Raw genomic sequence first — 55,966 nt, 5'->3', positions numbered from 1 at the left:
CGGCAAGTCCTACCCGCTCGACCTGTTGGTGCATTACGCCTGATGGGTCGCTGGCTGCTCGTCGTGCTTGCGCTGTTGCCTGGGCTTGGCCTGGCCGACGAGCGGGTGAAGATCTGCTACGGTTACGGCTGCCTGGTGCAGGCCGATGTCCGCTATAGCGACGGGCAGCTTGGCGATGTGCGTCGCCTGCTGTTTGCTGCGGTCGACGCCGCCGAGGAGCGAAAAATGCTCGCCCTGGCCATCGGGCGCCTTTACGCCTGGGCCGGCGAGCAGTCCGACATCCGCAATGACCGGGGCGGCAATTACGCCGATGGTGGGATTCCCGGCAAAATGGATTGCATCGATCACTCGACCTCGACGACGCGCCTGCTCGGCCTGCTCGCCGAGCGCGGTTATTTGCGCTGGCACCGGGTGCGGGAGATCGAGGCGCGGAATTTTGCGTGGCTGATTCCGAGCCACTGGTCTGCGGTAATCGAAGAGAAGAAGGATGGCGAAGCGCCACGCTTCGTCGTCGATAGCTGGTTTGTTGATAATGGACAGCCGGCGGTGATCCTGCCGCTGGATGAATGGAAGAAGGGGGCTGGGCCCGATGTCTGAAAAAACTGTGGTGGTCGGCTTGTCCGGCGGTGTCGATTCCTCTGTTGCGGCCTTGCTGCTCAAGCAGCAGGGCTGGAAGGTGATCGGCCTGTTCATGAAGAACTGGGAAGACGACGATACCGAGGAATACTGTTCGTCGCGTCAGGACCTGATCGACGTGATGAGCGTTGCCGACAAGATCGGCATCGATGTCGAAGTGGTCAATTTTGCCGCCGAGTACCGCGAGCGCGTCTTTGCCGAATTCCTGCGCGAATACCAGGCCGGGCGGACGCCTAACCCCGACATCCTGTGCAACTCCGAAATCAAGTTCAAGGCTTTCCTCGACCACGCCATGCAACTCGGCGCCGACAAGATCGCCACCGGGCACTACGCCGGGGTGCGCGAGTTCAACGGCGAATACCAGTTGCTGAAGGCCGAGGACGGTACCAAGGACCAGAGTTATTTCCTCTACCGGCTGAACCAGGCGCAGTTGTCGAAGACGCTGTTTCCGCTGGCCGACCTCTACAAGCGCGACGTCCGCAAGATGGCCGAAGCGGCCGGCCTGCATGTCGCTGCTAAGAAGGACTCGACCGGTATCTGCTTTATCGGCGAGCGGCCCTTCAAGGATTTCCTGGCCCGTTACCTGCCACCGAAGAAAGGAGAAATCCGACGTCTCGACGATGGCAAGATACTCGGTGAGCATGATGGCCTGATGTTCCACACCATGGGCCAGCGCAAGGGCCTGCACATCGGCGGTCTGAAGGAAAAGGGCCAGGCCGGTGGCGGCGATCACGATGCCTGGTTCGTTGCCGGCAAGGATATGGAAAAGAACGTGCTCTACGTCGTTCAGGGGCACGACCATCCGGCGCTGCTCAAAGCCGATCTGCTGGCCGAGCAGTTGTCCTGGGTGGCCGGCCGGGCACCGCATGAACACTGGGTGTACACCGCCAAACCGCGTTATCGGACGGCCGACCAGCCTTGCGAGATCGAGCGGGTCGATGGCGAAACTTGCGCCATCAACTTTGCCGAAGCGCAGTGGGCACTGACGCCGGGCCAGTCGGTGGTGCTCTATGAAAGCCGCGTTTGCCTGGGCGGCGGGGTGATTCGCTGAAGTAAAAATGGCGGGCGCGGGGGCTTGCCCCGGCCCGCCATTGCCGACGCTTCAGGTGCGGAAGCGTTCGACGCCCTGACGCAGTTGCTGGGCCAAGGTTTGCAGTTCTTCCGCGGCGCCGGCCGTGGTTTTTGCCTCGCTGCTGTTTTTCTCGATTTTCCCAGCGATTTGCTCGATGCCGCTGGCGACGCTGTGACTGGCCGTGCTCTGTTCGCGGATGGCGTCGGTGATGCCGGCAATCGCCCGGCTGACCTCGGCGGCGCCGAGGTAAATGCGGCGGATCGACGCATTGGCGGTGCCGGCCAGTTCGACGCCACTGCCGACTTCGGCAACCCCGCGATCCATTTTGTCCACCGCATCGCGCGTCGCGTTCTGGATGGCGCTGATCAGCTGGCCAATCTGCTGGGTCGATTGCGCCGTCCGTTCGGCCAGCTTGCGCACCTCGTCGGCGACGACCGCGAAGCCGCGCCCGGCCTCGCCGGCCCGGGCCGCTTCAATGGCGGCGTTGAGGGCCAGCAGGTTGGTCTGGTCGGCAATGTCCTTGATCGTGCCGGCAATGCTGGAAATCGACTCCGAGTGTTCGCCGAGGGTTTCGACCGTGCTTGCGGTCTGGCGGACGGTATCGGCAATCTGTGTCATGGCGCCGACCGCGTTGTCGATAATGGCCGAACTTTCCTCGGCCTGGCGGACCGAGTCGCGGGCGATTTCTTCGGCGTGCCCGGCGTTTTCAGCGATCAGCGTGATGCTGCTGCTCATTTCTTCGACCGAGGCCGCCATGCAGGTGATGGCATCGCTTTGTTCCTGCGAACTATCGGCGACACCGGTCGATGCAGCCTGCAACTGACAGGTGTTGGCGGCCACCTGGTCGGCGGCGCCGCGGACGTCGCCGAGCAGGCGGGAAAGCTGCTCCTGCATGCGGGTGAAGGCACGCATCAGATGGCCGATTTCATCCGACTGGCGGGTGTCGATGCGGGCTGTGAAGTCGCCGTCGGCCACCCGGTCGGCAATCGCGATGGCCTGCTGCAAGGGGCGGGCGATCCAGCGTCGGCAGGTCCACCAGATGCTGACCACGATCAGGCTGATCAGCAGTACGGTGGCGGCGGCCAGCAGCAGGCTGGCCTGCCGGCTTTCGGCGTTGAACTCGTCGAGATAGCTGCCGGAGGCAAGTACCCAGTTCCATTCCGGGTAGTGGTTGAAGACGACGATTTTCTCGCGTGCTTCATTCTCACCGGGGTTTTGCCACCAATAGCGGATCACGCCGTTTTTGTTATCGAGCATTGTCTGAGCGAAGGCTTCGCCGCGGGCCCCACGGAGATCGAGTAGGGAGCTGCCTTCTATTTTCGGGTGCAGCGTCAGCAGGCCCTTGTCGCGGCCGGCGTCGAAGGCGTAGGGATAACCGGTTTCGCCGATTTTTACCGCCAGGACCTTCTTGCGCAGTTCGGTCAGGCCGGCGGAAAAGTCGATGCCGGTGAAAAAGGCGCCAATCACCGCGCCGTCACGATCGCGGATCGGCTGGTAATGGGTCATTACATCGCGGCCGAACATGCGGGCCTTGCCGGTGTAGGTTTCACCGCGCAACAGGTGGGCGACGGCGGGATGCTCGCGGCCGAGCGGAATGCCGCTGGCGCGCTTGCCCTGTTCATCCTGGATCGAGGTTGCCGTGCGCTCGAAATCATCCCCTTTGCGGGTCAGAACCGTGGCGTAGGCGCCGGTCAGCGTGCTGAAGCGGTCCGCCAGGGCGTGGCTGTCCCGTGAAATGACGCTGCTGCCGTGGTGCAGGATTTCCTGGGCGTCACGGCTGAAGCTCTCCGGGTAGCTGCTGGCGAATACCCGGTTCAGGCGCCGGATTTCTTCCTTCAAGGCCTGGTTGTAGGCGTCGATCATGTCGACGATCTGGCGGTTGGTGCCTTGTAGTGTTTCCAGGGCACGCGCTTCGAGCTTGTTGCCGAGGAAGCTCGATAAGCCGAAAGTGGCGATGGCGAGCAGCAATGAAATTCCGGTCGCTAGCATCAAAATCAGCTTGAATGCGATCGAGGTGTGTCGTTCCGACATGAATCCCCTCCCTTGTTATTCCCGCAACTGGCGTGCGGATTAACCGGGGATTCTCGATTGGATTACGCAATGTGCACTTGATTTAACTCAAGTGAATATCCGTTTGTCAGATATCGGGCTGGAAATCGACCCGCGCTGCTCGCCGAGTCGTTGCGACGGTCAGCCGCTCAATCCTGTGCGGCCCGCATTTCCGACTTTTCAATCACGGTGCAGAAGGCGTGGAGCAGGTCGGGGTCATGTTTGCCACCGGCTTCCCGGTTCAGGATGTCCATCACCGCCTGATGCTGGCGGGCCTTGTGGTAGGGGCGGGTGACCGCCATCGCGTCATAACTGTCGGTCAGTGAGATGATCCGCGCAAAGAGCGGAATGTCGGTACCACGGAGGCCATCCGGGTAACCCGAGCCGTCGAAATTTTCATGGTGGTGGCGGACGATGCGCGCCACTTCGGGGGATTTCTCGTCGCCGATGGCCAGGATGATGCGCTCGCCGATTACGGTGTGCTGCTTCATGCATTCCCATTCGTTTTCCTCAAACGAACTCGGTTTGCGCAATACCTGGTCCGGAATGCCGATTTTGCCAAGGTCGTGAAACTGGGCGCCTAGCGTCAGCAGTTCGAGTTCGCGCGCCGAGAGGTTGAGATGACAGCCGAGTTCGGCTGATAGCTGGACGACGCGCTCAGAGTGGGTCCGCGTGTGATGGTCGCGTTCGCCAAGGGCAACGGTAAGGGATCGGGCGATATTTTGCATCGGTACGGCGTCTGGGGTTGGGGTCAGCATCGCAGTCCTCGCTTACCGGTTTTGGGGTATTCGATATTGACCGGCCATATCGGGCTAGGTTCATTCAGCATTGCAGAGCCGGTGAAATTCTCCGGGTAAACAACAAGGGGTGCCCGCAGGCACCCCTGATTATCTGCGGCGGTCCCGACTCAGTCTTTGGGCATGGTATCGGCAAATGAAGCGCGCAGCTTCAGCTTGGCGTACAGCTTTTCCAGGTTCGGGTGGCTTTCCTGCCAGTTGATATCGGCAAAGCGGAAGCACAGATAACCGAGCGCGGTACCGACGGCGATGTCGGCCATCGAAATGTGGGTACCCATGCAGAAGGCCTTTTCACCCAGTTGTTCGGCCATGAACTCGAGGCTGCGTTGAATCTTGTCGTGCTGACGGGCGATCCAGTCGGCGCTCTGCTGCTCGGCCGGGCGCTTGGCTTCCAGGAAGGCGCTGGCAGCGGCGTCGCAGATCCCGTCGGCGAGTGCTTCCCAGCGCTTGACTTCGGTGCGCTCGCGGTTGGGGGCGGGGAACAACTTGTTGTTCGGGGTCACGTTGTCGATATATTCGACGATGACGCGCGAATCGAAGAGAGGCGTTTCGTCGTCGAGGACGAGGACGGGAATCTTGCCCAGCGGATTGAGGTTCGGCACCTTGCTGTCGGCCAGCCAGGGCGAGTCGATCACAAAGTCGTATTCAATTTTTTTTTCGGCCAGCACGATACGCACTTTGCGCGCAAACGGGCTGGTATGGGAGCCGATCAGCTTCATCGCATGCTCTCTGATTTGGGGAGTTCGATTATAGCGTATGGCGCAGGGGTTCGTCGGGCGGGTAAAATCACGGGCTTACCGAAAAGGATGTTCTTATGACTTTCAATCCCTTGACTGCCCTTTCCCCGCTCGATGGCCGTTACGCCGGCAAGGTCGATGCCCTGCGCGAGCATTTTTCCGAGTTTGGCCTGATCAAAAACCGTCTGAAGGTGGAGATCGAATGGCTGAAGGCGCTGGCCGCCGAGCCACACTTTTCGGAAATCCCGGCTTTTTCGCCGTCGACCGTCGCCGAACTGGATGCCCTGGTCGCCAACTTCGGGCCGGAACAGGCCGCCGAGGTCAAGGCCATCGAAGCCACCACCAACCACGACGTCAAGGCGCTGGAATACTGGATCAAGGACAAGACCAAGGCCAATGCCGAGGTGACCAAGGTCGGCGAATTCATCCACTTCGCCTGTACCTCCGAAGACATCAACAACCTGTCGCATGCGCTGATGTGCAAGGGGGCCCGCGAGCAGGGCATGCTGCCGATGCTCGACAAGCTGATTGAGCGCCTGCGCGAACTGGCCCACGTCAATGCCGAAGTGCCGATGATGAGCCGCACGCACGGTCAGCCGGCAACGCCGACCACGCTCGGCAAGGAAATGGCCAACGTCGCCTACCGCCTGCAGCGCGCCCGTGTCCGCATCGTCGCCGTCGAATTGCTCGGCAAGATCAATGGCGCGGTCGGCAACTACAATGCCCACCTGACCGCTTACCCGGGCTACGACTGGGAAGGCTTCGCCAAGCGTTTCGTCGAATCGCTCGGTCTGACCTTCAACCCGTACACCATCCAGATCGAGCCGCACGACGCGCTGGCCGAACTGTTCGATGCCTTCGCCCGCGCCAACAGCGTGCTGATCGACCTCGATCGCGACATCTGGGGCTACATCTCGCTCGGTTTCTTCAAGCAGAAGGTTAAGGCCGGCGAAATCGGTTCGTCGACGATGCCGCACAAGGTCAATCCGATCGACTTCGAGAATTCCGAAGGTAATCTCGGTCTGGCCAATGCCGTCCTCAAGCACCTTGCTGAAAAACTGCCGATTTCCCGTTGGCAGCGCGACCTGACCGACTCCACCGTGCTCCGCAACATGGGTGTCGGTCTCGGCTACACGCTGCTTGGCTACGACTCGCTGTTGAAGGGCCTCTCTAAGCTGGAGGTCAATGCCGACCTGATGAAGGCCGATCTTGACGCCAACTGGGAACTGCTGGCCGAGCCGATCCAGACCGTGATGCGCCGCTACGCCGTGCCGAACGCCTACGAAAAGCTCAAGGAACTGACCCGCGGCACCCGTGTTTCGCGCGAGGGCATGCAGGCTTTCGTGTCCACGCTGGAAATCCCGGAGGCCGCCAAGGCCGAGTTGCTCCAGCTGACGCCGTGGGATTACACCGGCAAGGCCGCCGAACTGGCGAAGCGCATCTAAATGCAGTGCGCCAAATGCGGGCTGGAAGTGCCGGCCGACGCCATCTATTGCCCGCATTGCACTGGCGAGCGCAAGACCACGGATCGCGATGTGATCCGTGGCGGCATTAAGGGCGGGCTGATCGGCCTACTGATTGGCCTCTTGCCGGCACTGGTGCTGCTCTATATCTACGGAGCCGAGCGCGGAATCAAGGCGATCGCCTTCATCACGCCTTTCATTACCTTTACCACCGGGCTGATCATCGGTCTGGTCAAAGCCAAACGAGATTGGAAATAATGTCTTTTGCCGAGAATCTGAAAAAACTGCCGGGCATTTCTCACCTGGCCGCCATCAACCTGCTGGATGCCGAAGGCAATGTCCTGGCCGTCATCGAAAACAAGGCCGGCAGCCAGGGTTCGCTGGCGGTGTACAACCATCTGGCGCAAACCTACGGTTCGATCAACGTAGAGGCGGCGAAGAAGGGTCTGGAAATCTTCGCCGAACATACCGAGGATGCCCGTTTGCATGCCGGCAAGCACCCGAACATCGACCGTTTGCTCGCCATCGAAGCCGGCCAGCCGACGCTGCGCGTCAAACACGTCTTCGCGGTTTGAGCCGGTCCGCTACCAATAAACGTCATATAAGCTGGTTATAATTTTTACGGAATAATTTCGACGTGTTGGTCGTTCACCACGTTGCAATGCCTTTCCTCTCAACAACAACGGAGAAAAACAGAATGAAATCGAAGCTCTTGCTCGCCCTGCTGACCGTGACCCTGGCCGGCACTGCCATCGCCCAGGTCAAGACCGAAGATGCCATCAAGTACCGCCAGTCCGGTTACGGCTTCATGGCTTGGAACATGGCGCGTATCAAGGCCAATGTCGAAGGCCAGTACAACAAGGAAGAGGTCATCAAGGCCGCCAACGCCATTCAGGCGATTGCCAACTCCGGCATGGGCGCCCTCTATCCGCAGGGTTCTGACAAGGGAACAGGCTGGGAAGCGACTCGCGTCAAGCCGGAATTTTTCACCAATAAGGAAGGCGTCACCAAGGTCGCCATGGCTTTCAACAAGGAAGCCAATGAAATGGCCAAGGTTGCCGCAACCGGCGATGCCGCCGCGGTCGGCGCCCAGTTGGGCAAGCTGGGCGGCACCTGCAAGGGCTGTCACGACGACTTCAAGGCCAAGAAGTAAGCAGAGCAAGTAACAGACAGCGACAGGCACCTGCGGGTGCCTGTTTTTTTAGCCATGAGAAAAGATTTGGACATGAACAGCAAGAAATTTCACCTGTGGGATCTGCCGACCCGCCTCTTTCACTGGCTGCTGGTCCTCTGCGTGCTGGCGGCGGTGGTCAGCGGGCAATTGGGCGGCAACCTGATCGACTGGCACGGCCGGGTCGGCCTAGTCATCGTCGGCCTGCTCGCTTTCCGGCTGGTCTGGGGCGTCGTCGGTTCGAGCTATGCCCGCTTTCGCCAGTTCCTGCCGACGCCGACCCGGGTGCGGGCTTACCTGCGCGGCGATTGGCAGGGCGAGGGCCACAACCCGCTCGGCGCACTGGCCGTTTTTGGTCTGCTCGGCCTGTTGACCGCCCAGGTCGTCAGCGGCTTGTTCAGCAACGACGACATTGCCTTTGTCGGGCCGCTGTTCGAGCTGGTTAGCAAGAACCTGAGCAATCGCCTGACCGGCATTCACCACCTGCTCTCCAACCTGCTGATCGGGCTGGTGGCGCTGCATATCGTAGCCATTGCCTTCTATGGTCACGTCAAGAAGCAGAAACTGGTCAAGCCGATGATTACCGGCTGGCAAGAGGGCGAGGGCGAGTCGGCGACCGGTGGTGGTGTCCTGCCCCTGATCGTGGCACTGGCCGTGGCGGCCGGTGCGGTCTATGGCGCCAGCGGCGCCTGGTTGCCGGAACCGCCACCACCGCCGCCGGCTGCGGAAACGCCGAGCTGGTAAGCAGCAAAGAAAAAGCCACCGGAAATCGGTGGCCTTTTTGTGTCGACCGCAGCGGTCGTCGCCCTGCGGCTTAAACGACGGCGCCGTCCTCGTTGGCACCTTCGATGACCTTCTTCGGCTTGATGAACTGTTCGCGCGAAACGCCCAGCCACATCACCAGCGGGCTGGCGACCAGCACCGAGGAGTAGATGCCGAAGCAGATGCCGATGGTCAGCGCCATGGCGAAGTAGTGCAGGGTTTCGCCACCGAAGACCAGCATCGACAGCACCATCATCTGCGTACAGCCGTGGGTGATGATCGTCCGGCTGATCGTGCTGGTGATGGCGTGGTCGAGGACTTCCGGCGTGCTCAGGCCGCGCTTGCTCTTGAAGGTTTCGCGAACGCGGTCGAAGACGACGACCGACTCGTTCACCGAGTAGCCGAGCACGGCCAGGATGGCGGCCAGGACCGACAGTGAGAATTCCCACTGGAAGAAGGCGAAGAAGCCGAGGATGATCACCACGTCGTGCAGGTTGGCGATGATGGCCGAGACCGAGAAGCGCCACTCGAAGCGGAAAGCCAGGTAGATGACGATGCCGATGATGACCAGCAGCAGCGCCATCGCCCCGTTTTCAGCCAGTTCCTTGCCGACCTGAGGTCCGACGAACTCGACACGCCGCAGTTCGGAGCCCGGCGCGTCGGCTTCGAGCGCCTTCATCACCGCTTCGCCGATCTGGTTGCTGTTCTGCTCGCTCTTCAGCGGCAGGCGAATCATGACGTCCTGCGACGAACCGAAGTTCTGCACCGCGTAGTCGCTGAAACCGGCCTTGCCCAGCGCGTTGCGCACCTTTTCAAGGTCGGCGGTCTGCTCGTAATGGGTTTCGATCAGCGTGCCGCCGGTGAACTCCACCGACAGGTGCAGGCCCTTGGTGAACAGGAAGACGACGGCGAGGACGAAGGTGACCAGCGAGATGACGTTGAACGTCAGCGCGTGGCGCATGAAGGGAATGTCTTTGTGGATGCGGAAAAATTCCATGTCCGTTCTCCTTATTTCTGACCGTTGGTCGTGGCAGCGCCGGGTTTCCAGAGCTGGCCGATGGCGACCTTGGCCAGTTTCTTCTGGCGACCGTAGATCAGGTTGATCAGGGCGCGGGAAACGACGACCGACGAGAAGATCGAGGTCAGGATGCCGAGGCAATGGACCACGGCAAAGCCGCGCACCGGGCCGGAGCCGAAGATGAGCAGCATCAGGCCGACGATCAGCGTGGTGACGTTGGAGTCGAGAATGGTCCCGAAGGCGCGTTCGTAGCCTTCCGAGATGGCGGCCTGCGGTGGCATGCCGTTACGCAGTTCTTCGCGGACCCGCTCGTTGATCAGCACGTTGGAGTCGATGGCCATGCCCAGTGCCAGCGCGATGGCGGCGATGCCGGGCAGGGTCAGCGTGGCCTGCAGCAGGGAGAGCAGGGCGATCAGGAAGAGCAGGTTGGCACCCAGGGCGAGCACCGAGACGACGCCGAAGATCTGGTAGTAGACGATCATGAACAGTGCGATCGCGGCAAAACCCCAGAGCGTCGAATGGAAGCCCTTCTGGATGTTGTCGGCGCCGAGCGACGGGCCGATGGTGCGTTCCTCGACGATATCCATCGGTGCGGCCAGCGAACCGGCACGCAGCAGCAGCGCGGTGTCATTGGCTTCGCTGGTCGTCATGCGGCCGGAAATCTGGACGCGGCCACCACCGATTTCGGTACGGATGACCGGTGCGGTGACGACTTCGCCCTTGCCCTTTTCGATGAGCAGGATGGCCATGCGCTTGTTGACGTTCTCGCGGGTCACATCCTTGAAGATGCGGGCGCCGGCCGAGTCGAGGGTCAGGTGCACGGCGGCTTCCTGGGTCTGGCTATCGAAGCCGGGCTGGGCATCGGTCAGGCGGTCGCCGGTCAGCACGACCTGCTTCTTGACCAGCAGCGGCTGGCCGCCGCGCTCGTTGTAGACCTCGGTGCCGAACGGTGCGTTGCCGGCCAGCGCCGCTTCCAGCGCGCCCGGCGAATCGTCGACCATGCGGATTTCCAGGGTCGCGGTGCGGCCGAGAATGTCCTTGGCCTTGGCCGTGTCCTGCACGCCCGGCAGCTGGACGACGATGCGGTCGGTGCCCTGCTGCTGGATCACCGGCTCGGCGACGCCAAGTTCGTTGATCCGGTTGTGCAAGGTGGTGATGTTCTGCTTGATGGCGAATTCGCCGATGCGCTTCTGCGCTTCCGGTTTCAGCGTCGCCGTCAGCTTGAATTCGCTGCCGTCGGCCTGTTCGGTCAGGAGCAGGTCGGGCTGGCTGTCGGCAATGGCGTTGCGGGCCTTGTCACGGGTTTCCTGGTCGCGGAACTTGACGACCAGGCGGTCGCCTTCCCGGTTCACCCCGGCGTGGCGCAGGTTCTTGTCGCGCAGGACGGTACGCAGGTCGGCCGAGGTCGAGTCGAGGCGCTTGGTCAGCGCACCCTTCATGTCGACCTGGAGCAGGAAGTGCACGCCGCCGCGCAGGTCGAGGCCGAGGTACATCGGCAGCGCGTGCAGCGAGGTCAGCCACTGCGGCGAAGCGGCCAGCAGGTTGAGGGCAACGACATACTGCGGGTCGGAGGCATCCGGATTGAAGGCTTTTTCCAGTACATCCTTGGCCTTCAACTGGGTGTCGGTATCCTTGAAGCGGGTCTTGACGCCATTGAAGTCGAGTTGCATGCCGTCGTGCGTGATGCCGGCGGTCTTCAGGGCTTCCTCGACGCGGCTCCGGGCTTTGTCATCGACCTTGATCGTGGCCTTGGCGCTGGAAACCTGCACGGCCGGCGATTCGCCGAAGAAATTGGGCAGGGTGTAGACGAAGCCCAGGACCAGCGCAATGGCGACGGTAATGTACTTCCAGAGAGGGTAGCGGTTCATAGCGGCTTTAAAGCTAAAAAGGCGGCCAGCGGCCGCCTTTTGGGGGTGATTACAGCGACTTCAGCGTGCCCTTGGGCAGTACCAGTCCGATGGCCGGTTTTTGCACGACGACTTCGGTGCCTTCGGCAATTTCCAGCGTCACATAGTTTTCGCCGACCTTGGCAATCTTGCCGACCAGGCCGCCGCCAGTGACGACTTCATCGCCCTTGGCCAGTGCTGCGACCAGGGCCTTGTGTTCCTTGGCCTTCTTCATTTGCGGACGAATCATCAGGAACCAGAGCACGACGAACATCAGGATCATCGGCAGGAGCTGCATCAAGCCGCCAGTCGGGTCGGCGGCGCCAGCGGTTTGGGCATGGGCAAGGCTAATCATTGGTGTAACTCCGGATAACTAAAAATCAGAACGCGAGATTCTATCACTGGCCTGAGGAACGATCGCGGGCAAAGGCGCTTGCCCACTCGTTCAGCGTGCCGGCCTCGATCGCGGAGCGCATTTCGGCCATGATGGTTTGATAGAAATGCAGGTTGTGAATGGTGTTCAGCATGCCGCCGAGAATTTCGCCGGCGCGGAAGAGGTGGTGCAGGTAGGCCCGGCTGAAATTGCGGCAGGTGTAGCAGCTGCAGGTCGGGTCGAGCGTGCCGGTGTCGGTCTTGTGCCGGGCGTTCTTGATCTTGACGTCGCCGAAGCGGGTGAAAAGGTGGCCGTTGCGGGCATTGCGGGTCGGCATCACGCAGTCGAACATGTCGATGCCGGCCTTGACCGAATAGACCAGATCTTCCGGTGTGCCGACGCCCATCAGGTAGCGCGGTTTGTGGGTCGGCAGCTTGGGGGCGGTATGGGCGAGGATGCGCGCCATGTCCTCTTTAGGTTCGCCGACCGAGAGGCCGCCGATCGCCATGCCGTCGAAGCCGATGTCGCATAGCCCGGCCACCGACTCGTCGCGCAGCTCTTCGTACATGCCGCCCTGGACGATGCCGAACAAGGCATTGCCGTTTTCCAGTCGGTTGTGCTCGTCCCGCGAGCGTTGCGCCCAGCGCATGCTCATCCGCATCGACTTGGCGGCTTCGTCGCGGCTGGCCGGGTAGGGCGTACATTCGTCGAAGATCATCACGATGTCGGAATTCAGTACCTTCTGAATCTGCATCGAGATTTCCGGGGTCAGGAACAACTTGGCGCCGTCGTGCGGTGACGAGAACTTGACGCCTTCCTCGGTGATTTTGCGCATGGCGCCGAGCGAGAAGACCTGGAAGCCGCCGGAGTCGGTCAGGATCGGCTTCTGCCACTGCATGAAATCGTGCAGGCCCTTGTGCGCCTGGACGACATCCAGACCGGGCCGCAGCCAGAGATGGAAGGTGTTGCCGAGACAAATCTGGGCGCCGATGTCGTGCAGCGAAGCAGGCGTCATCGCCTTGACCGTTCCGTAGGTGCCGACCGGCATGAAAACCGGGGTCTGGACGACGCCGTGGGTCAGCGTTAGCGTGCCGCGGCGGGCGTCGCCATCGGTCTTGAGGAGTTCAAACTGCATCGGATTTTTCCAGAAGCATGGCGTCGCCATAGCTGAAGAAGCGGTAGCGATCGGCCACGGCGTGGGCGTAGGCGGCACGGATGTTGTCGTAGCCGGCAAAGGCCGAAACCAGCATGAGCAGTGTCGATTTCGGCAGATGGAAGTTGGTGAACAGGCGGTCGACCACCTTGAAGCGATAGCCCGGCGTAATGAAGATATCGGTTTCACCTTCGCCAACCCGCACTGTGCCGTCGTCGCGCGCCGCCGATTCGAGTGTGCGCAGGCTGGTCGTGCCGATGGCAATGACCCGGCCGCCGGCAGCGCGGGTCGCCGCAATGGCGTCGGCCGTCGCTTGCGGCACGGCATAGCGCTCGCTATGCATGCGGTGATCGGTGATTTTTTCGACGCGGACCGGTCGGTAGGTGCCGGCCCCTACGTGCAGCGTGACGAAAGCGGTATTGATACCCTGGGCCTGCAGCGTAGCCAGCATTGCTTCGTCGAAATGCAGGCCGGCGGTGGGCGCTGCGACCGCGCCTGGGGCGCGGGCATAGACCGTCTGGTAGCGCGTTTCGTCGGCATCCTCGGCCGGATGTTCGATGTAGGGCGGCAAGGGCAGTTTGCCGTAGCGCTCGGACAAATCCCAGAAATTGCCCTCGTCGACCAGTTCCAGCGCGAAAAAATCGTCGTCGGCACCGGTCCGTCCGGTCATCTTGACTGTAAAGGCGTCAGCTAGGCGCAGGTTGCAGCCCGGCTTCGGCGCTTTGCTGGCACGAATCTGGCAGACCGCATGACGGGCGTCGACAATGCGTTCGAGCATGATCTCGACCCGCCCGCCGCTGTCCTTGACCCCGAAAAAGCGCGCCTTGATGACCCGGGTGTCGTTGAAGATCAGCAGGTCGTCGGCGCTCAGCAGGCTCGGCAGATCGTCAAATTTGCGATCAAAACGCTGTTGACCGCAGACATGCAGCAAGCGGCTGCCCCGCCGCTCAGGCGCGGGGTGCTGGGCAATCAACTCGGGGGGGAGGGGAAAGTCGAAGTCGTCGACAGTCAACGACATAGGCAGAAATCCGCTTGGAAACAAAAACGGCCTTCCGTCAGGAAAGCCGATTTGTCGTTACTGGTGCCCCGAGCCAGACTCGAACTGGCACACCTTTCGGCGGCGGATTTTGAATCCGCTGCGTCTACCGATTCCGCCATCGGGGCAAATGGAGGCCGGATTATCCACGAATCACTTCTTTGGTTCAAGTGTATTGGTGCAAGGAAATGATTTGGCCAAGGCGCTGGCGACCAGCATTGCCGTGCTGCCGCTCGGATTCGGCGGCAGATGCTCGAAGTGGGCGAGAACGGCGCGGACCAGGCGAGCCGACAGATCGCTCTCGTCGGGCAGGCAGAAGGCGTTGAGTTTGACCCCTACCTTGTCGGCCAGGTAGTCGCTGACGGCATAGCCGTCAGCAAAACCGGCGACGTAGGAAATGCAGCGGCCACTCTTTAGCGACTCGTAGGGGTTGCTGGTCTTTTTGTTAGCGAACAGTTCATCGGCCGCCTGACAGTCTTCACGCAACTCTTTCACCGAGTAGGCCTGGGCCGGTGCGGCGAAGATGGCGAGCAGGCCGACGATCAGGACGCCGAGGGGTCGCTTCATGCTTTCTCGAACCAGCTGAGCTGTTCGTGCAGGCCGACGACACTGCCAACCACAATCAGGGCCGGTGGTTTGATGCCGGACTCCTCGATGCGATGCGGCAGGGTGCCGAGCGTGGCAAGCAGGGTTTGCTGGTCGGGCAGCGTGCCGTTGCGAATAACGGCGGCCGGCGTCAGCGAGGGCAGACCGTGATTGATCATCTGGCGGCAGATTTCACCGGCGGCGCCGATGCCCATGTAGAAAACCACGGTTTGCCGTGGGCGGGCCAAAGCCGGCCAGTCGAGATTGACGGTGCCGTCCTTGAGGTGGCCGGTAACGAAGGTGACCGACTGGGCGTGATCGCGGTGAGTCAGCGGAAAACCCGAGTAGGCGGCGCAGCCGGCGGCGGCGGTGACGCCCGGCACGACTTCGAAGGGGACACCGGAAGCAACCAGCGTTTCCAGCTCCTCGCCACCACGGCCGAAGATGAAGGGGTCGCCGCCTTTCAGACGAACGACCGACAGCCCTTCCTTGGCCAGGTCAACCAGCAACTGGTTGATCGAGTCCTGCGGCAGCGTGTGTTTGGAAGCTTCCTTGCCGGCATAGATACGGCGGGCATCGGCCCGGGCCAGGTCCATGATGCCTTGACCAACCAGGTGGTCGAAGACCAGGGCATCGGCCTGGCTGATCAGGCGGGCCGCCTTGACCGTCAAAAGATCCGGGTCGCCAGGGCCGGCGCCGATGAGCCAGACTTTGCCGGCAGCGAGAGTGTCGTGTTTGTCCATGTTGTCTTTGTGCCTTTGGGCGGCCATCCTAATCCGTCATTTGGCGCCTGCCAATAGGAGGCCGCAATTGTCTGTGGTGGTATCTGCCAAAAGCACTATATGACTAGTTATAAATAACTATAAGCGACTGAATATTATGGATTCCTGATGGGTAAAATCTTGATGGGAATCAAGGATGGGAAACGGGCTCAGGTTCAACCTAGCGCCCATCGCGTTGGGGGATACGGCGCGCCATTTTTTGTTCTAGGAGAGGAAAGATGAAAAAATCTGTTGTGGGGATGCTCGCATTGACGGCCATGGTTTCTGCCATGGGTTCTGCTTTTGCTCAGGATGCTGCGAAGGCGCCTGAGATGACTGCTGCCGAGAAGGAGCAGGCGAAGAAGATTTACTTCGAACGCTGCGCCGGTTGTCACGGTGTATTGCGTAAGGGTGCCACCGGCAAGAACCTCGAGCCGCACTGGTCGAAGAAGGACAAGGACGGCAACGTGACCGAAGGCGGTACGCTGAAGCTTGGCCAGAACCGTCTGGAAAAGATCATCGGTTACGGTACCGATGGCGGCATGGTTAACTTTGATGACATCCTGACCAAGGAAGAAATTTCCCTGATGTCGAAGTACATCCAGAACACGCCGGATGTGCCGCCCGAGTACAGCTTCAAGGAAACTCTGGATTCCTGGAAGGTGATTGTTCCGGTCGACAAGCGTCCGACCAAGCAGATGAACAACATCAACCTGAAGAACGTCTTCTCGGTCACCTTGCGTGATACCGGTGAAGTTGCGCTGATCGACGGCGACACCAAGGAAATCCGTTCCATCGTCAAGACTGGCTACGCAGTGCACATTTCCCGCCTGTCCGCTTCCGGCCGCTATGTGTATGTTATTGGTCGCGATGGCCGTCTGAGCCTGATCGACCTGTGGATGGAAAAGCCGGCCGTCGTGGCTGAAGTCAAGATCGGTTTCGATGCCCGCTCGGTCGATACCTCCAAGTTCAAGGGCTTTGAAGACAAGTACGCCATCGCCGGTTCCTACTGGCCGCCGCAGTACGTGATCATGGACGGCGACACCCTGAAGCCGCGCAAGGTCGTTTCCACCCGCGGCATGACCGTTGAGGGCGAATACCATCCGGAACCGCGCGTCGCTTCCATCGTGGCTTCCTTCATCAAGCCGGAATGGGTTGTGAACATCAAGGAAACCGGCCAGATCCTGCTGGTCGATTATTCCGATATCGAAAACCTGAAGACGACGACCATCGCTTCCGCCAAGTTCCTGCATGACGGCGGCTGGGATGCTTCGAAGCGTTACTTCCTGGTGGCGGCCAATGCCTCCAACAAGATTGCCGCGGTCGACACCAAGACCGGCAAGCTGGCAGCGCTGGTCGATGTCGCCAAGATTCCGCACCCGGGTCGCGGCGCCAACTTCGTTCATCCGAAGTTTGGTCCGGTCTGGGCAACGGGTCACCTCGGTGCTGACGTCGTGACGCTGATCTCGACGCCGTCCGAAGACAAGAAGAACGCCAAGTTCAAGGAATACAACTGGAAGGTCGTTCAGGAAATCAAGCACGTACCGGGCAACCTGTTCGTCAAGACGCATCCGAAGTCGAAGCATCTGTGGGCCGACTCGGCACAGAACTCCGACAAGGATCGTGCCGAATCCGTTTCCGTTTGGGACATGGCTGATCTTTCCAAGCCGAAGGCTATCCTGAACGTTGCCAAGGATTCCGGTATGCCGGAAGCCAAGGCGACCAAGCGTGCCGTGCATCCGGAATACAGCGCGGACGGCAAGGAAGTCTGGATCTCCCTGTGGGGCGGCAAGACCGACCAGTCGGCCATCGTGGTCTATGACGATGCAACGCTGAAGGTCAAGAAGGTGATCACCGATCCGAAGATGATCACCCCGACCGGCAAGTTCAACGTCTACAACACCCAGCACGACATCTATTAATCGGCTGACGATTATTTGATCTGTCGCAAGGCTACGGGGGCGCAAGCCCCCGTAGCATTAGTGGCATCGGCATTACGATAACGACATGCCTGTAATCGAAGGTTTTTTGAGTGGAGACACCACGATGAAAAAGAATTTTGTATCTCTGGCTGTGATGGGCGCTTTCCTCGCTATGGGTTCGCAAGTGGCGCTGGCCGCTCCCGATTGGAGCAAGGTGCCGAAGAAGGATCTCTACGTCTTCCATCCGGGTGCTGCCCCCATCGAATGGGCGAGCGGCAAGGGCGACCATAGCGGTGCCAGCGGCCTGAAAAAGGGTGAGGCCTGTGCCGGTTGCCATATCGAAGACGGCAAGCTGAGCCTGGACCTGAAGCGTCTGGCCAGCAAGGAAATGGAGCCGAAGGGGGCGCCGAAGACGATGAGCTACCCGGTTGGCGTGCAGGCGGCTTATGACGCGACCAATCTTTATGTTCGTCTGACCTTCAAGGCGCCGGGCGGCGGCTTCGATCACTCCGACAAGGACAACGAGGTCAAGGCCAGCGTCATGTTCCCGAACGACAAGGTGCCGATGGGCGACCAGGTCGGCTGCTGGGCGAGCTGTCACAAGGATGTCCGCACCATGCCGGGTGCCGACGAGAAGAAGACCAAGTATGTAACGGCGGGCGCGATGGACCTGATGCAGTGGCGCAGCGGCGGCGGTGGCAAGGCCGTCGATGGCACGGTCAGCGACAAGCGCAACATGGAAGGCGGCAAGGCTGGCGTGACGGCAGAAGGCGCCAAGGCCGGCGACACCTACACCGTAACCTTTACCCGCAAGCTGGCGGGCGGCGTCAATCTGGCAGCCGGCAAGGCCGTACCCTTCGGTATCGCCATTCACGCCGACAATGCTGGCGGACGTTTCCATCACATTTCCTTCGGCCACACGCTGGGTCTAGGCGCCGATGGTGATGTGAAGGCTGCCAAGCAGTAATTGCCTTGCCCTCCGGCGCATCATTGTTTACCGGATGGCTTGTCTTGAAACGAGCGCCCGCCCTGCTGGCGCTCGTTGCCTTTTCTGCCTTCGGGCAGACGACGCACGATGTGGTGATCGAGGGCTACCAGTTTGTCCCCGCCGAGTTGACGATCCGCACCGGCGATACCGTCAAATGGAGCAACCGCGAGAAGCGGACCAGCCATTCCGTACTTTTCCCGGCCGAAGGTGGCCGGGAGTCCGAGCGGCTGTTTCCGGACGAAAGCTGGCTGCGTCAATTTAATCAGCCCGGGCGCTACCTCTATCATTGCGGGCCGCATCCGGAGATGAAAGGTGTCATCGTTGTCGAATAAACTGGTTTTTGCCCTTTTCCTGCTGTCGACCGCAGCAATGGCCAGCGAGCCGACGCCGGCCCGGCAAAAGGAGCTGGTCCATCTGGTCCGCCAGGATTGCGGCTCCTGCCATGGCATGACGCTGCAGGGCGGCCTCGGTCCCGCCTTGCTGCCGGCCAACCTGCGCGACAAGCCGGCCGAAGGCCTGGCTGCAACGATCTATTATGGCCGGCCGGGAACACCCATGCCGCCGTGGCAGCAATTCATGTCCGAAGCCGAAGCGGCGTGGATCGTCGATAAACTGATGAGCGAATTCCCCAAATGAAAACGATGCGCCTGTTCCTGTGTTTGTCGCTCGCCCTGTTGCTGAACGCCTGTGCCGGCCCGCAACTGCGTGGCACCGGCGATCTCGGCCTTGTCATCGAGCGCGCCAGCGGCCATGTCACGCTGGTCAATACCAGCGTTCGCCAACCCTATGCCCGCATCGAAGGACTGGGCGACCTTTCGCATGCCTCCGCCGTCTATTCGCGGGACGGCCGCTATGCCTTCATCTTCGGCCGCGATGGCGGACTGACCAAGATCGACCTGCTGGAAGCAAAGATCGTCAAGCGCGTCATCCAGTCCGGCAACGCCATCGGCGGCTCGATTTCGCAGGATGGCCGCATCGTCGTCGCCCAGAACTACGCGCCGGGCGGCATCAAGGCCTTCGATGCCGAGACGCTCGAACTGTTGTCTGAAGTGCCGGCCGAATACGCCCCGGGCAAGTTCTCCAAGGTGGTCGGCTTGGCCGACGTGCCGGGCAACAAATTCGCCTATGCGCTGTTCGAGGGCGGCGAGATCTGGGTGACCGATTTCAGCCAGCCGAAACAGCCGACCACGCAGCGCTATCCTGCCGGCAAGCAGCCTTACGATGGCTTGGTGACACCGGATGGTCGTTACTTCCTGGCCGGCCTGTTCGGCGAGGACGGCGTCGCCATGCTTGACCTCTGGCAGCCGGAAAAGGGTGCGCGCAAGATTCTCGAAAATTATGGCCGTGGCGAGGAAAAGTTGCCGGTCTTCAAGATGCCGCACTTGCGCGGCTGGTCGGTGGCGCAGGGCAAAGCCTACCTGCCGGCGATCGGTCGCCACGAAGTGCTGGTTGTCGATGTCGCGACCTGGAAGGAAGTTGGCCGCATTCCGGTGCGCGGCCAGCCGGTCTTCGTCATGGCGCGCCCGGACGGCCGCCAGGTGTGGGTCAATTTCGCCTTCCCCGACAACGGCAAGATGGACGTCATCGATACGCTGGCCGGCAAAGTGGTGCATGCCTTTGAGCCGGGCAAGGGCATCCTGCACATGGAATTTGCGCCGCGCGGCGAAAATGTCTGGCTCTCGGCGCGCGACGACAACAAGGTGCTGATCTACAACACGATGAACTTCAGCAAACAGGGCGAGATCGCCGCCGATAGTCCTTCCGGCATCTTTTTCACGACTCGCGCCGCGCGCATCGGTTTCTGATGAACGATACCTTCGAATTCCGCCTGCTCAACGAGTTCCAGCGCGACTTTCCGCTCTGTCCGGCCCCTTTCGCCGAACTGGCGGCCCGCCTGGGTGTAGCCGAAAAGGCCGTGCTTGGCAGCCTGGAAAAGCTGCGTCGCGAAGGCAAGATTTCGCGGGTCGGCGCCGTCTTCGCCCCCAAACGGATCGGTGCTTCGACGCTGGCGGCGATGGCAGTGCCGCCGCAGAAGCTGGCCATGGTGGCGGCTGCGGTCAACCGCTTCCCGGAAGTCAATCACAACTACGAGCGGGAACATCGCTACAACCTGTGGTTCGTCGTTACCGCCGGCAGCGAAGGACGCCTGCAGGCGACGCTGGGCGCCATCGAAAAGGCCGCCGGCTACCCACTGCTTGCCTTGCCGCTGGAAGAGGAGTTTCACATCGACCTCGGTTTCTGCCTGCAGGGCGAGAAGCAAAAGAATGTCGTGACCGCCCGCCCGGTGCAACCGGCCGCACCGATCGGCGAATCCGAGCGGCGTCTGGTTTCCGTACTGCAGGAAGGGCTACCGCTGTTCATGCGGCCCTTTGCGCTGATTGCCGAGCGGATTGGCGCTTCCGAATCCGATGTCTTGAACCGCATCCGGCGCTGGCTGGATGAGGGCGACATCAAGCGCTTCGGTGTCGTCGTCCGCCACCATGAACTCGGCTACACCGCCAACGCGATGCTGGTCCATGACCTTCCCGACGAACAGGTCAGCGAGATCGGCCGCGCCCTGGCCGGCGAGCCGGCGGTCACACTCTGCTACCGCCGGCCGCGCCGCCTGCCGGACTGGCCGTACAACCTGTTCTGCATGATTCATGGCCGGGAACGCAGCGAGGTCGAGGCGACGATTGCCGAACTGCGCCAGCGGCATGGCCTGGAGACCTTTGGCCACGATGTGCTGTTTTCACTGACCCGTTTCAAGCAGGGCGGTGCCCGTTATGCGTGAACTTGACGCGGTCGACCGCGAAATTATTGCCAAAATGCAGGGCGACTTCCCGATCTGTGCCCGCCCTTACGCGGCGCTGGCAACAAAGATCGGCATCACCGAAGACGAGTTGTTGGTTCGTCTCGGCGCTTTGCTCAACGACAAGGTATTGACCCGTTTCGGCCCGATGTATCAGATCGAAAGGATGGGCGGCGCCTTCGTGCTCGCCGCGCTGGCCGCTCCGGAGGCACGCTATGACGAGGTGACGGCGTTGGTCAATGCTTTGCCGCAAGTCGCCCACAATTACCGGCGTGAACACGCGCTTAACATGTGGTTCGTGCTGGCCACCGAAACGCCGGCCGGCATTGCCGAGGCGGTGGCCCGCATCGAAGCGGACACTGGCCTGCCGGTCTACGCGTTCCCGAAGGAACAGGAATACTTCGTCGAAATGAAGCTGGAGGCTCGAGTCTGATGGATGAGATCGATCGTGCGCTGATCGTCGCCACCCAGGGTGGGCTGCCGCTGGTCTGCGAGCCTTACCATGCCCTTGGCGAACAGCTTGGCTTGCCGGACCAGGAGGTCATGCGCCGGCTGCAGGCGCTGGTCGACAGCGGCGTCATCCGCCGGATCGGTGCCGTGCCCAATCATTATGCGATCGGCTGGACGGCAAACGGCATGACCGTGTGGGATGTCGCCGACGAACTGGTCGACGCGCTGGGGGCGAAGATCGGAGCGCTGCCGTTTGTCACTCATTGCTACCGTCGACCGCGGGCCTTGCCAGCCTGGCCCTACAACCTGTTTGCCATGGTGCACGGCAGTTCGCGCGAGGAGTGCTCGGCCAAGGCCGGTGAAATCCGCAGTTTGCTCGGCGATGCCTGCCGGGCAAACGATATCCTCTATTCGACGAAAATCCTCAAGAAAACCGGTTTGCGGATCGGCGCCTGAGGCACTAGCCGTTCAGCGTGGCGAGCGCAGCCATTTCAGCACGCAGAGGAACAGCGCTTCGGGCTCGACCGGCTTGGCGATGAAATCGTTCATGCCCGCCTCGAAACAGCGAACCTTGTCTTCAATGAAGGCATTGGCCGTCATCGCGACAATCGGGGTGTCGGCGTGGCGGGGCATGGCCCGTATCTGTCGGGTGGCCGCCAGGCCATCCAGGCGCGGCATCTGCATGTCCATCAGGATCAATTTGTAGTCGGTCTGGCTGGCCCGTTCGCAAGCTTCAATCCCGTCTTCGGCAAAGTCCACGAGCAGGCCGAGTTCGCCGAGCAGGGTCAGCGTGATCTCGCGATTGATCGGCTCGTCCTCGGCGAGCAGGATGCGACTGCCAGCATAGTCATGCTTGAGGACGGCTTCCGCTTCGGTTAGCAGAACGGCCGGCCGCAGTGGGCTGAAAGCGCCACCCTTTTTCAGTCTTACGGTAAACCAGAACGAACTGCCGATTCCCGGCCGGCTCTCCGTTCCGGCATCGCCGCCCATCAACTGGGCAAGCTTGCGGGTGATGGCCAGGCCGAGACCGGTGCCGCCGTATTTGCGGGTCATCGTGTTGTCGGCCTGCTCGAAGGCGGCGAACAGGCGTTGCATGACGTCGGCCGGAATGCCGATGCCGCTATCGGCCACTTCGAAATGCACCACGGCGCTGTCGGCAGTTTCGCTGAGCAGTTTTGCCTGCAAGCTGACATAGCCGCTGTCGGTGAATTTGATGGCATTGGTCGCGTAGTTGAGCAGCGCCTGCTGCAGGCGCGTCGGGTCGCCGAGCAGGCAGTTGGGCAGGGAGCCTGCTTCGATGCTCAGGCGCAGTTGCTTGGCCTGTGCCCGGTCATGCAGGATCGAGGCGACGTTTTCGAGCAGGGCTTCAACATTGAGCGGGACTTCCTCCAGCGAGAACTTGCCGGCTTCGATCTTCGACAGTTCAAGGATGGCATTGATGATGGCAAGTAAATGTTCACTCGCTGCCTCCAACTTGCCCATCCGTTCCTGCTGTTCGGGGGAAAGTCCGTTACGCCGGATCAGGTGGGCCATGCCGGCAATGGCGTTCAGCGGCGTCCGGATTTCGTGCGACATGTTGGCCAGGAAGGCGCTCTTGGCGATATTGGCTGTCTCGGCCGCCTCCTTGGCCTTGACCAGTTCGGCCGTGCGCTCGGCGACAACATCCTCGAGGTGATGGCGGTGCCGGTCAAGTTCGATTTCGGCACGTTTGCGCTCGCTGATGTCGATGTCGATGCAATACATTTCGGGCTCGCCACGACTGCCGTGCAGCATGACATGGCTGGAAAATACCTCGACCGGGCTGCCATCGGCGCGCCGCAGGGTCAATTCGCTGGCCGGAATCGGTGGGCCGCCGGCCGCCCAGGCCGAGCTCAGGCGAATGACTTCGGCCCGCATGGCGTCCGGAATGATCAGGTCTTCCAGCAAGGCGCCCAGCGCTTCCTCCCGGCTGTAGCCGTAGAGCGTTTCGCTGGCCTTGTTCCAAAAAATGACGCGCCGGTTTCGGTCATAGCCCTGTACCGAAATTGACGGAACCTGTTCGAAAATGGCCCGGAAGCGTTCCTCGCTCTCCCGTAGCGTGCGTTCCTGCTTCAGTTCCTCGGTGATGTCGAGGCTCAGGCTGACCAGCGCGACGGGCTGCCCGTGTTCATTACATTTGACCGCCTTGATGACGCGCAAGTCGTGAATCTGGCCATCGCTGAAGGGCAGTCGCTGCTGCGTGACGCTGATTTCCCGATCGGCCAGTGCCTTGCGGTCGGCGGCCAGGCATTGCTCGCGAAAGGCGGGGGGAATCAGGTCGGTGTAATGTGCCGCTGCCAGAAAGCGGCTTTCGGCTATCCCCATCGCCTCGCAAAAGGCCTTGTTGACGAAGGACAGCTTGCCGCTCACCTCTTGCAACCAGATGCCGATCGGGGCGGCGTCGAGAATCAGTTGCAGCGTTAGCCGTTCGCGCCGCAAGGCCTGTTCGACCTGTATCTTGTCGGTAATATCGCGCGCAATGCCGAACAGGCCGATGATTTCGCCATTGTTATCCTTGATCGGGTATTTTCGGTTGTCGACCCAGCCCTTGCGGCCGTCATTGCTCAGGGTTTCCTGGATCTCATGGGCCACCGCGGCGCCGGCGAAAATCTGCTTTTCCAGCCGGTAGTAGTGATCGGCAAACTCTTCCGGGAAGATGTCGTAATCGGTCTGGCCGAGCAGGTCGGCCCAGTGCTCGCTGGGCGAAGTGATCGTCACCAGGGTTTGACTGGCGCCGGTCATCACATGATTGCGGTCCTTGAAGTAGATGTAATCGTCGGTGATTTCCATCATGGCGCGGAAATTCGCCATCATGTCCTGGGGGCCAAGTGGCCGGGCCAGGCTTTTCGCATCCTGCAGCAATAGATCGAGGGTGGGGGAGGGGTGTTTGCTGGCACCTTCCTTTTGATAGTGCCCCTTAATACAGCGGATACGGCCATCGGCATGGCGGAGCCGGATATTGAAGGTGCCCGAAGTGTCGTGGGCTTCCCGGGAAAACAGGTTCTTGGCGATGTCGAGATCGTCCGGGTGGATCAGTCTCGGCAGTGTGATACCGGATGCGAGAAAGTCGTCAGGACGATAGCCGAGCAGGCCCTCCATGCCGTCGCTGGCCGACAGTACCGGCAATTCGTCCGCCAGCCCGATTCTGATCCGTGCTTCCAGAACTGGGCGGCCATCCCCCTTAATCATGGTTTTTCCCCGGTAAGCTGACACATTTCAATGTCATCAGACTCAAGCGATTGCCAACGGTTCAAGGATAACGCCAGGGCAGGCGTTTGGGGGAAGCGGTGGGGTGGAATCTGTCCAGAAATGCAAAAGCCCGGCATCGGCCGGGCTTTTGCGGGGAACGACGTCTCGGGTTTAGCCGGCTTCGGCGATGCGTCCGGCAATATGCGCCAGCGCTTCTTCCACCTGATCGATCAGGATCAGGCAGAGGTCACCCGGTTGCAGGCGGGCCAGCGCGGTATCGATGGCGATGAATTCGCCGGTGATGGCGTCGATCTGCTTGGTGCGGCTGGCATTGGCCAGGCCTTCGCGAAGCAGGGCGATGACTTCACCGTCTTCCCGGCCACGCTGGCAGGCGTCCTGATAGAGAATGACATCGTCGAAAGCTTCACCGAGGATTTCGGTTTGCTGGCGAATATCATCATCGCGCCGGTCGCCGGCGCCGCTGATGACAACCGAGCGGCGTACGGCTGGCATGTTGTTGATGGCACCAACCAGTGCCTGGATGGCATCCGGGTTGTGGCCGTAGTCTGCGATCAGCGTCGCACCCTTGTAGTCGAAGACATTGAAGCGGCCAGGGGCGGTCGCTGCATCGCTGACGAAGCTAGCCAGGGCGCGTTCGATGATTTCCCAGTCGTAGCCGAGGGCCCAGCCAGTGGCGGTGGCTGCCATCGCATTCTCGACCTGGAAACCAATCGTGCCATTGCGGGTCAGTGGCACGTTGGCCAGGGCAATACGGTGCTTCTTGCGGCCTTCGCTGCAGATGATGGCATCACGCTCGACATAGACGACCCGTTTGCCCTGGGCACGGTGGGTGGCCAGTACCGGGTTGGCCCGGTCGCGGGCGAAGAAGATGATCTCGCCCTGGCAATGATGGGCCATCGCCGCCACCACCGGGTCGGCCGCATTGAGTACGGCGGTGCCGTTCGGCGCGACGTTTTCGACGATGACGCGCTTGACCACGGCCAGTTCGTCGACAGTCGTGATGTAGTTGAGGCCAAGGTGGTCGCCGATGCCGATGTTGGTAATCACCGCGACATCGCACATGTCGAAGCCGAGGCCCTCGCGTAATACGCCGCCGCGCGCTGTTTCGAAAACCGCGGCATCGACGTCCGGGTGCATCAGCACGTTGCGGGCGCTGCGCGGACCGGAACAGTCGCCGTCGTCGGTACGCCGGCCTTCGATATAGACACCGTCGGTGCTGGTCATGCCGACGCGCAGGCCGTTGGCCTCGAAAATGCGGCCGATCAGGCGGCTGGTCGTCGTCTTGCCATTGGTGCCGGCGATCGCAACCACCGGGATACGGGCATTGTCGCCGTCCGGGAACATCATGCCGACGATGGCTTCGCCGACGGCGCGGCCCTTGCCGAAGGAGGGGGCCAGATGCATGCGCAGGCCGGGGGCGGCGTTCACTTCGACGATGCCGCCGCCCTGCTCTTCGAGCGGCTTGTGCATGGTGTCGCAGACAACGTCGATGCCGGCGATGTCGAGGCCGACGGTTTGCGCGGCAGCGACGGCGGCGGCGGCCAGTTCGGGATGGACGTCGTCAGTGACGTCGGTGGCCGTGCCGCCGGTGGACAGGTTGGCGTTGTTGCGCAGGACGACGCGGACGCCACGCGGTGGCACTGCATCGGCGTCATAGCCTTGCTCGGCGAGGCGGGCAAGGGCGATTTCGTCGAAGCGGATCTTGGTTAGCGAGGTGGCATGACCGTCAGAGCGGCGCGGGTCGCTGTTGACGATGTCAACCAGCTGGCGAATCGTGTGCGTGCCGTCGCCGATGACCAGCGGCGGGTCACGCCGGGCGGCAGCAATCAACTTGTCGCCAATGACCAGCAGGCGCCAGTCGTGGCCGGGCAGGAATTTCTCGACCATGATGTCGTCGCGGAACTCGATGGCGACGCGGTAGGCGCGGCGGACCTGTTCCTCGGTCGTCAGATTGACCGAAATGCCCTTGCCTTGATTGCCATCCTGCGGCTTGACGACGACCGGCAGGCCGACTTCCTGGGCGGCGACCCAGGCATCGTCCTCGTCCTCGACCGGGCGGCCGTAGGGCACTGCGACGCCGGCGGCGTGCAGCAGTTTCTTGGTCAGTTCCTTGTCCTGGGCGATCGATTCGCCAATGGCGCTGGTCAGGCTGGTTTCGGCGGCCTGAATGCGCTTCTGCTTGCTGCCCCAGCCAAACTGGACCAGGCTGCCCTGGGTCAGCCGGCGATACGGAATGCCACGGGCAACGGCGGCCGAAACGATGGCGCCGGTTGAGGGGCCGAGACGTATATCCTCATCGAGGTCGCGCAGTTCCTTCAGGGTTCCTTCGAGATCGAAGGCGGTATCGTTCAGCGCAGCCTGGCACAGTTGTTCGGCGCGTTCGAAGGCGAGACGGCCGACATCCTCTTCGGTGTATTCGACGACAACCTGGTACACGCCCTGGTCAACGGTTTGTGCCGTGCGGCTGAATGTGACCGGGCAGCCGGCCTGGGCCTGCAGGCCCAGGGCGGCGAATTCAAGAGCATGGGCCATCGACACGGTGTCGAGGTGGTCGGAGGGAATCAGGTCGCCCAGTTCCGGGAAGCGCTCGCGCAGGCGGGCTTCGAAGTTAGGCAGGTCTGAAATGGCGACCTCGCCACCTTCACAGGTGACGATGGCCTGAATGGCGGTATGCCGGCTCCACAGGTTGGGGCCGCGCAGGGCGCGAATGCGGGAAACGTCCATGACGCTTGTTCCTCGTTATTTCCGGGCGGTGGCCGGCTTCTTTGCGGGTTGCGACTTCTTGGCGAGTTGCGGAATCAGGGCTGCGGGGTCGGTCAGTTCGAGGCCGAAGGTTTTCATCCCTGTCGTCAGCACTTCCTTGCTTAGGCCCATGGCCCAGCCTGCAGCAATGGCGGCCAGTACGTTGGCAATGTTTTTTGCTTGCTTGGCCTTGCCGATATAGGGCGCATCGACCAGTCGGCTGAGGCGGACTTCATCGTTGCCGGCACGCAGCACAACCCGCTTATCGACCACCGTGACGCCGCGCTTGCCGGCGGCCAGGTGGGTGGCCAGGGTCGGATTGGCCGGATCGACGGCGAAGAAGATGACTTCACCGTCGCACAGTTCGGCAAAGTCGGCGACCAGTTCGTCTTCGGCATTGAGCACGGCGTGGCCCGTGGGCAGCACGACATCGACTTGCGTCCGGTAAATGGAACGCGGCGTCGTGTAGTACTCGCCACCGGTCGGCTGGACGTCCCAGCGCGACAGGTCTTCATCGTCCGGCGCGATGTTGGTGACGATGCCGACCGAGCAGCGGTCGTAGGCCAGGCCTTCGCCGAGGATGACGGGGGCGCCGTTCTCGATGACCGCGGCCTGGACCGAGCGGTTGAGCAGCAGGCGACGACCGCCTTCCCAGTTGGCGGCGCAGGTTTTCTGGACGTGCCGGCGGCCGAGGTAGATGCCGTCCTTGCAGGCCAGGCCAGCGTGTTGGCCGGAGAGATAGATCAGGTGGGCGACCAGCTTGGCGACCGCATTCCGCCCGTGGGTGCCGGTGACGCCGACCAGCGGCACGCGACCGCTCGGGCCGTCGCCGAACAGGTTGTTGACGATGGCCTGGCCGACCGGGCGCGGCTTGCCGATGCCCGGCTTGATGTGCATCAGCAGGCTGGGGCCGGCATTGACCTCGACGATGGCGCCGCCCTGCGGTCCCAGTGGCTTGGAAATGTCCTGGCAGACCAGGTCGATGCCGGCGATGTCGAGGCCGACGACGCGGGCAGCCAATGCAGCGACCTGGGCGGTGTCGGGATGGACTTCGTCGGTACAGTCGAAAGCGTGGTTGGCGTTGCGCTGGATCAGCACTTCGCGGTCCTTGGCCGGCACGCTGTCGGCGTTCAGGCCTTGGCGTTCGAGCTCGATCCTGGCGGCGGTGTCGATGCGGATGATCGACAGCGGGTGCAGTTCGGTGGTGCCGCGGCGCGGGTCGATATTGACCTGGCTGTCGATCAGTTGCTGCACGGTCGACTTGCCATCGCCGATGACGGTGATCAGGTCGCTGCGGTTGGCAGCGACCAGTTTGCCGCCAACCACCAGCAGGCGGTGTTCGATACCCTGGATGGAGCGCTCGACGAGCACGCCGGAGCCTTCCTCGACGGCAATGGCGTAGGCCTTGGCGACTTCTTCCTTGGTCGTCAGGTCGATGAAGACGCCGCGCCCGTGGTTGCCGTCGGTCGGCTTGACGACGACCGGTACGCCGATATCTTCGGCGGCATCCCAAGCGTCGTCGGCATTGTCGACTTCGCGGCCTTCCGGCACCGGGACGCCGACCGAGGAAATCAGCTCCTTGGTCAGGTCCTTGTCGCGCGAGATGGTTTCGGCGATGGCGCTGGTCTGGTCGGTTTCGGCCGTCCAGATGCGGCGCATCGCGGCGCCGTAGCCGAGCTGGACGAGGTTGCCGTCGTCGAGCAGGCGGATGTGCGGAATGCCGCGCGCTTCGGCGGCATTGACGATGGCGGCGGTCGACGGGCCAAGGTACTTGCGGTCAACCCGGCGGCGCAGCGTGTCGATGGTGTCGGCCATGTCGAAAGGCTTGTCTTCGACGGCGGCGAGGATCAGCTCGATACCCTTGTCGAGTGCCAGACGGGTGATGTCGTCCTGCCAGTTGCTGATCGCCAGCTTGTAGACACCGCGCGTCGTTGTTTCGCGGGTGCGGCCGAAACCGTCGGGCAGGCCGCCCAGGGTCATCAGTTCGAGGGCGACGTGTTCGAGGACGTGGCCGAGCCAGGTACCTTCGTCGAGGCGGCGCAGAAAGCCTCCGTGTTCGCCGTAGTTGCAGCGGTGTTCGACCAATGAGGGCAGCCAGGCTTTCAGGCGGTCGACGAAGCCGGGTAGCTTGTTGCTGGGATAGTCCTCGAATTCGCCGATGTCGATCCAGGCTTCGATGGCTGGCGGGTAGGTCCAGATGCTCGGGCCACGCAGGGAAATGATGTCCCGAATGATGATGTCTTTTTTCTTCATGCTCGTTTCGCCCAGCTCCGTTCCGCTGTCAGAAATTGTTATGGGGCAGCTGGTAATTATTAACGCTTTCGTCGCGTCGTGGATTACCGGTGACGAAAAATTGTCACCATTTGCTACAGGGTGTTACAGGCCAGGCTTCACAGGAAGCGGTCGAGCAGTTTCCGGCTCTGGCGGTCGAGTTGCGTCAGGTCGCGGACCAGGAACTGGATGCCGTGGCTGTCGGCGATCAGCAGGCGAGTCTGCGACAGGCGGCGGATATCCTCCTCACCCTTCAGCACCAGCTCGGTCTTGCCGCGATTGGTGAGCAGTTGCCAGGTGCTCGGGCAGGCGAAGCTGGAGACTTCGGTGATCTGCTCGATTTCCGGCACGAACTCGCGGCTGGCCAGTTCCTCCTCGATCAGGCGGCCGATGGCCGGGGGTAGGTCGGCGATGTGATCGACCCAGCCGACTTCGTGGCCTTCGTAATTGACCAGCGACAAACCTTCGTCGGGGGCGGCGATGGGAAAGGCGCGGACCGGGGTGACGCCTTCATGGCGCTCGCCGTTTTCGCTGGTCAGGACCAGTCGACCGTAGCTATCGCAGTGCAGTTGGAAATTGACGTTCGACATGGTTTATTCCGCGTGAGTTTTGGGCTGTTCCGGGGCGCGCGGCAGCAAGGGCTCGGTATCGACGTTGCGGGCCTGGGCCGTGTAGAGCTTGAAGTAATGCCCTTCGGTCGCCATCAATTCATCGTGGTTGCCGATTTCGACGATGCGGCCGCGGTCCATGACGACCAGCCGGTCGGCCTTGCGCAGCGTGGACAGGCGGTGGGCGATGGCGATGGTGGTGCGGCCCTTGACCAGGTTGTCGAGTGCCTTCTGGATTTCCTTCTCGGTTTCGGTGTCGACCGCCGAGGTCGCCTCGTCGAGAATCAGGATGCGTGGATCGATCAGCAGGGCACGGGCAATCGAGATGCGCTGGCGCTCGCCGCCGGACAGGCCCTGGCCGCGTTCGCCGACCAGCGAGTCGTAGCCGTGCGGCAGGCGCAGGATGAACTCATGGGCGTGGGCGGCGCGGGCAGCGGCGATGATTTCCTGACGTGTCGCGTTCGGCTTGCCGTAGGCGATGTTGTCGGCGATGGTGCCGAAGAACAGGAAGGGTTCCTGCAGCACCAGGCCGATGTGCTGGCGGAATTCGGCGACCGGTACCGAGCGGACATCGACGCCGTCGATCAGCACCTGGCCTTCGGTGACGTCGTAGAAGCGGCAGATCAGGTTGACCAGCGTCGACTTGCCGGAACCGCTGTGGCCGACCAGGCCGATCATTTCGCCGGGCTCGATGACCAGATCGACGTCGCGCGTCACGGCGCGGGTGCCGTAGCGGAAGCTGGCCTTTTTCAGTTCGAGACGACCGGTCACCTTGCTCAGATGCACCGGCCGGCTTGGCTCGGGCACGCTGGAAACATGATCGAGAATATCGAAGATGCGCTTGGTACTCGACGCCGCGCGCTGGGTGGCGGAGACGATGCGGCTCATCGAGTCGAGTCGGGTGTAGAAGCGGCCGATGTAGGCGAGGAAGGCGGTCAGCACGCCGACCGTCGAGTCACCCTTGGAAATCTGCCAGATGCCGAAGACCCAGACGACGAGCAGGCCGACCTCGGTGAGCAGGGTCACGGTCGGGGTGAACAGCGACCAGGTCTTGTTCAGCTTGTCGTTCATCTGCAGGTTGTGCTCGTTGGCGGCGCGGAAACGCTCGCCTTCGCGCTTTTCCTGGGCAAAGGCCTTGACGACGCGGATGCCGGGAATGGTGTCGGCCAGCACGTTGGTGACTTCGGCCCAGACGCGGTCGATCTTTTCGAAGCCGGTGCGCAGTTTTTCGCGGACGAAATGGATCAGCCAGCCGATGATCGGCAAGGGTAGCAGCGTGACCAGCGCCAGCCACGGATTGATCGAGAACAGGATGACGGCGGTCATCGTGATCATCAGCACGTCGGTGGCGAAATTGAGCAGATCGAGCGATAGGAAGATGTTGATGCGGTCGGTTTCGTTGCCGATCCGCGCCATCAGGTCGCCGGTCCGCTTGCCGCCGAAGTACTCCAGGGACAGACCCAGCAGATGCTCATAGGTGGTGGTGCGCAGGTCGCGGCCCATCCGTTCGGAGACCAGCGACAGGATGTAGGTGCGGATCCAGCCCAGCCCCCAGGCCAGCGCGGCGGCGCCGAACAGGCCGCCGAGGTACATGCCGACCAGCGGCCAGTCGATTGGCTTGCCGTTCTGGAAAGGAATCAGCACCTCGTCCATCAGCGGCATGGTCAGGTAGGGCGGTACCAGTTGAGCGGCGGTCGACGCCAGGGTCAGCAGAAAACCGGTCAGCAGTTGCCAGCGGTAGGGGCGGGCGAAGCGCCACAGGCGGAACAGCGTCCAGGTGGATGGGGATACCGTCGCCTCGCGGCTGCAGATCGGGCATTCCTCGACCCCCGGTTCGAGCGGTGCCTTGCATTTCGGGCAAACCTCTTCGTCGGGCCTTTGCACGGCCTGGCCGCTGACGATGGCGGCCTGATGCAGTTCGAATTCGCTGATCACTCGCAACGCCGCCAGGTTGTGGCTCAGCGTGTAGCGCCAGGCAGCCAGTCGGCCGGCTTCATCGAGCAGTTCCAGCGTGCCGACGCCGGCATTGTCGTGGTGGTTCAGTGCCAGACCGGCACGCAGCGGCCAGGCCGACCAGGTCGGTTCACTGGGTGCCCGGGCCAGCAGGCGCTGGTCGGTGACCGCGATCAGGCCGGAGGCGAACTGCAGCCGCGTATCGAGGTCAATTTCCAGCCAGCATTGAATTTTTTCGCCAGCGAGCAGTTGCGATTCGATCGCGGCGGCCCAATGGCCGGGGAGCACCGGCTCATTGCCAGCGGTGTTTTGTGCATTGGGGGTCATTTGGGGAGTATACCGCAAGGCTTGTGCTACCCAGTTAACGCCCCTATTTTCCGGCGGTTGACTCACGTCAAGGAGTTGCTAGCCGGGCTGCCGTTGAATACGCCCACATCGCCAGCAAGGACATCCATGTTTCGCATCTCTCAGTACATGCAGGAAATCGCCGAACCCACACCGCTCGGCCCCAAGCGCAATCCACCCGGCCCGGTGGTGATCTGGAATCTGATCCGGCGCTGTAACCTGACCTGCAAGCATTGCTACTCAATTTCGGCCGATACCAATTTCCCCGGCGAGTTGAGCACCGAGCAGGTCTATACGGTGATGGACGACCTCCGGGGCTTCAAGGTGCCGGTGCTCATCCTGTCCGGCGGTGAACCGCTTTTGAGGCCCGATATCTACGACATCGCCAAGCGTGCCAAGGCCAAGGGCTTCTATGTCGGCCTGTCGTCGAACGGCACGCTGATCGACGAGAGCAACATCGCCCAGATCGCCGAATGCGATTTCAACTATGTCGGCGTCTCGCTCGACGGCATCCGCGAAACGCACGACAAGTTCCGCCGCATGGACGGCGCTTTCGAAGCGTCGCTCAAGGGCATCCGGCTGTGCCGCGATCTCGGCCTGAAGATCGGCGTCCGGTTCACGATGACGCAGGACAATGCCCACGATCTGCCCGGCCTGCTCAAGCTGGTCGAAGACGAAGGCATCGATCGCTTTTACTTCTCGCACCTGAACTACGCTGGGCGCGGCAACAAGAACCGCAAGGACGACGCCCAGCACCAGCTGACGCGCTGGGCGATGGATCTGCTCTTCGATACCTGCTGGGAGTACAACCAGCGTGGCCTGCACAAGGAATTCACCACCGGCAACAACGACGCCGACGGCGTCTATTTCCTGCACTGGGTGCGCCGGCGCTTTCCGGACAAGGCGGCGCATGTCGAGGCCAAACTGCGCCAATGGGGCGGCAATTCGTCGGGGGTCAATGTCGCCAATATCGACAACCTGGGCAATGTGCATCCGGATACCATGTGGTGGCACCACAACCTGGGCAACGTCAAGGATCGGCCGTTTTCCGAAATCTGGCCGGACACCTCGGATGCACTGATGGCCGGCCTCAAGCAGCACCCGCGGGCGGTCAAAGGGCGCTGCGGCAGTTGCGCCTACCTGCAGATCTGTAACGGCAACACCCGGGTCCGGGCCCAACAAATGACCGGTGATGCCTGGGCGGAAGACCCCGGCTGCTACCTGGCCGACGAGGAAATTGCATCGTGAACTGGAAAATCCTGATCCCGGCCGGCTTTGCCGTCTATTTCCTGATGGCGATGGCGCAACTGGCCGAAGCGTCCGATACCCACGCCAATTTCCAGCAGCATTGTGCCGCCTGTCACGGGGCCGACCGCCTGGGTGGCATCGGCCCGGCGCTGCTGCCGGACAACCTGGCCCGGCTGCGCAAGCCGGAGGCGGAAAAAGTTATCCGCGAAGGTCGACCGGCGACGCAGATGCCAGCCTTTGGCGGCAAGTTGTCGGCCGAGGAGGTCAAGGCCCTGGTCGATTACGCCTATACCCCGATCAAGCCGATGCCGGTCTGGGGCGAAAAGGAAATCAGCGCCTCGCGGATCGTCAGCTACGCACCGGGCAGCCTGCCGGACAAGCCGCAATTCAGCGCCGACCCGATGAACCTGTTCGTCGTCGTCGAAAGCGGCGATCACCATGTCTCCATCCTCGACGGCGACAAGCTGGCGCCGATCCATCGCTTCCAGTCGCGTTTCGCGCTGCACGGTGGGCCGAAATTCACGCCGGACGGACGTTACGTCTTCTTCGCCTCGCGCGATGGATGGATCACCAAGTTCGACATGTGGAACCTCAAGGTCATCGCCGAAGTGCGGGCCGGCATCAATACCCGCAACGCAGCGGTCTCCGGCGATGGCAAGTGGGTCGCGGTGGCCAACTACCTGCCGCACAGCCTGGTCATTCTCGATGCCGATCTGAACCTCGCCAAAATCCTGCCGGTCAGCGACAAGGATGGCAAGACGAGCTCGCGCGTTTCCGCCGTCTATGACGCTTCGCCGCGGCAGAGCTTTGTCGCCGCGCTGAAGGACGTCAAGGAAGTGTGGGAGGTCTCATACAACCCGAAGGCGGATGAAATCCCGACTGGCATGATCCACGACTTCAAGTATCGCGAAGGGGCTTTCATTCCCGGCTTCCTCAATCCGCGACGCAGCCAGCTCGACGATTATCTCGATGATTTTTACTTTACCCAGGGCTACGACGAAGTGATGGGCGCCTCGCGCAACGACGCGAAGAGCGCGGTCAGTGGCCAGGTGGTCAACCTCGACGCGCGCAAGAAAATCGCCAACCTCGAACTGCCCGGCATGCCGCATCTCGGTTCCGGTATCAGCTGGAAATGGATGGACAAGGCAGGGCAGGAGCGGACGGTGATGGCGACGCCGAACCTCAACGAAGGCGTGATCAGCATCATCGACATGAAGACCTGGCAGACCATCAAGCAGATCAAGACGCGCGGCCCCGGCTTCTTCATGCGTAGCCACGAAAACAGCCGCTACGCATGGACCGATTCGATGATGAGCAAGGAGTTCAAGGACACCATGCAGATCATCGACAAGGAAACGCTGGAAATCGTCGCCGAATTGAAGCCGGAGCCGGGCAAGACCTTCGCCCACGTCGAATTCACCAAGGATGGCAAGTACGTACTGGCCAGCCTGTGGGAGGACAACGGCGCGCTGATCATCTATGACGCGGCAACCCTCCAGGAAGTGAAGCGCCTGCCGATGCGCAAACCGGTCGGCAAGTACAACGTCTGGAACAAGATCACCAAGTCGGAAGGCACCAGCCACTGAGGGAGGGGGCAGTTTCCATTTTTGCCGGAAACTGCCGGTCGACCGCAGCGCTCAGCGGATGATCAGGTGCCCGCCATCGTGCTGGACGGGCATCGCAAAACCGAACAGATCGGGCTGGGCGCAGAGTTCGAGGTCGGCTGGACGTAGATTCGGCCAGCTGCCGGCCGTGAAGCGCCTGCCGAAATCGGAGTCCCGCACCCGTTGGGCAAATTGGGCCGGCGCCGGCTGTTCGCCGCGCAGCAAGGATTCGATGTAGTCGGCGCAGGCGATGTCTTCGTCGCCATCGCGATCGACCCATTCGCCGGTGATGACGAAGCAGACTTCGCTGGCGCCCGCCGCGCGAATGGCCTCGGCCGTCGCCCGGGCGCACACCAGGCTGGCCGCGTAGAGTTGCCGGGCGTGGCGGAAACGCTGCAGGCCGCGTACACCGGCCGCCGTACTGAGCACCACCGTCTTGCCGGCCAGGTCGACCGGCATCAATTGGGCGGGCGAGTTGCCGAAGTCGAAGCCGGGCATCGGATCGCCGCCGACCACGGCGCCGACCGAAACCGCCTGCGGCATTTTGTCGAGCAGTGCTGCCGCCGTGCTGATCTCGGCGACCGGGTAAATGGCCTGCGCCCCGTTGGCCAGCGCCACCGCCGCCGTTGTGAATGAGCGCAGAACGTCGATGACGACCACCGTGTCAGCGGCGTCTGGCTGGTTTTGCAGACGATTCAGGAAAATGCGGGAAAACTTCATGGCGCGCGCCGAAGGCGGAGGCCGGGCCGGCCTCGCGCCAGGTTTTTGCAGGGCTTAACGGCCCAGGTGCTGCAAAACGGTATGCAGGCGTTCCGCCGCATAGGCCGCTTCCGGATCGTTCTCGGTCAGTTTCAGAATGTCTGCCCAGTTGATGTAACGATCGAGGCGAACAAGGGCCTTGGTGCTGGTCGAGTCTAAATCGATGGCCAAAACCACTTCGTCACCGTTGGCATCGATCTTGTACTCAAATGATCCTTGCATGTTTCTTCTCCAGGTTGTCAGGCGATTGGTCGCCGCAGTGTATAGGGCCGGCCGCGCAAATGAAATGGCGGCCGGCGCCTGCCAAGGATAGCAAGGCGCCGGGGGGCTGGATTTGCGCCAAAGCAAATGTTGGTGCCCGGCCGAGGTTTGGCGCCAACTGCGACAAGCAGGGCCTGGAGCGAGGATTTTCAGGCATTCCTGCGGTCGACCGCCAAAATCGGTCAAAATTGACATTCACCTTTCCTTGGCCGCCGCTGTGCGGCCTTTGCCTGATGACTCAGCTTTTTCCCACTTGCCGCCAGTTGTTGCTCTGCCTTGCCGCCGATTGGGATGCTCCGGACGGCCGCTTGCAGCGTTTTGAATGTTTGCCGGCCGGCGGTTGGCGGGCGGTTGGCCCGGTGCTGCCGGTCAGCCTGGGGCGAGCCGGCCTGGCCTGGGGGCGCGGGCTGCATCCGGCACAACCGGGGCGGAGCAAGCAAGAGGGCGATGGCCGGGCGCCGGCCGGGGCATTCGCGATCAGTGCGCTGTTCGGCTACGGCGCGGCGGACAGTCTGCTGGCCCGTGCCGCCAAGTTGCCTTACCGGTGTGCAACGCGGGACCTGAAATGCGTCGATGACCCGGCCTCGGCGCATTACAACCGCGTGGTCGATCAGTCGGCGGTGACGGTGGATTGGGCGTCGTGCGAGGAAATGTTGCGCGGCGATGCGCGTTATGCGGCGGGGGCGGTAGTGGCGCATAACACCGCACCGCCGACGGCCGGCTGCGGTTCGTGCATCTTCCTGCACGTCTGGGAAGCGCCCGGGGTGGCGACGGCGGGGTGTACGGCGATGGCGCTGGCCGACATGACGGCGATTGCCGGTTGGCTGGATGGCGCGGCGGCGCCGGTGCTGGTCCAGTTGCCGCAGGCGGCATACGACGATTTGCGTGAAACCTGGGGCCTGCCGGAGTTGGCCGACTGAGCGAGGGGGCGGGCGCTTTCGACAATTGCCGGGGGCTCCACTAGACTGGCGGGCCTTCAACCTTTCCGCCATTTCGCCTGTGCTCAATAAAATCTGGGTCGCCTTCATCCTCGTCGGCTTTGTCGCGGCGGTGGCGCAGTTGCTGCAGGGCGACCTTGAGATCTTTACGCGCGTGCTGAACGGGTTGTTCGAGACGGCGAAGACCGGCTTCGACATTTCGCTGGGTCTGGTCGGCATCATGAGCCTGTGGCTGGGGGTGATGAAAATCGGCGAACGGGGCGGTCTGATCGAACTGTTCAGCCGCGTCGTGGCACCTTTTTTTCGCCGCGTCTTTCCCGATATCCCGGCCGGCCATCCGGCCAGCGGCAGCATCGTGATGAATGTCAGCGCCAACATGCTCGGCCTCGACAACGCGGCGACGCCGCTTGGCCTGAAGGCGATGCAGGAGTTGCAGGAAATCAACCCGCACAAGGACACCGCCAGCAACCCGATGATCATGTTCCTGGTCCTCAATACGGCTGGCATCACGCTGATTCCGACCTCGGTGATTGCCATCCGCCAGAGCATCGCGCTGAAGCAGGGGCTGGTCGGCTTCAACGCCGCCGACATCTTTTTGCCGACCCTGCTCGGCACCTTTGTTTCCTTCTGCGCCGGCCTGGTTGCGGTCGCCATCTGGCAGCGCATCAACCTGTTCTGCAAGCCGGTGCTGGCCTTCTTTGCCGGTTTCGCGGCACTGATGGGCGGCCTGTATTTCTGGCTGGCCGGTATGCCAGCGGAACAGATGGCGCAGATGATCGGCCTGCTTGGCAGCGGCCTGATCGTTTCGCTGATCGTGCTCTTCGTCGCCGTTGCCGCCTGGCGTGGCATCGATGTCTACGAGAGTTTCGTCGACGGTGCCAAGGAAGGCTTCGGCGTTGCCGTGCAGATCATTCCCTACCTGATCGCCATGCTGGTGGCGATTTCGGTGTTTCGCACCACCGGTGGCATGGACTGGCTGATCGGCGGCATTCGCAGCGTCGTGCTGGCCCTTGGCCTGAACGACGATTTTGTCCCGGCGCTGCCGGTCGGCCTGATGAAGACGCTGAGCGGCAGCGGTGCGCGCGGCCTGATGGTCGATGTGATGACGACCTACGGTGTCGATTCCTTCCCGGGCAAGCTGGCGGCGATCATCCAGGGCTCGACTGAAACGACTTTCTACGTGCTGGCCGTCTATTTCGGCAGCGTCGGCATCACCAAGACCCGCTACGCGCTGGCCGGCGGCCTGATCGCCGATGCGGTCGGGCTGGTCGGGGCGATCCTGATCGGCTATGCCTTCTATCATTGAGCGGCATCACTGCTGCGGTCGACGGTCAAAAATCGGCGAAAATCGCGCCTTTGCCGCAGCCAGGAAATCCTGACCCGTGTCCTCCATCGTTTTCTTCAACAAGCCTTACGGCGTCCTCAGCCAGTTCACGCCGGAAGGCAAGTGGCGGGCGCTCGACGAGTTCATTCCGGTCAAGGATGTCTATGTCGCCGGTCGGCTCGATGCTGACAGCGAAGGCCTGTTGCTGCTGACCGATGATGGCAAGTTGCAGGCGAAGATCGCTGATCCCAGGCACAAGCTGGTCAAGACCTACTGGGCGCAGGTCGAAGGTATGCCGGACGAGGCCGCGCTTGATCGGCTGCGCGCCGGCATCAAGCTCTCCGATTTCACCGCGCAGCCGGCCAAGGTGCGGCTGATCGACGCGCCGGCGGATCTCTGGGAGCGCGATCCGCCGATCCGCTTCCGCGCCGCGATCCCGACTGCGTGGCTGGAAATCCGCATTGCCGAAGGCAAGAACCGCCAGGTTCGGCGGATGACGGCGGCCATCGGGTATCCTACGCTGCGTTTGATTCGGGCCGCCATCGGGGCGGCGACGCTGGAGGGGCTGGCGCTTGGGCAATGGCGACAGATCAGCGGCAGTTACCAGGATTTGCAAGGAAAGATCAATGAATAGAATCGTCATCGGCCTGCTCGCCGGTTTGCTCGGCAGCGCTGCCGCCTGGGCCCAGAATTCCATGCCGGTCGTGGAGTTGACCGCCGGCTTCCACCGCATCGAGGCGGAAGTCGCCGCCACCGACCAGAACCGCCAGATCGGCCTGATGCAGCGCAAGGCGATGCCGGCGCAGCGCGGCATGCTGTTCGTCTTCCCGCAGAACAACACGCATTGCATGTGGATGCGCAATACCTTCATCCCGCTGTCGGTCGCCTTCATCGACAGCGATGGCTACATCATCAACATCGAAGACATGCAGCCGCAGACCGAAGACAACCATTGCGCCCGCAAGCCGGCCCGCTATGCGCTGGAGATGAATATCGGCTGGTTCGCCCAGCGCGGCCTCAAGCCGGGCGTCAAGCTGCACGGTATCGACAAGGCGCCGCGGCCGCAGTAATGAAACGCAGCAAATGGCAGACCTGCCTGCCGGCCAGTCTGCACGATCCGCTCTTGCGCTCCTGGCTGCGCGAGCCTGATTCGCTGACGGCGCGTTGCCAGCGGGCGAGCCGCCATTTTCGCGTGCGTCTGCTCAACTATGGCAAGGGGCGGGCGCTGGCTGACGAGGCGGCGGGCTGCGACAACGGACGGCAGCCGGCCTGGGTGCGTGAAGTGGCGCTGGAATGCGACGGTCGCCCGGTCATTTTTGCCCATACCACGCTGTCGACCGCCGGCAACGGCCGTCTGTCGCGCTGGATGGCCGGCTTGGGCCAGCGCTCGCTGGGCTCCCTGCTCTTTGCCTATCCCGGCTTCACGCGCGGCGGCATCGAGTTTCTCCGGCTCGACGCACGCCACCCGCTTTACCAGCGGGCGGCTGCCTTGGCCGAAGTGGGTGATCATCTCTGGGCGCGCCGCTCGGCGCACCACCTGGGGCGACAAAGCGTCCTGGTGACCGAAGTTTTCCTGCCGGATATCAGTCGCCTGAAATGAAAAAACCTCGCCGCGGCGAGGTTTTTGGCTTTCAGCTGATGAAAATCAGGCGAAGTTGGCTTCGACGAAGGACCAGTTGACCAGCGAGGCCAGGAAGGTTTCAACAAACTTCGGACGCATGTTGCGGTAGTCGATGTAGTAGGCGTGTTCCCAGACGTCGACGCAGAGCAGGGCTTTGTCGCCGGTGGTCAGCGGGGTGCCGGCAGCGCCCATGTTGACGATGTCGAGCGAACCATCAGCCTTCTTGACCAGCCAGGTCCAGCCGGAACCGAAGTTGCCGACGGCAGAGGTTTGGAAGGCGGTCTTGAAGGCATCCAGCGAACCCCACTTGGCATCGATGGCCGCAGCCAGGGCACCGCTCGGTGCACCGCCGCCGTTCGGCTTCATGCAGTTCCAGAAGAAGGTGTGGTTCCAGACCTGGGCTGCGTTGTTGTACACGCCGCCGGCCGGTGCCTTCTTGACGATGGCTTCGAGGTCGAGGTTCTCGTACTCGGTACCCTTGATCAGGTTGTTCAGGTTGGTGACGTAAGCCTGGTGGTGCTTGGAATAGTGATAGTCAAAGGTCTCGGCCGACATGTGCGGGGCGAGGGCATCCTTGGCGTAGGGCAGCTGGGGCAGTTGATGTTCCATTTATATTCTCCGTTGTATTGAGGGGTGAAACAAAAATTCTAGACAGCTTCGTCGGTGACGACAACCTGATTCACCGTGGCCTGTGCCGAACCCCGGGCAAAGCTGAGTTTGAGGAGGTCGCCGGCTTCCAGCTGAGTCGCGTCGCGCACGGCTCGTCCGTCCGGGGCAATGACCAGAGTATAGCCACGGGCGAGGACGGCATGTGGATCAAGCTGGCTGAGACCGCTGGCCAGCGCTTTTAGTTTCCCGGCCTGTTGAGAAATTTGCCAGCGCAGCTGGCTGTGTAGCCGGTAGTGCAAGTGGCCGAGGTGTTCGCCGAGCTTGGCCGGTTGCGGCCGGGCCTTGGCATGGCGCTGGCTGACGGTCTGCAGGCGCAGTTGCTGGTTCTCGATTTGGCGGCCGAGGGACTGGCCCAGACGGCGAGCCAGCAGCTCGAGCTCTTGCCGGCGCTGGCCGATGCGTTCGGCCGGGTGCAGCAGGCGGGTGCCGAGCCAGTCGAGGCGCTGCTGCTGCTCGGCGATGCTGCGCTCCATGCGGCGGGCGAGCTGGCGTTGCAGTTCGGCCAGGCGACCGAGCAGGGCGTCGCGATCCGGGCTGGCCAGTTCGGCGGCGGCGGTTGGGGTGGGGGCGCGCAAGTCGGCAGCGAAATCGGCAATGGTGAAATCCGTTTCGTGACCGACCCCGGCCACCACCGGCACGGCCGAGGCGCGAATGGCGCGGGCGACGCATTCCTCGTTGAAGGCCCAGAGGTCCTCGATACTGCCGCCGCCGCGACAGAGAATGATCGTATCGCAACTGCTGAGGCTGGCCTGGCCGAGGGCGGCGGCGATTTTTTCGCCGGCCCCTTCGCCCTGCACCGGGCAGGGAAACAATGAAAGACGCAGATGCGGGGCTCGTCGGTGCAGCGTCGTCAGCACGTCGCGCAAGGCGGCGGCCTGCAGGCTGGTGACGATGCCGAGATGACGCGGGAAGTCGGGCAGCGGCCGTTTGCTCTCGCTGGCGAAGAGGCCTTCGCTTTCCAGTTGTGCCTTCAGGCGCAGGAAGCGTTCGAAGAGGTCGCCCTGGCCGGCGCGACGGATGGCTTCGATATTGAGCTGGAACTCGCCACGCGGTTCGTAGAAGGAAACCAGGGCGCGCGCTTCGATCTTTTGCCCGTTCTCCAGACGCCAGCCGAGCAGTTGTGCCCGGCTGCGCCACATTACGCAGCGCACCTGGGCGCTGGCATCCTTCAGCGAGAAGTAAACGTGGCCGGAAGCGGCGTAGGTCAGGTTGGAAATCTCACCGCCGACCCAGGTCAGCGGGAAAGTTGCTTCGAGACATTCGCGGACCAGCCGGTTCAGGCTGGAAACGCTGAGCGTTGAGTTACTGACAGGCGTGACGGGATTGGGCATGGCCGGATTGTAACCCGATGGACTTTGTTATTGCCGATGCTTGACACATTGAAATTTTTTCAAGCTATTGATTATTAATGGTTTAAATAATATGCCTTGTTTTTTGGCAGAGTAGGAAAAGTCCTTTGCCCAATGGGGTTTAGCGCACTTGATGACAAGTCATGCACAGACTTATCCACAGCTTTTGGGGATAAGCGGCGGCAGGCCGGATTTTTTGGGGCTTGCTCCGGCGTCGGGCCAGAGGCAAAATCGCAGGCTAACTTCCCAACGAGGATTCCCCACGTGTTTGCGATTGTTCAGGCTGCAGGCTGGCCGATCTGGCCGTTGTTGCTGGCCTCCATCATTTCGGTTGCGCTGATTATCGAGCGCCTGGTTGCCTTGCGCCGTTCCAAGGTCGTGCCGCACGGTCTGTTGCAACGGGCAGTCGGCGAATTCAAGCGAGGCGCCAATAACGACAAGCTGCTCGAAGAACTGGATCGTCATTCGCCGCTTGGCCGCGTGCTGTCGGCCGGCCTGCGCAACGTCAATTCCTCGCGCGAAATCATGAAGGAGTCGATCGAAGAGTCCGGCGGCGCGGTGGCGCACGACCTGAACCGCTACCTGACCACGCTCGGCACCATCGCCTCGATCAGCCCCTTGATGGGCCTGTTCGGCACCGTCGTCGGGATGATCGAGATTTTCGGTTCGCAGTCGCCGACCGGGTCGAATCCGCAGCAACTGGCGCACGGCATTTCCATCGCCCTCTACAACACCGGCTTCGGTCTGGTCATCGCCATTCCGAGCATGATCTTCTGGCGCCATTTCCGCGCCCTGGTCGATGGCTTGGTGGTTGAAATGGAGCAGCAGGCCATCCGCCTCGTCGAATACATGCACGGCGACCGGAAGTAAGCGATGAATTTTCAGCGCGGCCGGAGCCGGGAAGAGCCGGAAATCAACCTGATTCCCATGATCGACGTCCTGCTGGTCATCATCATCTTCCTGATGCTGACCACGACCTACGCCAAGTTCTCCGGGCTGGAGATCAACCTGCCGACGGCGGATGCCGCCAAGCAGGCCGAGCCGCCGAACGAGATCGATGTCGCAGTGACCGCCAGCGGCCAGATTTTGATCAATAAATCGCCGTTGACCGCAGCCGACATCAAGAGCATCGCCGATGGCCTGCGCCGGGCGGCCGGTGCGAAACAGGACCCGGTCATTGTCATCAATGCCGATGCCAAGGCCACCCACCAAAGCGTCGTCGATGTCATGCAGGCAGCGCAGACAGCGGGTTATCCGCACATTTCCTTCGCTACCCAGACGCCACGTTGATGTTTGCCCGCTGGTTGCAGCGACAGTGGTTCGAGCAACGCCGGCTTTCGCCGGCGTTGTGGCTTCTGCTGCCGCTTTCCTGGTTGTTTGCCGGGCTGGCTGCGCTGCATCGGCGGCAGGCCCGGCCGGTACGTCTGCCGGTGCCGGTCATCGTGGTCGGCAATATCACCGTCGGCGGCGCCGGCAAGACGCCGCTGACCATCTGGCTGGCCCGGCAATTAAAGGAAAACGGCTGGCGACCCGGCATTGTCAGCCGCGGCTACGGCGGCGAGAATGCGGCGCCGCGCGCCGTTTCACCTTCCGCCTTGTCGGCCGAGGTCGGCGATGAACCGATCCTGCTCGCCCGGCGCAGCGGGGTGCCGGTCTGGGTCGGCCGTGACCGGGCGGCGGCAGGTCAGGCGCTGCTGACGGCGCAGCCGGAGGTCAATATCATTCTCTGCGACGACGGTTTGCAGCACTACCGGCTGGGCCGCGATGTGGAACTGGCCGTTTTCGATGGGCGCGGCGCCGGCAACGGCTGGCGCTTGCCGGTCGGGCCGCTGCGCGAACCGTTGAGCCGCATTGCTGCGGTGGACGCCGTGATTTGCAACGGTTTGCCCGATGCGCGGCTGCCGGCCGAGGTGCCGAGCTTTGCGATGCGCTTGCTGCCCGGGAATTTTTACCGTCTGGATGAGCCGCAGCGTTGGTGCGAAGCAGCCGCTTTGGCCGGCAAAAAGCTCTATGCGCTGGCCGGGATCGGCGACCCCGGGCGGTTTTTCCGGACCCTGGAAGGGCTGGGCCTCGCCTGCGAAACCCATCCCTTTCCCGATCACCATGCCTATGTCGCCGGCGACCTGGTTTTTGCCAAAGACGGCATCCTGCTGATGACGGAGAAGGATGCAGTAAAATGCGCCGGTCTTACGGCCGGTGAAACTTGGGTTTTGCCCGTCGAGGCCGAGCTTTCGCCGGCCCTTATTGAACACATTCAGGAGAAACTCCGTGGACGCCAGGCTGCTTGATATCCTCGTCTGCCCGATTTGCAAGGGCAATCTCGAACACCGTAAAGCCGAAAAGGAACTGGTCTGCAAACCCTGCAAACTGGCTTTCCCGATTCGCGACGACATTCCGATCATGCTCGAAGACGAGGCGCGGCAACTGGGCGCGGACGAGTAAGCATGTCCGGCCTCGCTTTCAAGGTCGTCATCCCGGCCCGTTATGCGTCTACCCGCTTGCCGGCCAAGCCGCTGCTCGACCTCGGCGGCAAGCCGATGGTGGTCCGCGTCGCCGAGCGCGCCCGTCTGTCCGGTGCCGAGGAAATCTGGGTGGCGACCGATCATCCGGAAGTGCGGGCCGCCGCCGAAGCGCATGAAGTTGCCGCCCTGATGACGCGGGCCGATCATCCGACCGGTACCGATCGCCTGGCCGAGGTGGTTGAGCAGCGTGGCTGGAGTAGCGACACCATCATCGTCAATGTGCAGGGCGACGAGCCGCTGATCGAGCCCGAAGTGATCATCCAGACGGCGCGCCAACTGGCGGTCAGCGGGGCGGATATCGCCACGGTGGCGCATCCGATCCGCGAGGCGGCCGATTTCTTCAATCCGAATGTCGTCAAAGTCGTTTGCCGGGCCGACGGGGATGCCGCCTATTTTTCCCGGGCGCCGATTCCCTATGCGCGCGATCACTTCGCCCGCGAAAACGGCGGCGAAACCCTGCCGCTCAATTTTCCGGCCTATCGCCATGTCGGGCTTTACGCCTACCGGGCGAGCTTTTTGAAGGCTTACGCCGGGTTGACCGCAGCCCCCACCGAGCAGTTCGAATCGCTCGAGCAATTGCGCGCCCTTTGGCATGGCTATCGCATCAGCGTGACCCTGATCGATGCGGCGCCGGCGCCGGGTGTGGACACGCCCGAAGATGCCGAGCGGATGCGCAAACTGTTTGACCGGGCCTGAAATAGCGAGTAATTTTTCGCTCCTAGAGAACGGCTCCAGATAACGCCGATAACAAGAATTTTTGACTCATATACCGAGGGACTTTCCATGAAATTGATTTTGTTGGGCGCACCCGGCGCCGGCAAGGGTACGCAAGCCACATTCATCTCCAAAGAATTTGGCATTCCGCAGATTTCCACCGGCGACATGTTGCGCGCCCAGGTCAAGGCGGGCACCGCCCTCGGTCTGGAAGCCAAGAAGCACATGGATGCGGGCGGCCTGGTGCCGGACGCGGTCATCATCGGCATGGTCAAGGATCGCCTGACCCAGGATGATTGCAAGAACGGTTACCTGTTCGACGGTTTTCCGCGCACCATTCCGCAAGCTGACGCCATGAAGGACGCTGGCGTGGCGATCGATTTCGTACTCGAAATCGATGTCCCGGACAGCGACATCATCGAACGCATGGCCGGCCGCCGCGCCCACCTGGCTTCCGGTCGCACCTACCACGTCAAGTTCAACCCGCCGAAGGTCGAAGGCAAGGATGACGTGACCGGTGAAGACCTGGTCCAGCGCGACGACGACAAGGAAGAAACCGTCAAGAAGCGTCTCGATATCTATCACTCGCAGACCAAGCCGCTGGTCGATTTCTACACCAAGTGGGCCGCCCAGGGCGATGCCAAGGCACCGAAGGTGCGCAAGGTGGCCGGTGTCGGTTCCGTCGATGCAATTACCAAGAGCGTTTTTGACGCCTTGAAGTAAAGGAGCGAACGATGCCGGCGAGGAATGCCTTCTATGCACAGTCAGGGGGCGTCACCGCCGTCATCAACGCCACGGCGTGCGGCCTGATTCAGGAAGCACGCCGCCATCCCGACAAGATCGGGAAAGTCCTGGCCGGTCGCGACGGCATCATCGGCGCCTTGACCGAAGACCTGATCGACACCAGCCTCGAAACCGACGAGGTCATTGCCCGCCTGCGCAGTACGCCGGGTGGCGCCTTCGGTTCCTGCCGTTACAAGCTGAAAAGCCTTGAAGACCATCGCGCCCAGTACGAGCGCCTGATCGAGGTCTTCAAGGCGCACGATATCGGCTATTTTTTCTACAACGGCGGCAACGATTCGATGGACACCGCCTGGAAGGTGTCGCAGATCGCCGAGAAGATGGGTTACCCGGTGGTTTGCGTCGGGGTCCCGAAAACGGTCGATAACGACCTGCCGCTGACCGACTGCTGCCCGGGCTTCGGTTCGGTCGCCAAGTATGTCGCGACCTCGATCCGCGAAGCGGGTTACGACGTCGCCTCGATGGCGCGTACCTCGACCAAGATCTTCGTGCTGGAAGTGATGGGGCGCCATGCCGGCTGGATCACCGCCGCCTGCGGCCTGGCTTCGGAAAATGCCGGCGAGCCGCCGCATATCCTGCTGTTTCCGGAGGTGCCGTTCGACCCGGCGCGTTTCCTGGCCCGCGTCCAAGAATGCGTTACCCAGTATGGCTATTGCACGGTCGCCGTTTCGGAGGGCTTGTCCGATGCCGAGGGCAAGCTGATTGCCGATTCCGGGACGAAAGACGCCTTCGGCCACTCGCAACTGGGCGGCGTCGGCCAGATCGTCGCGCAGTTGATCAAGGACAAGCTCGGCTACAAGTATCACTGGGCGCTGGCCGACTACCTGCAGCGGGCCGCCCGCCATCTGGCCTCGAAGACTGATGTCGAACAGGCGCATGCCCTGGGCGTTGCTGCGGTCGACCTCGCCCTGCAGGGCAAAAACGCCGTGATGGCCACCATCGAGCGCCTGGCTGACGCGCCGTATCGCTGGCGAATCGGCGAAGCGCCGCTGAAGGACGTTGCCAATGTCGAACGCAAGATGCCGGCCGAATTCATCACGGCCGACGGTTTCCATATCACCGATGCCTGCCGTACCTATCTGCAGCCGTTGATCGCCGGCGAAGAGCCGCCGCCGTATCGCGACGGGCTGCCCGACTATGTGCGTTTGAATAACAAGAGCGTCGAGAAAAAATTGCCGGAGTTCAAGATCTGATTTTTCGTTAGCCACTGAGAGGGGGAAGTGATGTCTACAGCGTTGTTACTGGCGCTTGCTTGCGCCGTGTTGGCAGTCCTGTACGGCTGGATTTCCAGTCGCCAGATCCTCGCGTTGCCGGCCGGCAACGAGCGCATGCAGGAGATCGCCAAAGCGATCCAGCAGGGCGCCGAAGCCTATCTGAGCCGACAGTACAAGACGATTGCGATGGTTGGTATCGTCCTCTTCCTGGTGATCGGTCTGATTCCCAAGCTCGGTTGGCTGACCGCGTTCGGTTTTCTGATTGGTGCGTTGCTTTCCGGCGCGGCCGGATTCATTGGCATGAATGTCTCTGTGCGGGCCAATGTCCGGACCGCCGAGGCGGCTCGCGGCGGCATCGCCAAGGCACTCGACGTCGCTTTCAAAGGCGGGGCGATTACCGGCATGCTGGTGGTCGGCCTTGGCCTGCTCGGGGTGGCCGGCTATTTCGCTTTCCTGAAGTCGGTCAACGGGCCGGATGCCGATCTGCATCACGTCATCGAACCGCTGGTCGGCCTGGCCTTCGGTTCCTCACTGATTTCCATCTTCGCCCGTCTCGGTGGCGGCATTTTCACCAAGGGGGCGGACGTCGGTGCCGACCTCGTTGGCAAGGTCGAAGCCGGCATTCCCGAAGATGACCCGCGCAACCCGGCGGTGATTGCCGACAACGTCGGCGACAACGTCGGCGACTGCGCCGGCATGGCGGCCGACCTCTTCGAAACCTATGCCGTGACGGTGGTGGCGACGATGGTGCTGGCCGCGCTGATCATCAAAACGGCGAGCGGCCTTGGCGAAAACCTGGTGCTCTACCCGCTGGCGCTGGGCGGGGTGTCGATCATCGCTTCAATCGTCGGCTGCTACTTCGTCAAGGCCACCGAGGGCGGCAAGATCATGGCGGCGTTGTATCGCGGCCTGATTGTCGCCGGCGTGCTGGCACTGGCAGCCTATTATCCGGTGACTGCCTGGCTGATCGGGGCCGGCGCTACCTTGCCGGATGGCTCGGTCATCAACACCATGACCATGTTTGGCTGTGCGGTGGTCGGGTTGCTGCTGACTGCTGCCTTGGTCTGGATTACCGAGTACTACACCGGGACCGATTACGCGCCGGTCAAGCACGTCGCTTCGTCATGCCAGACTGGCCACGCGACCAATATCATCGCCGGTATCGGTGTTTCGATGAAGTCGACCGCCTGGCCCGTGCTGTCGGTCTGTGCGGCGATTTACGCAGCTTTCGCGATGGGCGGGCTATTCGGGATCGCCATCGCGGCGACCTCCATGCTGTCGATGGCCGGTATCGTCGTCGCGCTCGATGCCTACGGCCCGATCACCGACAACGCCGGCGGTATTGCCGAGATGGCCGAACTGCCGAAAGAGGTGCGCAACGTCACCGATCCGCTCGACGCCGTCGGCAATACGACCAAGGCGGTGACCAAGGGCTACGCCATCGGCTCTGCCGGTCTGGCGGCACTGGTCCTGTTCGCCGACTACACGCATGGTCTGGAAGCGGCCGGCTTGAAAGGGATCACCTTCGATCTTTCCAATCATATGGTGATCATCGGCCTGTTTATCGGCGGCCTGATTCCCTATCTGTTCGGCGCCATGGCGATGGAGGCGGTCGGTCGCTCGGCTGGAGCGGTGGTCATGGAGGTGCGCCGTCAGTTCAAGGAAATTCCCGGCATCATGGAAGGCACGGCCAAGCCGGATTATTCGCGGGCTGTCGATATGCTGACCGTGGCGGCGATCAAGGAAATGATGATCCCCTCCATCCTGCCGGTCGCCGTGCCGATCGTCGTCGGCCTGGTCCTCGGTCCGCAGGCGCTGGGTGGGCTGCTGGTCGGCACGATCGTCACCGGCTTGTTCGTCGCCATCTCGATGACGACGGGCGGCGGCGCTTGGGATAATGCCAAGAAATACATCGAAGATGGCCATTTCGGTGGAAAAGGCTCCGATGCGCACAAGGCGGCCGTGACCGGGGATACCGTGGGCGATCCCTACAAGGATACGGCGGGGCCTGCGGTCAATCCGCTGATCAAGATCATCAACCTTGTGGCGCTCCTGATTGTCCCGTTGATGGCCTGATTTCCGTGCTTTTGGGTAAAAAAGGCGGTCTAGGCCGCCTTTTTTACATTTCTTTAAACCACTCCCGTTGGAGGGAGATAGAATCCTGCTCGATCGCGGGACAACAAGGCCATGAGTGAAGCAATGAGCGGGACAACTGAAATCGGTAAATCCGGGGTGCGGGAAGACCTTTTGCATCACGACCCATTGCTCGATTGCCTGGTGGAATTGACCCGGATTCATGGGCGCCCGAGTACGCGCGCCGCGCTTACCGCCGGCTTGCCGCTGGAGAATGGTTCGCTGACGCCTTCGTTGTTCGCGCGGGCCGCCAGCCGGGCCGGCCTTTCGGCCAAGCTGGTTCGCCGACCGCTGGAGCGGATCGATCCCGCCTTGCTCCCCGCCGTCCTGTTGCTTGATGGCGAAGAGGCCTGTGTCCTGCTGGGCTGGGACGAGGCGGGCGAGAATGCCCGCCTGCTTTTCCCGGAAACCGGTCAGGGCTCGGTGCTGCTGTCGCGCACGAGTCTGGCCGGGCGTTATGCCGGCATCGCCATTTTCGCCCGACCGCATTTCCGCTTCGACAAGCGGACGCCGCAGGTCGGCGACATCAAGCTGCGCCACTGGTTCTGGGGCGCCCTGGCCGAGCAGTGGCCGGTTTATCGCGATGTGCTCGGGGCGGCGTTGCTGATCAATGTCATGGCATTGGCCATGCCGCTCTTCTCGATGAACGTGTACGACCGCGTCATTCCCAACCGAGCCATGGAAACCCTGTGGGTGCTGGCCCTCGGCGTGGTCTTGCTGATCGGCGTCGATATGACCTTGCGGCTGTTGCGGGGGCATTTCATCGATCTGGCCAGCGCCCGGATCGACATGCAGTTGTCGGCCAAGATCATGGAGCGCGTCCTGGGCGTCCGGATGGAGTCGCGACCGGCAGCGGTCGGCGCCTTCTCGTCGAACCTGCGTTCCTTCGAGACGGTGCGCGACTTCATTACCTCCGCCTCGGTGACCGCCTTCATCGACCTGCCGTTCGCGCTGATCTTCGTGCTCGTCATTGCCATCATTTCCTGGCAACTGATCATTCCGGTCTTGCTGGCCCTCGTTTTTGTCGTCATCTACGCCTACATCCTGCAGCACAAGATGCACGCCTTGTCGGAAACGACCTACCGGGCCGGCGCTTTGCGCAATGCGACGTTGATCGAAAGCCTGTCGGCATTGGAAACCATCAAGACCCAGGGCGCCGAGAGCGTCATGCAGTCGAAATGGGAAAAATCGGTCGCCTTCGTTTCCCGCGTCAACAACCAGATGCGCTTCCTGTCGGCTGCCGCGACCAACGGCGCGATGGAAGTGCAGCAACTGGTCAATATTGTGGTCATCATTGTCGGCGTCTATCTGGTCGGCGATGGCAAGCTCAGCATGGGCGGCCTGATTGCCTGCACCATGCTGACCTCGCGTGCCGTGGCGCCGCTCGGCCAGATGGTCGGCCTGCTGATGCAGTATCACAACGCCAAGGTGTCGCTGGCTTCGCTGGAAACGATCATGACCAACCCGGTCGAGCGTCCGGCCGATGCCTCGTTTGTCCATCGCCCCGAACTGAAGGGCAATATCGAGTTTCGCGATGTTCAGTTCAGTTATCCGGGCAGCGCCATTGCCGCCCTGAAAGGGCTGAACTGCCGGATCGCCGAAGGCGAGAAGGTCGTCGTCATCGGCCGCATCGGTTCGGGCAAGACGACGCTGCAGAAGCTGTTGCTCGGACTGTATCAGCCGACCGGCGGGGCGGTCACCGTCGATGGCGTCGATGTGCGCCAGCTCGACCCGGCCGACTTGCGCCGCAACATCGGCTATGTCTCCCAGGACACCACGCTGTTCTACGGTACGTTGCGCGACAACATCGCGATCGGGGCGCCCTATGCCGACGATGCGGCGGTGATGGCGGCCGCCGAAGCGGCCGGCTTGACCGATTTCGTCAATCGTCACCCAGACGGTTTCGACATGATGATCGGCGAACGGGGTGACTCCCTGTCCGGCGGTCAACGGCAGGGAGTGGCCATTGCTCGCGCCTTCTTGATGGACCCGCCCATCCTGCTGCTCGACGAGCCGACCAGTTCGATGGACTTTTCCTCTGAGCAGCAGTTCAAGGAACGCCTGAAGATTGCGGGCGCCCACAAGACCGTGCTGATCGTGACGCATCGCAACAGCCTGCTCGACCTGGCAACCCGGGTCATTGTCGTCGATGACGGCCGGGTGGTCGCCGACGGGCCGCGTGACCAGGTTATCCAGGCGCTGCAGAGCGGCCGTATCGGGAGAGCCTCATGAGCCGCCTGAAAACCGTGATCAGCCGAGTACATGCCTGGCTGGAGGGGGTTGCCCAAAAGAGCGCGCCGCATGTCGAAAAGGTGCTCGGCCGGCTGCCGAACAAGGAAGAAATCGAGGTCGTCGATTTCGCTACCGACGCCGACCTTGCCATGTTGCGCCAAGAGCCGTTGCGGGCTCGCGTGCTGCTGCGCTCGATCGGTATCGTTTTCGCCGTTTTCGTTTTGTGGGCTGCGGTGGCGCAGCTCGACGAAGTGACGCGGGGCGAGGGCAAGGTTATTCCGTCCAAGCAGGTTCAGGTTTTACAGAGTATCGATGGTGGCCTGGTCTCCGAGATACTGGTCCGCGAAGGGGAGGTTGTTCAGGCCAACCAGTTGCTGGTCAAGATCGATGAAACCCGCTTCGTTTCTTCGGTCAAGGAAAACCGGGCGCAATACCTCGGGCTGGTAGCCAGGGCTGCCCGGCTAAAGGCGATGTCCGATGCCAAGCCTTTCGTGCCGCCGCCCGATGTCCTCAAGGAAGCGCCCGAGATCGTCGAGCAGGAGCGCCTGCTCTATGAGGCCAAGCGTGACGAGATGACGGCAGCGGTGTCGATTGCCCGGCAGCAACTGGCGCAGCGTCAGCAGGAATTGAATGAAGCGCAGGCCCGCCGGGCGCAGGCGTCGCAGGGCTACGATCTGACTTCGAAGGAGCTGAATGTCACCCGGCCGCTGATCAATTCCGGGGCGGTCTCCGAAGTCGAACTGCTCCGTCTGGAGCGCGACGTGTCACGCTACCGGGGCGAGCGGGACATGGCCTCGGCCCAGATCACCCGTATTCAGGCGGCGATCAACGAGGCGCATCGCAAGGTCGAGGAAGTCGAACTGACTTTCCGCAACGATGCCGGCAAGGAGTTGTCGGAAACCAGCGCCAAACTGAGCAGCCTGGCCGAAGGCAGTGTGGCACTGTCGGACCGGGTCAAGCAGTCGTCGATCCGTTCGCCGGTCAAGGGGACGGTCAAGCGTCTGCTGGTCAATACGGTGGGCGGTGTCGTCCAGCCCGGCAAGGACATGATCGAAATCGTGCCGCTCGAGGATGCGCTGTTGCTTGAGGCGCGTATTCAGCCGCGCGACATCGCCTTCCTGCGTCCCGGTCAGGCGGCCATCGTCAAATTCACCGCCTATGACTTCTCGATCTACGGCGGTCTGGACGGAACGCTGGAGCATATCGGTGCCGATACGGTGATGGACGACAAAGGCAATGCCTTCTATACGGTGCGGGTGCGCACCAATAAGCCGGGTTTTGGCGATGCCAATCTGCCGATCATTCCCGGTATGGTGGCCGAGGTTGATATTCTGACCGGCAAGAAAAGTGTCCTCGCCTATTTGTTGAAACCTGTACTGCGCGCCAAGAGCGTTGCCATGACGGAGCGCTGATGCAGCATTGGATTTTTGATCGGGAAGCAGAAATGCTGGCGTCGTGGCAGGAAGCCATGCCGACGGCACGGATTCTGTCGCGTAGCGAAGTTTCGAACATCCCGGGTGGCGAGCCAGGCATCCTCTGGTGTCGGCTGCGTTCGGGGGAGGCCATGGATGACGTGCTCAGCGCCATTCATGGGGCGCCGCGCTACCCGCTGGTCCTGTTCTGTGACGAGCCCAGCGATGCTATTGTCATGAAGGCCCTGGAGGCTGGCGCAGCGGGGTGCTGCAATACCCATGCCGCACCCGAAGTGCTGCGGCAGGTGGCGCTTGTCGTCGGCAACGGTGGCTTGTGGGTGGGGCAGTCGCTGTTGCGGCAACTGGTGGGCAGTACGGCACGCACGCTCGGCCAGCGCTCACGGGAAGAAAAGCGGGACGATTGGGCGCAACTGCTTTCCGAGCGCGAAGTGCAGGTTGCCCGTCTGGTTGCCGGCGGGGCCAGCAACAAGGAAGTCGCCAGCCAGCTTTCGATTACCGAAAGAACGGTCAAGGCACACCTCGGCGCGATCTTCGAGAAACTGAGTTTGCGCGATCGCCTGCAATTGTCGGTCCGGGTCAACGGCCTGACCGTCTGATTGTTGGCGTGAATTAATTCACGCTTTACCCGGCGGACTGTACTTTGGTTCAATAGCCGATCCCCGGTCGGACTCCTACACTGCTGCCATTGCTAATAGTGTCTGGAGTTTTGCCGTGGCCCAAGCCCAAGTAATCGCCCAAGTATCCGCCCTCAGTGGTGAAGCCTTCGCGCGCGACAGCGCTGGAAATCTGCGTCGCCTGAAGGTCGGGGATGTCATTCGCGAGGGCGAGAGCGTGGTTGCCGGCGAAGGAGCGCACGTGATGCTGCGCCTGGCTGACGGGCGGGACATGATGGTGCGTCCGGGCGAAGTGGCCAAACTGGATGCTGAAGTGGCGGCACCGGTCAAACCGGACGCCACCGATAGCGCAGTGGTCAATAACCAGAAGGGTTTCGAGAAGATAGCCAAGGCCCTGACCGCGGGCGGTGACCTCGACGAACTGCTGGAAGACCCGGCGGCCGGCGTGGCCGGCCCCGGCGGCAACGAAGGTCATACCTTCGTCGAGTTTCTGCGGGTTGTAGAAACGGTCGATCCGTTGGCCTTCCAGTTCTCGACCGAACGTGGCCGGCCGCTGGAGACCATCGATGGTGGTGCGGCCCAGATCGCGCAAAGCAGCACGACGGCCATCGCCGTTACGGCCAATCTCGATGCGGCCTCGGATAGCGCCCTGAAGGGCGATGCCATTACCAATGACAATACGCCGACTCTGGTCGGTACCGGCACGCCGGGCGCGACCATTACCGTGCTCAGCCCGACCGGCGAAGTCATGACGACCACGGTGGCCGAGACTGGCGTCTGGACGGTCACGCCGACCAAGCCGCTAGCTGACGGCCCGGTCAGCTTTGACGTTACCGCCACCGATGCTGCCGGTAACTCAGCGAAAGCCTCGGTCGAGGCAACGATCGATACGCAGGCCGCCGGAACCATCAGCGTCGATCCGATCACGCCCGACAGCATCCTGACCACTGCTGAAGCCGGTGGCACGATTACCGTCAGCGGCAAGGTCGGTGGTGATGCCGAAGCGGGCGACGTGGTGACGCTGACGATCAACGGCAAGCAGTTCACCGGCATCGTCAAGGCTGATCTCTCCTATGCGATCGATGTTCCGGGCAGCGATCTCGCCGCCGATGGCGACAAGGTGGTTCAGGCCAGCGTCACTGGTGAAGATGTCGCCGGCAATGTCTTTGTCGCGAACAATAGCGCGACCTACACTCCGGCCATTGCCGTCGATAGCGTGACGGTCGCCGAGGGCTTTCAGGCGATTTTCACCGTCACCCTCGATTCATCCTATTCCGCACCGACGCTTATGCAACTGGCGCTGGGCAATACCGCAACCGGTACGGACGCCGATGCCACGCTTGGTGTCGACGTCATCAACCGAGTGCAGGTTTCCTTCGACGGCGGCCTGACCTGGCAGCAGGCAGGGGCCGGCGGGCAGATTTCCGTCCCGGCCGGCGTCACGACCTACCATGTCAGCATTCCGACCGGTGTCGATGAACCGGGCAAGGTTTATGAAGGTCCGGAAACCTTTACGCTGAACGCCAGCTTTGTCGGCGGTAGCCAGCTGGCCAGTGGCGTCGGTACCATCGTCGATGATGGTACAGCCGGTACGCCGACCCCGGTCCCCGACCCGACCCCGCTGCCCGGCGATCCCGTGCCGCCCTCGGCACCGATCGACGACCGTCCGGTCTTCAACCTGGGCAGCGATGTCATCATCGACGAAGCGGCCGGGACGGTCACCTTCACCATCA

At 62.1% G+C, this 55,966-nt stretch carries 54 protein-coding genes and 1 tRNA gene (1 of these 55 cut by a window edge); 35 read left to right on the top strand and 20 right to left on the bottom strand.

Annotated features, from left to right (window positions below):
- The 3 genes in view from GH663_RS17385 to mnmA are tightly spaced (each overlapping or abutting the next) and all read left to right on the top strand, a layout consistent with a single transcriptional unit that may run on beyond the window.
- Positions 1 to 43: the end of an NUDIX hydrolase gene (locus GH663_RS17385; protein WP_066883974.1), read on the top strand. Its footprint begins 404 nt before the window's first position; 43 of the gene's 447 nt are visible here — the last part of the coding sequence; the start codon falls outside the window, past its left edge; the stop codon is at positions 41 to 43.
- Entirely contained in the window at positions 43 to 597 is a 555-nt protein-coding gene (locus GH663_RS17380) for a hypothetical protein (protein WP_153132928.1), read from the top strand. The genes GH663_RS17385 and GH663_RS17380 overlap by 1 nt, the downstream gene beginning before the upstream one ends.
- Complete coding sequence (gene mnmA / locus GH663_RS17375) at positions 590 to 1,687, top strand: tRNA 2-thiouridine(34) synthase MnmA (protein ID WP_153132927.1); 1,098 nt, start codon at positions 590 to 592, stop codon at positions 1,685 to 1,687. Before GH663_RS17380 ends, mnmA begins: the two co-directional genes overlap by 8 nt.
- Before the next feature lie 51 nt (positions 1,688 to 1,738).
- Here mnmA and GH663_RS17370 read toward each other — a convergent pair whose 3' ends face one another.
- The 3 genes from GH663_RS17370 to GH663_RS17360 all read right to left on the bottom strand — a co-directional run bounded on the left by GH663_RS17370 (position 1,739) and on the right by GH663_RS17360 (position 5,273).
- Positions 1,739 to 3,739: a methyl-accepting chemotaxis protein gene (locus tag GH663_RS17370; protein ID WP_153132926.1), complete on the bottom strand. Its 2,001-nt coding sequence runs from the start codon at positions 3,737 to 3,739 to the stop codon at positions 1,739 to 1,741.
- Positions 3,740 to 3,906: 167 nt separating this feature from the next.
- Complete coding sequence (locus GH663_RS17365; protein WP_153132925.1) at positions 3,907 to 4,515, bottom strand: HD-GYP domain-containing protein; 609 nt, start codon at positions 4,513 to 4,515, stop codon at positions 3,907 to 3,909.
- Positions 4,516 to 4,664: 149 nt separating this feature from the next.
- Positions 4,665 to 5,273 carry a glutathione S-transferase gene (locus GH663_RS17360; protein WP_153132924.1) on the bottom strand — a complete coding sequence of 203 codons (609 nt, stop codon included), beginning with the start codon at positions 5,271 to 5,273 and terminating at the stop codon, positions 4,665 to 4,667.
- A gap of 95 nt (positions 5,274 to 5,368) precedes the next feature.
- Here GH663_RS17360 and purB point away from each other — a divergent pair, with 95 nt between their 5' ends.
- From purB to GH663_RS17335, 5 genes are all read left to right on the top strand, one after another.
- On the top strand, positions 5,369 to 6,736 hold the full coding sequence (gene purB / locus GH663_RS17355) for an adenylosuccinate lyase (protein ID WP_153132923.1): 1,368 nt from the start codon (positions 5,369 to 5,371) through the stop codon (positions 6,734 to 6,736).
- Complete coding sequence (locus GH663_RS17350; protein WP_066883987.1) at positions 6,737 to 7,012, top strand: zinc ribbon domain-containing protein; 276 nt, start codon at positions 6,737 to 6,739, stop codon at positions 7,010 to 7,012.
- A complete protein-coding gene (locus GH663_RS17345; RefSeq protein ID WP_153132922.1) occupies positions 7,012 to 7,329 on the top strand; it encodes a DUF2322 family protein in 318 nt (105 codons plus the stop codon). Before GH663_RS17350 ends, GH663_RS17345 begins: the two co-directional genes overlap by 1 nt.
- A gap of 122 nt (positions 7,330 to 7,451) precedes the next feature.
- On the top strand, positions 7,452 to 7,907 hold the full coding sequence (locus GH663_RS17340) for a c-type cytochrome (protein WP_066883991.1): 456 nt from the start codon (positions 7,452 to 7,454) through the stop codon (positions 7,905 to 7,907).
- 72 nt (positions 7,908 to 7,979) lie between these two features.
- Entirely contained in the window at positions 7,980 to 8,669 is a 690-nt protein-coding gene (locus GH663_RS17335) for a cytochrome b/b6 domain-containing protein (protein ID WP_153132921.1), read from the top strand.
- 70 nt (positions 8,670 to 8,739) lie between these two features.
- On the opposite strand, the gene secF is transcribed toward GH663_RS17335, so the two are convergent.
- The 8 genes from secF to cobA form a co-directional block, all read right to left on the bottom strand.
- A complete protein-coding gene (gene secF, locus GH663_RS17330) occupies positions 8,740 to 9,684 on the bottom strand; it encodes a protein translocase subunit SecF (RefSeq protein WP_153132920.1) in 945 nt (314 codons plus the stop codon).
- A gap of 11 nt (positions 9,685 to 9,695) precedes the next feature.
- Entirely contained in the window at positions 9,696 to 11,573 is a 1,878-nt protein-coding gene (secD, locus tag GH663_RS17325; protein WP_153132919.1) for a protein translocase subunit SecD, read from the bottom strand.
- A gap of 49 nt (positions 11,574 to 11,622) precedes the next feature.
- Complete coding sequence (gene yajC, locus GH663_RS17320) at positions 11,623 to 11,946, bottom strand: preprotein translocase subunit YajC (RefSeq protein ID WP_066883999.1); 324 nt, start codon at positions 11,944 to 11,946, stop codon at positions 11,623 to 11,625.
- Positions 11,947 to 11,989: 43 nt separating this feature from the next.
- The gene (tgt, locus tag GH663_RS17315; RefSeq protein ID WP_153132918.1) at positions 11,990 to 13,099 is read right to left on the bottom strand and encodes a tRNA guanosine(34) transglycosylase Tgt; all 1,110 of its coding nucleotides are present in this window, start codon (positions 13,097 to 13,099) and stop codon (positions 11,990 to 11,992) included.
- Complete coding sequence (gene queA, locus GH663_RS17310; protein WP_153132917.1) at positions 13,089 to 14,135, bottom strand: tRNA preQ1(34) S-adenosylmethionine ribosyltransferase-isomerase QueA; 1,047 nt, start codon at positions 14,133 to 14,135, stop codon at positions 13,089 to 13,091. The genes tgt and queA overlap by 11 nt, the downstream gene beginning before the upstream one ends.
- Before the next feature lie 61 nt (positions 14,136 to 14,196).
- A tRNA-Leu gene (locus GH663_RS17305) sits at positions 14,197 to 14,281 on the bottom strand.
- Between the two features lie 25 nt (positions 14,282 to 14,306).
- Positions 14,307 to 14,720, bottom strand: a complete 414-nt coding sequence (locus GH663_RS17300; protein WP_153132916.1) for a Rap1a/Tai family immunity protein — start codon at positions 14,718 to 14,720, stop codon at positions 14,307 to 14,309.
- Positions 14,717 to 15,481, bottom strand: a complete 765-nt coding sequence (gene cobA / locus GH663_RS17295; protein WP_153132915.1) for a uroporphyrinogen-III C-methyltransferase — start codon at positions 15,479 to 15,481, stop codon at positions 14,717 to 14,719. The genes GH663_RS17300 and cobA overlap by 4 nt, the downstream gene beginning before the upstream one ends.
- A 296-nt stretch (positions 15,482 to 15,777) precedes the next feature.
- Between cobA and GH663_RS17290 the strand changes: the two genes are divergently transcribed.
- The 8 genes from GH663_RS17290 (at position 15,778) to ahbB (GH663_RS17255) (ending at position 22,106) form a co-directional block, all read left to right on the top strand.
- Entirely contained in the window at positions 15,778 to 17,421 is a 1,644-nt protein-coding gene (locus GH663_RS17290) for a cytochrome D1 domain-containing protein (protein WP_500683395.1), read from the top strand.
- Between the two features lie 124 nt (positions 17,422 to 17,545).
- Entirely contained in the window at positions 17,546 to 18,388 is an 843-nt protein-coding gene (locus tag GH663_RS17285; RefSeq protein ID WP_153132913.1) for an ethylbenzene dehydrogenase-related protein, read from the top strand.
- A 44-nt stretch (positions 18,389 to 18,432) separates the two neighbouring features.
- Positions 18,433 to 18,741, top strand: a complete 309-nt coding sequence (locus tag GH663_RS17280; RefSeq protein ID WP_246181627.1) for a plastocyanin/azurin family copper-binding protein — start codon at positions 18,433 to 18,435, stop codon at positions 18,739 to 18,741.
- A gap of 37 nt (positions 18,742 to 18,778) precedes the next feature.
- Complete coding sequence (locus GH663_RS17275) at positions 18,779 to 19,045, top strand: c-type cytochrome (protein ID WP_083518439.1); 267 nt, start codon at positions 18,779 to 18,781, stop codon at positions 19,043 to 19,045.
- Positions 19,046 to 19,050: 5 nt separating this feature from the next.
- Complete coding sequence (locus GH663_RS17270) at positions 19,051 to 20,214, top strand: cytochrome D1 domain-containing protein (protein WP_153132983.1); 1,164 nt, start codon at positions 19,051 to 19,053, stop codon at positions 20,212 to 20,214.
- Entirely contained in the window at positions 20,214 to 21,182 is a 969-nt protein-coding gene (gene ahbB, locus GH663_RS17265; protein ID WP_153132911.1) for a siroheme decarboxylase subunit beta, read from the top strand. Before GH663_RS17270 ends, ahbB (GH663_RS17265) begins: the two co-directional genes overlap by 1 nt.
- Positions 21,175 to 21,633, top strand: coding sequence for an Lrp/AsnC family transcriptional regulator (locus GH663_RS17260; protein ID WP_153132910.1), 459 nt, complete (start codon positions 21,175 to 21,177; stop codon positions 21,631 to 21,633). The genes ahbB (GH663_RS17265) and GH663_RS17260 overlap by 8 nt, the downstream gene beginning before the upstream one ends.
- Positions 21,633 to 22,106, top strand: a complete 474-nt coding sequence (ahbB, locus tag GH663_RS17255; protein WP_153132909.1) for a siroheme decarboxylase subunit beta — start codon at positions 21,633 to 21,635, stop codon at positions 22,104 to 22,106. Before GH663_RS17260 ends, ahbB (GH663_RS17255) begins: the two co-directional genes overlap by 1 nt.
- A gap of 12 nt (positions 22,107 to 22,118) precedes the next feature.
- Here ahbB (GH663_RS17255) and GH663_RS17250 read toward each other — a convergent pair whose 3' ends face one another.
- From GH663_RS17250 to GH663_RS17230, 5 genes are all read right to left on the bottom strand, one after another.
- A complete protein-coding gene (locus GH663_RS17250) occupies positions 22,119 to 24,857 on the bottom strand; it encodes a PAS domain S-box protein (protein WP_153132908.1) in 2,739 nt (912 codons plus the stop codon).
- 171 nt (positions 24,858 to 25,028) lie between these two features.
- On the bottom strand, positions 25,029 to 27,602 hold the full coding sequence (cphA, locus tag GH663_RS17245; RefSeq protein WP_153132907.1) for a cyanophycin synthetase: 2,574 nt from the start codon (positions 27,600 to 27,602) through the stop codon (positions 25,029 to 25,031).
- 15 nt (positions 27,603 to 27,617) lie between these two features.
- On the bottom strand, positions 27,618 to 29,873 hold the full coding sequence (locus tag GH663_RS17240) for a cyanophycin synthetase (RefSeq protein WP_153132906.1): 2,256 nt from the start codon (positions 29,871 to 29,873) through the stop codon (positions 27,618 to 27,620).
- Between the two features lie 137 nt (positions 29,874 to 30,010).
- The gene (locus tag GH663_RS17235) at positions 30,011 to 30,481 is read right to left on the bottom strand and encodes a cyanophycin metabolism-associated DUF1854 family protein (RefSeq protein WP_153132905.1); all 471 of its coding nucleotides are present in this window, start codon (positions 30,479 to 30,481) and stop codon (positions 30,011 to 30,013) included.
- 3 nt (positions 30,482 to 30,484) lie between these two features.
- The gene (locus tag GH663_RS17230) at positions 30,485 to 32,779 is read right to left on the bottom strand and encodes a cyanophycin metabolism-associated ABC transporter (protein ID WP_153132904.1); all 2,295 of its coding nucleotides are present in this window, start codon (positions 32,777 to 32,779) and stop codon (positions 30,485 to 30,487) included.
- Between the two features lie 126 nt (positions 32,780 to 32,905).
- Between GH663_RS17230 and nirJ the strand changes: the two genes are divergently transcribed.
- Positions 32,906 to 34,045 (top strand): heme d1 biosynthesis radical SAM protein NirJ, encoded by a 1,140-nt coding sequence (gene nirJ, locus GH663_RS17225; protein WP_153132903.1) that lies wholly within the window; start codon positions 32,906 to 32,908, stop codon positions 34,043 to 34,045.
- 44 nt (positions 34,046 to 34,089) lie between these two features.
- Positions 34,090 to 35,631: a nitrite reductase gene (locus GH663_RS17220; RefSeq protein WP_153132982.1), complete on the top strand. Its 1,542-nt coding sequence runs from the start codon at positions 34,090 to 34,092 to the stop codon at positions 35,629 to 35,631.
- Between the two features lie 51 nt (positions 35,632 to 35,682).
- Here GH663_RS17220 and GH663_RS17215 read toward each other — a convergent pair whose 3' ends face one another.
- Entirely contained in the window at positions 35,683 to 36,369 is a 687-nt protein-coding gene (locus GH663_RS17215) for a 2-phosphosulfolactate phosphatase (RefSeq protein ID WP_153132902.1), read from the bottom strand.
- Positions 36,370 to 36,423: 54 nt separating this feature from the next.
- The gene (locus GH663_RS17210; protein ID WP_153132901.1) at positions 36,424 to 36,630 is read right to left on the bottom strand and encodes a hypothetical protein; all 207 of its coding nucleotides are present in this window, start codon (positions 36,628 to 36,630) and stop codon (positions 36,424 to 36,426) included.
- Positions 36,631 to 36,902: 272 nt separating this feature from the next.
- On the opposite strand from GH663_RS17210, the gene GH663_RS17205 reads away from it, so the two are divergent.
- From GH663_RS17205 to GH663_RS17185, 5 genes are all read left to right on the top strand, one after another.
- Positions 36,903 to 37,589, top strand: a complete 687-nt coding sequence (locus GH663_RS17205; RefSeq protein ID WP_153132900.1) for a L,D-transpeptidase family protein — start codon at positions 36,903 to 36,905, stop codon at positions 37,587 to 37,589.
- Between the two features lie 79 nt (positions 37,590 to 37,668).
- Positions 37,669 to 38,913: a nucleoside recognition domain-containing protein gene (locus GH663_RS17200; RefSeq protein WP_153132899.1), complete on the top strand. Its 1,245-nt coding sequence runs from the start codon at positions 37,669 to 37,671 to the stop codon at positions 38,911 to 38,913.
- 76 nt (positions 38,914 to 38,989) lie between these two features.
- A complete protein-coding gene (locus GH663_RS17195; protein WP_153132898.1) occupies positions 38,990 to 39,565 on the top strand; it encodes a pseudouridine synthase in 576 nt (191 codons plus the stop codon).
- Positions 39,558 to 40,001 (top strand): DUF192 domain-containing protein, encoded by a 444-nt coding sequence (locus GH663_RS17190; protein WP_153132897.1) that lies wholly within the window; start codon positions 39,558 to 39,560, stop codon positions 39,999 to 40,001. The genes GH663_RS17195 and GH663_RS17190 overlap by 8 nt, the downstream gene beginning before the upstream one ends.
- On the top strand, positions 40,001 to 40,531 hold the full coding sequence (locus GH663_RS17185) for a chorismate--pyruvate lyase family protein (RefSeq protein ID WP_153132896.1): 531 nt from the start codon (positions 40,001 to 40,003) through the stop codon (positions 40,529 to 40,531). Before GH663_RS17190 ends, GH663_RS17185 begins: the two co-directional genes overlap by 1 nt.
- A 45-nt stretch (positions 40,532 to 40,576) precedes the next feature.
- Here GH663_RS17185 and GH663_RS17180 read toward each other — a convergent pair whose 3' ends face one another.
- Both GH663_RS17180 and xseA read right to left on the bottom strand, forming a co-directional pair.
- Positions 40,577 to 41,161, bottom strand: coding sequence for a superoxide dismutase (locus tag GH663_RS17180; RefSeq protein WP_066884043.1), 585 nt, complete (start codon positions 41,159 to 41,161; stop codon positions 40,577 to 40,579).
- Between the two features lie 38 nt (positions 41,162 to 41,199).
- Positions 41,200 to 42,552, bottom strand: a complete 1,353-nt coding sequence (gene xseA / locus GH663_RS17175) for an exodeoxyribonuclease VII large subunit (protein ID WP_153132895.1) — start codon at positions 42,550 to 42,552, stop codon at positions 41,200 to 41,202.
- Between the two features lie 282 nt (positions 42,553 to 42,834).
- Between xseA and GH663_RS17170 the strand changes: the two genes are divergently transcribed.
- The 12 genes from GH663_RS17170 to GH663_RS17115 form a co-directional block, all read left to right on the top strand.
- The gene (locus GH663_RS17170; RefSeq protein ID WP_066884045.1) at positions 42,835 to 43,440 is read left to right on the top strand and encodes a MotA/TolQ/ExbB proton channel family protein; all 606 of its coding nucleotides are present in this window, start codon (positions 42,835 to 42,837) and stop codon (positions 43,438 to 43,440) included.
- 3 nt (positions 43,441 to 43,443) lie between these two features.
- Positions 43,444 to 43,860: an ExbD/TolR family protein gene (locus GH663_RS17165; RefSeq protein ID WP_066884046.1), complete on the top strand. Its 417-nt coding sequence runs from the start codon at positions 43,444 to 43,446 to the stop codon at positions 43,858 to 43,860.
- On the top strand, positions 43,860 to 44,858 hold the full coding sequence (lpxK, locus tag GH663_RS17160) for a tetraacyldisaccharide 4'-kinase (protein ID WP_153132894.1): 999 nt from the start codon (positions 43,860 to 43,862) through the stop codon (positions 44,856 to 44,858). Before GH663_RS17165 ends, lpxK begins: the two co-directional genes overlap by 1 nt.
- Entirely contained in the window at positions 44,839 to 45,012 is a 174-nt protein-coding gene (locus GH663_RS17155; RefSeq protein WP_066884049.1) for a Trm112 family protein, read from the top strand. The genes lpxK and GH663_RS17155 overlap by 20 nt, the downstream gene beginning before the upstream one ends.
- 2 nt (positions 45,013 to 45,014) lie before the next feature.
- On the top strand, positions 45,015 to 45,788 hold the full coding sequence (gene kdsB / locus GH663_RS17150) for a 3-deoxy-manno-octulosonate cytidylyltransferase (RefSeq protein WP_153132893.1): 774 nt from the start codon (positions 45,015 to 45,017) through the stop codon (positions 45,786 to 45,788).
- 87 nt (positions 45,789 to 45,875) lie between these two features.
- Positions 45,876 to 46,529 (top strand): adenylate kinase, encoded by a 654-nt coding sequence (adk, locus tag GH663_RS17145; protein WP_153132892.1) that lies wholly within the window; start codon positions 45,876 to 45,878, stop codon positions 46,527 to 46,529.
- Positions 46,530 to 46,540: 11 nt separating this feature from the next.
- The gene (locus GH663_RS17140) at positions 46,541 to 47,800 is read left to right on the top strand and encodes a 6-phosphofructokinase (RefSeq protein ID WP_153132891.1); all 1,260 of its coding nucleotides are present in this window, start codon (positions 46,541 to 46,543) and stop codon (positions 47,798 to 47,800) included.
- Between the two features lie 30 nt (positions 47,801 to 47,830).
- Positions 47,831 to 49,897: a sodium-translocating pyrophosphatase gene (locus tag GH663_RS17135; RefSeq protein WP_153132890.1), complete on the top strand. Its 2,067-nt coding sequence runs from the start codon at positions 47,831 to 47,833 to the stop codon at positions 49,895 to 49,897.
- Positions 49,898 to 50,020: 123 nt separating this feature from the next.
- On the top strand, positions 50,021 to 52,186 hold the full coding sequence (locus GH663_RS17130; RefSeq protein ID WP_246181626.1) for a type I secretion system permease/ATPase: 2,166 nt from the start codon (positions 50,021 to 50,023) through the stop codon (positions 52,184 to 52,186).
- On the top strand, positions 52,183 to 53,598 hold the full coding sequence (locus tag GH663_RS17125; RefSeq protein WP_153132888.1) for an HlyD family type I secretion periplasmic adaptor subunit: 1,416 nt from the start codon (positions 52,183 to 52,185) through the stop codon (positions 53,596 to 53,598). Before GH663_RS17130 ends, GH663_RS17125 begins: the two co-directional genes overlap by 4 nt.
- A complete protein-coding gene (locus GH663_RS17120; protein WP_153132887.1) occupies positions 53,598 to 54,215 on the top strand; it encodes a response regulator transcription factor in 618 nt (205 codons plus the stop codon). Before GH663_RS17125 ends, GH663_RS17120 begins: the two co-directional genes overlap by 1 nt.
- A 115-nt stretch (positions 54,216 to 54,330) precedes the next feature.
- The coding region (locus GH663_RS17115) for a retention module-containing protein (protein ID WP_153132886.1) at positions 54,331 to 55,966 on the top strand (1,636 nt) is incomplete at its 3' end.

Origin of the sequence: Dechloromonas hortensis (assembly GCF_009469765.1) — a bacterium.
Classification (GTDB): Bacteria; Pseudomonadota; Gammaproteobacteria; order Burkholderiales; family Rhodocyclaceae; genus Azonexus; species Azonexus hortensis.
This window is presented reverse-complemented; position numbering and strand designations above follow the sequence as displayed.

Bases quoted from the DNA above. Each gene is read 5' to 3' on its own strand.
- GH663_RS17275 (WP_083518439.1), top strand. From the start codon at position 18,779: ATGGCCAGCGAGCCGACGCCGGCCCGGCAAAAGGAGCTGGTCCATCTG.
- cphA (WP_153132907.1), bottom strand. From the start codon at position 27,602: ATGGACGTTTCCCGCATTCGCGCCCTGCGCGGCCCCAACCTGTGGAGC.
- adk (WP_153132892.1), top strand. From the start codon at position 45,876: ATGAAATTGATTTTGTTGGGCGCACCCGGCGCCGGCAAGGGTACGCAA.
- queA (WP_153132917.1), bottom strand. From the start codon at position 14,135: ATGTCGTTGACTGTCGACGACTTCGACTTTCCCCTCCCCCCCGAGTTG.
- GH663_RS17140 (WP_153132891.1), top strand. From the start codon at position 46,541: ATGCCGGCGAGGAATGCCTTCTATGCACAGTCAGGGGGCGTCACCGCC.
- GH663_RS17290 (WP_500683395.1), top strand. From the start codon at position 15,778: ATGGTTTCTGCCATGGGTTCTGCTTTTGCTCAGGATGCTGCGAAGGCG.
- GH663_RS17380 (WP_153132928.1), top strand. From the start codon at position 43: ATGGGTCGCTGGCTGCTCGTCGTGCTTGCGCTGTTGCCTGGGCTTGGC.
- GH663_RS17165 (WP_066884046.1), top strand. From the start codon at position 43,444: ATGAATTTTCAGCGCGGCCGGAGCCGGGAAGAGCCGGAAATCAACCTG.
- GH663_RS17260 (WP_153132910.1), top strand. From the start codon at position 21,175: ATGCGTGAACTTGACGCGGTCGACCGCGAAATTATTGCCAAAATGCAG.
- GH663_RS17180 (WP_066884043.1), bottom strand. From the start codon at position 41,161: ATGGAACATCAACTGCCCCAGCTGCCCTACGCCAAGGATGCCCTCGCC.
- GH663_RS17120 (WP_153132887.1), top strand. From the start codon at position 53,598: ATGCAGCATTGGATTTTTGATCGGGAAGCAGAAATGCTGGCGTCGTGG.
- GH663_RS17345 (WP_153132922.1), top strand. From the start codon at position 7,012: ATGTCTTTTGCCGAGAATCTGAAAAAACTGCCGGGCATTTCTCACCTG.
- GH663_RS17285 (WP_153132913.1), top strand. From the start codon at position 17,546: ATGAAAAAGAATTTTGTATCTCTGGCTGTGATGGGCGCTTTCCTCGCT.
- GH663_RS17185 (WP_153132896.1), top strand. From the start codon at position 40,001: ATGAAACGCAGCAAATGGCAGACCTGCCTGCCGGCCAGTCTGCACGAT.
- GH663_RS17300 (WP_153132916.1), bottom strand. From the start codon at position 14,720: ATGAAGCGACCCCTCGGCGTCCTGATCGTCGGCCTGCTCGCCATCTTC.
- GH663_RS17350 (WP_066883987.1), top strand. From the start codon at position 6,737: ATGCAGTGCGCCAAATGCGGGCTGGAAGTGCCGGCCGACGCCATCTAT.
- GH663_RS17210 (WP_153132901.1), bottom strand. From the start codon at position 36,630: ATGCAAGGATCATTTGAGTACAAGATCGATGCCAACGGTGACGAAGTG.
- cobA (WP_153132915.1), bottom strand. From the start codon at position 15,481: ATGGACAAACACGACACTCTCGCTGCCGGCAAAGTCTGGCTCATCGGC.
- secD (WP_153132919.1), bottom strand. From the start codon at position 11,573: ATGAACCGCTACCCTCTCTGGAAGTACATTACCGTCGCCATTGCGCTG.
- GH663_RS17340 (WP_066883991.1), top strand. From the start codon at position 7,452: ATGAAATCGAAGCTCTTGCTCGCCCTGCTGACCGTGACCCTGGCCGGC.
- GH663_RS17235 (WP_153132905.1), bottom strand. From the start codon at position 30,481: ATGTCGAACGTCAATTTCCAACTGCACTGCGATAGCTACGGTCGACTG.
- secF (WP_153132920.1), bottom strand. From the start codon at position 9,684: ATGGAATTTTTCCGCATCCACAAAGACATTCCCTTCATGCGCCACGCG.
- GH663_RS17370 (WP_153132926.1), bottom strand. From the start codon at position 3,739: ATGTCGGAACGACACACCTCGATCGCATTCAAGCTGATTTTGATGCTA.
- lpxK (WP_153132894.1), top strand. From the start codon at position 43,860: ATGTTTGCCCGCTGGTTGCAGCGACAGTGGTTCGAGCAACGCCGGCTT.
- GH663_RS17250 (WP_153132908.1), bottom strand. From the start codon at position 24,857: ATGATTAAGGGGGATGGCCGCCCAGTTCTGGAAGCACGGATCAGAATC.
- ahbB (WP_153132909.1), top strand. From the start codon at position 21,633: ATGGATGAGATCGATCGTGCGCTGATCGTCGCCACCCAGGGTGGGCTG.
- xseA (WP_153132895.1), bottom strand. From the start codon at position 42,552: ATGCCCAATCCCGTCACGCCTGTCAGTAACTCAACGCTCAGCGTTTCC.
- mnmA (WP_153132927.1), top strand. From the start codon at position 590: ATGTCTGAAAAAACTGTGGTGGTCGGCTTGTCCGGCGGTGTCGATTCC.
- GH663_RS17205 (WP_153132900.1), top strand. From the start codon at position 36,903: ATGACTCAGCTTTTTCCCACTTGCCGCCAGTTGTTGCTCTGCCTTGCC.
- nirJ (WP_153132903.1), top strand. From the start codon at position 32,906: ATGTTTCGCATCTCTCAGTACATGCAGGAAATCGCCGAACCCACACCG.
- GH663_RS17360 (WP_153132924.1), bottom strand. From the start codon at position 5,273: ATGAAGCTGATCGGCTCCCATACCAGCCCGTTTGCGCGCAAAGTGCGT.
- GH663_RS17220 (WP_153132982.1), top strand. From the start codon at position 34,090: ATGGCGATGGCGCAACTGGCCGAAGCGTCCGATACCCACGCCAATTTC.
- tgt (WP_153132918.1), bottom strand. From the start codon at position 13,099: ATGCAGTTTGAACTCCTCAAGACCGATGGCGACGCCCGCCGCGGCACG.
- GH663_RS17230 (WP_153132904.1), bottom strand. From the start codon at position 32,779: ATGACCCCCAATGCACAAAACACCGCTGGCAATGAGCCGGTGCTCCCC.
- kdsB (WP_153132893.1), top strand. From the start codon at position 45,015: ATGTCCGGCCTCGCTTTCAAGGTCGTCATCCCGGCCCGTTATGCGTCT.
- GH663_RS17335 (WP_153132921.1), top strand. From the start codon at position 7,980: ATGAACAGCAAGAAATTTCACCTGTGGGATCTGCCGACCCGCCTCTTT.
- purB (WP_153132923.1), top strand. From the start codon at position 5,369: ATGACTTTCAATCCCTTGACTGCCCTTTCCCCGCTCGATGGCCGTTAC.
- GH663_RS17270 (WP_153132983.1), top strand. From the start codon at position 19,051: ATGCGCCTGTTCCTGTGTTTGTCGCTCGCCCTGTTGCTGAACGCCTGT.
- GH663_RS17215 (WP_153132902.1), bottom strand. From the start codon at position 36,369: ATGAAGTTTTCCCGCATTTTCCTGAATCGTCTGCAAAACCAGCCAGAC.
- GH663_RS17190 (WP_153132897.1), top strand. From the start codon at position 39,558: ATGAATAGAATCGTCATCGGCCTGCTCGCCGGTTTGCTCGGCAGCGCT.
- GH663_RS17240 (WP_153132906.1), bottom strand. From the start codon at position 29,873: ATGAAGAAAAAAGACATCATCATTCGGGACATCATTTCCCTGCGTGGC.
- GH663_RS17130 (WP_246181626.1), top strand. From the start codon at position 50,021: ATGAGCGGGACAACTGAAATCGGTAAATCCGGGGTGCGGGAAGACCTT.
- GH663_RS17135 (WP_153132890.1), top strand. From the start codon at position 47,831: ATGTCTACAGCGTTGTTACTGGCGCTTGCTTGCGCCGTGTTGGCAGTC.
- ahbB (WP_153132911.1), top strand. From the start codon at position 20,214: ATGAACGATACCTTCGAATTCCGCCTGCTCAACGAGTTCCAGCGCGAC.
- GH663_RS17365 (WP_153132925.1), bottom strand. From the start codon at position 4,515: ATGCTGACCCCAACCCCAGACGCCGTACCGATGCAAAATATCGCCCGA.
- yajC (WP_066883999.1), bottom strand. From the start codon at position 11,946: ATGATTAGCCTTGCCCATGCCCAAACCGCTGGCGCCGCCGACCCGACT.
- GH663_RS17125 (WP_153132888.1), top strand. From the start codon at position 52,183: ATGAGCCGCCTGAAAACCGTGATCAGCCGAGTACATGCCTGGCTGGAG.